The following is a 57,671-nucleotide window of genomic DNA, read 5'->3' as shown; positions in this document are numbered from 1 at the left end:
ACGGGCCCGGCTTCCCCCCGGAGGCCGGGCCCTTCCCTCGTGCTCAGCTGCGCGCGGAGGCCCGCACCGCACCCGCCGGGAGCATGCCGTACTGCCGGTACCACGCCCGGGGAGCGGTGTGGCGTGGACTTGCGTATCGTTTCACACCCCAACCATAGAGTTCTATGATCATCTGATGAGTAGAAGCACTGGAGAGGGGGCCGAGGCGTGGAGAACGCACCCGGATGGGACACCCCCATGTGGCACACGACCGGTTTTCGACTGATCAAGCTGGGCGAACTGGTCCAGGCGACCACCTCGGCGGTCTTCGGGCCCCAGCAGATCACCTCCCGGCAGTTCCACGTGCTCTCCGCCGCGGAGGCGATGCCCCATCTCTCGCAGAAGGAGCTGAGCCGTGTGCTGGGTGTGGATCCGAACGTGATGGTGGGGCTGATCGACGACCTGGAGGAGCAGGGGCTGGCCAGGCGCGAGCGCAACCCCAGGGACCGCAGGCGCTACATCGTGACGCCCACGGACAAGGCGCGGACGCTGCTGGAGGAGGCCCGCGACGCGGTGGCCCGGGCGGAGTCGGAGTTCTTCGCCACCCTGTCCGAGAGCGAGGTGGCCCTCCTGCACGAGCTGTCGGGCCGCCTGCTCACCGAGCACCCCCGGGTGACCAAGTACGAATGAGTTTCCGGTGCCGGGGCCCCCGGCACCGGAACCCCCGGATCACTCGGAGATGCCGAAGCGGGCGTGCACGCGCTTGAGCGGCGCCGGGGCCCACCAGTTGGCCCGTCCGGCCAGCCGCATGAACACCGGTACCAGCACGCCGCGGATGAGGGTGGCGTCCACCAGGATCACCACCGCCATGCCGACCGCCAGCATCATCAGGTACAGCACGTCGGAGACGGCGTAGGCGGCGAAGGAGGCGGCCAGGATGACGGCCGCCGCCGTGACCAGGGGGCCGCTGCGCTGGAGTCCGGCCGCGACCGCGCGGGTGTTGTCCCCAGTCAGGTCGTACTCCTCCTTGATCCGGGACATCATGAACACCTCGTAGTCCATGGACAGCCCGAAGGCGACGCAGAACATCAGGATGGGGAACGTCGTCTCCAGGCTGCCGTCGGCGGTGAAGCCCAGCAGCCCGGACAGGTTCCCCTCCTGGAAGATCCACACCATCACGCCGAACATCACCGCGAGGCTGAGCACGTTGAGCACGATCGCCTTGGCGGGCAGCAGGATGCTCCCGGTCATGAGGAACAGGATGACGAAGGTGATGGCGAGGATGAGGCCGAACACCAGCGGCACCTGCCCCAGCAGGGCCTCGCGGAAGTCGGTCAGGTCGGCCGGGTAACCGCCGATCCGGGTCTCACCGGGCGCGGGCACGTCCCGGACCCGGTCGATGAGGTCCTCGACGTCCTCCAGGGCCCCGGCGGTGGGCACCACGGACAGCCACGTCCGCTCCGCCGACCCGAACCGCTCCTGTGCCCGCGGTTCGGCCCCGTCGGTCCGCTCCCCGCCGCTGAAGCGCCCGGTGAGCGCGTCCACCTGGTAGACGCCCTCCACCCGCGACAGGTCGGCCGCGTAGGCGCTGATGACGTCGGCCTCGGCCTCCCTGCCGGGTACGTCCACCAGCACCTGGACGGCGTCCATCTCCTCCTGGACGAAGTTCGCGCCGATCTGGTCCTGCACGTCACGACTGGAGACCCCCTGCGGCAGCACGCGCGCGTCGGGCAGGCCGAAGTCGAGCCCCACCGCGGGCGCCGCCAGCACCAGGACCACCGCGAGCGCGGGCAGGCCCCACAGCAGCGGGCGGCGCGTCATCCTCAGCGCGGTGGAGTGCCACCAGCCGCTGTCGGGGTCGGGCTCGCGCTTGGGCCGGACCCGGTGCCCGACCTTGGCCAGAGCCGCGGGCAGGATGACCAGCGCGGCGAACACCGAGGTCAGCACGGTTCCCACGCCCGCGTAGGCGAAGGACTGGAGGAAGGGGAAGGGGAAGAGCATCAGGCAGGACAGGGCCACCGCGACCGTCAGGCCGCTGAACAGGACGGTGCGCCCGGCCTTGGAGACGGCCAGGGAGACCGCCTGGGGGACCCGCCTGCCCCGGGCCAGCTCCTCGCGGAAGCGGTTGATGACGAACAGGCTGTAGTCCACGCCCAGGCCCACGCCCATGACCAGGGTGAGGTTGGCGGCGAAGGTGGACACGTCGGTGAGGTAGGTGACCCCGCGCAGCAGGGCGAGCGTGGTGACCACGGAGAACAGGCCCATGCCCAGGGTCAGCGCCGCCACCGAGATCCTGCGGTAGAGGACGAACAGGAGCACGAACACCAGCGGGAAGATGATGGCCTCGGCGAGCAGGAAGTCGGCCTGCGCCTGCTCGGCGGCCTGGCGGAAGACCTCGTCGCCGCCGCCGACCTCGACCCGGATGACCTCGCCGTCGCGGGTGAAGTCCGGCGAGATCCCGCCGAGCGCGGTGCGCGCCTCGGTGACCGTGCCCTCCATGCGCACGGTGATCAGCGCCTGGGTGCCGTCCTCGGAGCGCATCGCCGGGGACCCGCCGCGCCCCCAGTAGGAGGCGGTCTCGGCGACGCCCTCGCGTGAGGCCAGATCCCGTTCCAGGGCGGTGGCGGCCTCGACGACCCCGGGGTCGTCCACGGTGCCCCGCTGGGCGGTGACGAGCAGGAGGAAGTGGTGCTTGCCGGTGCCGAAGCCCTCCTCCAGCTGCTGTTCGACGCGCAGCGACTCCGATCCGGGGCTCTCGAAGCGGCTGAGCAGCAGCCGGTCCATGGTGCCCGCCGCCAGGGCCAGGGCGACCAGCACCAGCGCGACGCCGGCCAGGATCACCCGGCCCGGGCGGCGGGCCAGCCCGTCGCCGAGCCGGACCAGGAACGGGGGCCTTCCCGGTGGTGCCCCCTGGCGGCCGGGGGGTGAGGTGGTCGTCGGGGACGTGGCCATGGTGGTCCCGCCTTCCAGGGTCAGGAGGTGGTGGGGGCGTGCCGCTCCATCCACGCGGCCGACCCGACCACCGCCAGCGGGACGGCCAGGACCCACCAGGGGTCGCGCGTGGTCAGCCTGGTCAGCGCGTCGGGCATCGTGTCACCCCCTTCGTCTGTGGGCGCGCGGGGCCGTCGGTGGCGGCCGGAGTCCCCCGGCCGCCACCGCGCGTTCCTTCGCCGCCACGCTACAGTAAAAACATGCGACGATCACTAGGGACAATAATATGTTTCATATATCGTTTACGAGAGGGACCGCTGGATCCCGGGCAGCGGGGCCGCGCCCGCGAGGCGAGGTCGCACAGGTCGGCCACCGCCGCCGCCCAGGCGTCGGGGCGCACCGGCGGCCCGCCCCCGGGCCCCGCGACACGCACCCGACGCACTCCGGCCGCGGACGGCCGCGTCACGGCACCGCAGACAGCGAAACGACCCCGCCCGGGAGTTCCCGGACGGGGTCGCGCGACGGTCGGTCACACCCCCGCGTGCACCCTCCTGCGCCCGTCCCGCTCCACGGCGGGTTCGGGCCCGTCCTCGTCGCCGCCCTCGGAGATCCCGATCCGGTCGTGCAGCCAGCGCAGCGGCCGGGGCAGCCACCAGTTGGCCCCGCCCAGCAGGCGCATCGTGGCGGGCACCATGACCGCGCGCACCAGGGTGGCGTCCACCAGGACCGCGATGGCCAGGCCGATGCCGATGATCTTCAGGAAGAGCAGGTCCGAGGTGCCCATGGCCAGGAGCACCACCATCAGCAGGATCGCGGCGCTGGTGATGATCTGGCCGGTGTGCTGGAGCCCCGCCGCCACCGAGCGCGTGTTGTCCCCGGTGCGCAGGTACTCCTCGCGCACCCGGCTGAGCAGGAACAGCTCGTAGTCCATCGCCAGGCCGAAGGCCACGACGATGATCAGCACCAGGTAGGTGGGGTCGATGGTGCCCACCGCCTCGAACCCGAGCAGCCCGGAGAAGGCGCCCTCCTGGAATCCCCAGACCACCACGCCCAGGGAGGCGCCCAGGGACAGCGCCCCCATGAGCACCGCCTTGACCGGCAGGACGATCGAACCGAAGGCGAGGAAGAGCAGGAGCAGGGTGGCCGTGGCGACGAAGCCCACGGTCATGGGCGCCGCGTCGACGATCGCCGCCACGTTGTCCTGCTGCATGGCGGCCACGCCGCCGACCAGGCTCTCCTCCGCCCCCTCCGGAACCGGTTCGGCGCGCACGTCGCGCACCAGGTCGGCGACCTCCGGGGAGTCGGAGGCGCCCCGGTAGGCGACCACGACGTGGGCGACGTCCTCGCCGGTGCGCTCCACCGTCGCCGACACGGCCTCCTCCAGGCCCGCCAGGCGCTCGGTGTACTCCTCCAGGGCCCCGTCGTCGGCGCCGCCGACCACCGCGACGTCGAGCGTGCCCAGGCCGCCCGCGGGGAAGTCGTCGGAGAGCGCCTCGGTGGCGATCCGGCTCCCGGAGTCGGCGGGCAGGTAGCGCTGGTCGGTGGAGCCGAGTTCGGTGGAGGCCAGGCCGGCGCTGAAGACCAGCAGGACGCCGCCGACCGCGACCAGGGACACGGCGGGGCCGCGCATGACGACGCGGGCCAGGCGCGACCAGGCCCCCTCGTGCACGGCTCCGGTGACGGTGCGGCGGGGCAGCGGCAGCCGCAGGCGGTTGATGCGGTGCCCGACCGCGGCCATCAGCGCGGGCAGGAAGACCAGCGCGGCCAGCAGGTCGAAGACCACGACGGCGATGCCGCCCCAGCCGATCGACTTGAGGATGGGCTGGGGGAAGAAGAGCAGGCCAGCGAAGGCGATGCCGACGGTGATGCCGGAGAAGGCCACGGTGCGTCCGGCGGTGTCCACGGTACGGCTCACCGCGTCGGCGATGCCGCGGCCCCGGCGCAGCTCCTCCCGGAAGCGGCTGACCATGAACAGTCCGTAGTCGATCGCCAGCCCCAGGCCCAGGATGGTGGCGACGTTGATCGCGAACACCGACACCTCGGTGACGTGGGTCAGCGCGCGCAGGAGGGTCAGCGAGCCCAGGATGGCCAGGCCGCCGACGGCGAGCGGGACCAGGCCCGCGACGAGGCCGCCGAAGATCAGGACGAGCAGGAACAGCAGGATCGGCAGGGTGATGAGCTCGGCGCGGACGACGTCGCTCTCGGCGCTCTCGGCCAGCTCGTGCTCGATCGCCACCGAGCCGCCCAGGTGGACCTCCAGGTTGCTGGAGGACAGGTACTCGGCCACCTCCTCGTACTGATGGAGGCGGTCGGCGTGGGTCTCCCCGCTGAGGGTCACGGGGATGTAGGTGGCGTCCATGTCCTCGGCCACGAGCATGCCGCGCTCGGTCTCGCCGAGGTCCTCGTCGAGGTAGGTGTCGAAGTCGGCGACCGCGTCCTCGGGCATGCCGTCGGCGATACGCTGGATCGCCGCGGCGAAGGTGGGGTTGTCCACCTGGATCTCGTCGCTGCGGTAGACCGCGACGACGTCGACGCCGTCGTGGCCCAGCTCCTCCTCCAGGACGCGCGTGGCCCGCGCGGACTCGGAGTCGGGGTCCTCGAACCCGCTCTCGCTGACGTCGGAGAAGAGCCCCGAGCCCCAGATCCCGGAGAAGACGGCGAAGACCGCGGTGGCGGCGAGGACCGCCCAGCGCCAGCGGTGGACTCCCCGTCCCAGCCGACCGAAAAGCCCCGTTTGTGTCGGCATACGCCGCCCTTTCAGGAAACAGACCCCATGTCCGTTAACGGTGTTTGCTAACGGCGTTCACTAAAGCGTGCGGGCGTTACGATGTCAACGTCGTCGACGAGGACCACGGCGCCCCGACCGGGCGCCCGAGACGGGGTGTAGCGCAACAGATGGCGAAACCGCAGCTGGACCGGGTGGCAGGGAGGCCGAGCCGCCGCGAGCGTGTGCGCGAGGCCACACTGGCGGAGATCAAGGGGATCGCCCGCCGGCACCTGGTCGAGCACGGGTCCGGCGGGGTGTCCCTGCGCGCCATCGCCCGGGAGATGGGGATGACCGCGCCGGGGCTGTACCGCTACGTGACGGGGATCGACGCGCTGCTGGTGCTGATCACCGCGGACATGTTCCAGGAACTGGGCGACGCGGTGGCCGCGGCGGACGCCAGCGTGCCCGCCGAGGACACCGACCTGCGCATCCTCACCTCACTGCGGGCCTTCCGGGCCTGGGCGATCGGACACCGGGCCGAGTTCGCCACGATGTTCGGTCCGCGCGTGCGCCTGGCCCCAGAGACCGACGTCACACCGGCGGTGGAGGCCGGGCGGCGCTTCGGGGCGACCTTCTACACCCTCTTCGACCGGCTTCTGTCGGAGGAGAGGTTCGTGCTGCCCGACGGGGACCGCATCACCCCGGAGCTGGCCCGCGATCTGCGCGCCTTCGCCGACACCTGCGGCTTCTCGGCACCGCACATCCCGGTGGAGGCGGTCATGGTGCTCAGCACATGCTGGGTACGCCTGTACGGGGTGGTGTGCATGGAGGTGTTCGAACACCTCGACTTCGTGATGCGCGACATGGAACCGCTCTTCGAGTCCGAGCTTCAGAACATGCTGACGGGCCTGGGGGTTCGCTACCGGCCGCCGGAGAGCAGCGCCCCCACGACCATGGGTACGTCCGATTAAGCCCCATACTGGAGTTCTGCGACTCTTGCCGGATTCGCCCTCCAGGCGGAGACGACACCCCGGCACGCTGCGGCACGATAGCGAGGACTGACCCCGTGGAGAACCCATCCGGCGGTGAGCGGCCCGGAGGCGAGACCCCCAGACCCGAGCGGTCCGGTACCGGAGGCGCCGTCGGCGGCCCCGGTGCCGAGGAGGCCACCGGACCCCGGGCGGACGGACGGGAACCCGGCGAGGCGGAGCAGGGGCGGGACGGAGCCCCCTCCGCGCCCGTTCCCCCACGCCCCGGACCGGCCGCGGACAGCACGCCCCGCGTGCCCGCTCCCCCGCACCCCGGACCGGGCGCGGACAGCACGCCCCCCATGCCCGCTCCCCCACGCCCCGGACCGGCCGCGGACAGCACGCCCTCCGCCCCGGCGGCCCCGCACGCGGAGCGGACGGGGAACACCGCCCGACACCCCGTTCCCCCACGCCCCGGACCGGACGCGGGCGCCCTGCCGTACCGCACCGCTCCTCCCTCCCCGGGGCTGACACAGGCCGGTGCGCCGTACGGCCCCGTTCTCCCCGCCGCCCTCTACGGCCACCCCGTCCACCCGGGCGCCGGATACGGCCCGCCCGTCACGGGCCCCGTCCCCGCGCCGCACCCCTGGCGGGCGCCGGCCGCCCACACGCACCCCCACCCCTTCTCCCTCCCGCCCGGCGGGCACCCCGCCGCCCATCCGGGGATGGGCTGGCAGCCGCCCGCGCCGCCCTGGACGCAGCCGCCGGGACGGCCCTCGCGCCGCGGTGGCGCGAGCGTGCTGCTCGGTTCGGCGAGCGCGGCCGCGATCGCCCTCGTGGCGCTGGCCGCGAGCATCCTCATCGTCGCCACCACCCCCCAGGAGGAGCCCCAGCCCACCGGCGTCGACCTGTCCGCCCACTACGACGACCGCCTCAGGGCGCGGCCCAACCAGGTGGAGGTCGACGTCGTCGACCACCCCCTCTACGACGTCGCCATGCCCGCACCGGTCGACTGCGACGTCCCCGAGCTGGACATGGACTCCGACGAGTCCTGGGAGGAGTTCGCGTCCGTCTCCGGGGAGTGCCTGAACAGGCTGTGGGAGCCGGTGTTCGAGGACCTGGGCGTGTCCGTGGAGCTGCCCGAGTTCGCCGTCACCCGGACCTCTCCCGACCCCCCCGACGCCAGCCCGGAGGACGGGTACACGCTCGCCTACTACGAGAGCGACCTGAGCCGCGTCACCGTCGTGCTGCCCAACGTGCGCCACCTGGGCGCCCTGCTCCCCCCGGACGAGCGCGAGGAGGTCTGGCTCGCCCTGATGGGCCACGAGTACGGCCACCACGTGCAGTACGCCACCGGCATCCTGGGCGTCGCGCACGGCATGACCTGGAAGGCCGAGAACGAACAGGCCGAACTGGAGGCGCTGCGCCGCACCGAGCTCCAGGCCGAGTGCATGGCCGGGGTGGGCCTGCGCGGGATCACCGGCGCCGACGAGGGGGCCCTGCGCACGGCCAACGAGCACTTCAACGGCGGCGGCGACCTGGACACGCACGGCACCGCCGGCAACCGGGCGCTCTGGCTGGAGCGGGGCTGGTCTCAGGAGACCGTGGAGGGCTGCAACACCTACGGCGCCGCCACCGACCAGGTCGCCTGAGCCTCCGCCGCGGCCGCGGGGCGGGGCGGGGTCAGCCGCCGACGACCCTGCGGTAGGCCTCCCAGCCGTGGAGCTTGACCCGCTCGCCCCGGTCCAGCTCCACGGCCTGGTCGGCCTCGGCGGTGTCGATGCGCAGCCAGTCCTCGTAGTCGCTGTGGGCCACCCCGCGCTCGTCCAGCACGGTCTCCAGCGGGACCAGTTCCGGGGCCGCCTCGCGCAGCGCACCGGCGTCCTCCAGCAGGGCGCGCACGGTCGCGGCGGCGTCGGACTTGTTGGTGCCGATCACCCCGGTGGCGCCCCGTTTGATCCATCCGGCCACGTAGTCACCCGGAACCGCGCCTCCCTCGGCGTCCAGGACGCGCCCGCCCTCCTGGGGGACGGTGCGCCCCTCGGTGTCGAAGGGCACCCCGGGCAGCGCGACGCCCGCGTACCCCACCGAGCGCAGCACCATCCCGGCGGGCAGGTCGGTGGTCCGGCCGGTCCCGGTCAGACGTCCGTCGGCGTCCAGGCGGGTCTCCTCCACCCGCACACCGCTCACGCGCCCCTCCTCCCCGCCCAGGACCTCCACGGGCCGGGCCCAGAAGTGCAGCCGCACGGTGCGGTCGCGCCCGCGGGGCCCGCGGACGGCGTGTTCGGCCAGGAGCCGCAGGTTGGTGCGGGCGGCCCGGGCGACGTCGCGGGTCTCGGGCGCGCCGGTGCCCACGGCGGTGGGGTCGATGTCGACCTGTTCGGGGCGCACGACGACGTCGGCGCCGGGCAGCGCGAGCAGGTCGCGCAGCTCGGGCGCGGTGAACTTGGCCTGGAGGGGACCGCGCCGCGACAGCAGGTGGACGGTGCGCACGCGGCTGGCGGCGAGCACGTCCAGGACCGGCTGGGGGATGTCGGTGTGGCGGAGCTCGTCGGCGGTCTTGGCGAGGATGCGCACCACGTCCAGGGCGACGTTGCCCGCCCCGACCACGACGGCCTCCTCGGCGTCGAGCACGAACCGCTCCAGGGCGGTGTCGGGGTGCCCGCAGTACCAGTTGACGAAGTCGGTGGCGGCGACGCTGCCGGGCAGGTCCTCCCCCGGCACGTCCATGCGGCGGTCGACGCTGGCGCCGGTGGCGTAGACGACGGCGTGGTGGGTGCGGGCCAGGTCGGCGCGGGTGAGGTCGGCGCCGAACTCGACCCCGCCGACGAAGCGCACGTCGGGGTGTTCCAGAACCCTGCGCAGCGCCCGGGCCACACCCTTGATCTTGGTGTGGTCGGGGGCCACCCCGTAGCGCACCAGCCCGTAGGGCGTGGGCAGGCGGTCCATGATGTCGACCCGCACGGGCACGCGCCGCTGCCGGGTCAGGGCGTCGGCGGCGTAGACGCCCGCCGGGCCGGAGCCGATCACGGCCACCCGGAGCGGTGCGGCGGTGCTGTGCTGCTCAGGTTCGGAGGAGCTCATGCGCCCATTCTGGCAGCCCGGGGACGTCCCCCGGGCTGCCTGGGACACGTGCGCTCAGGCGGTCTCGTCGGCCAGTTCGCCGGCGGACTTGGCGCCGTCGGTGTGCCGGGAGACCGTCTCGGTGAGGCTGCGGGACAGCTCCTGGGGGGTCAGGCCCTGCTCGCGCAGGATGTCGTCGCGCTTGGCGTGGTCCAGGAACTCCTGCGCGATGCCGAACGTGCGCACCGGCATGTCCACGTCGTGGTCGCGCAGCAGGCGGGCCACGGCGTCGCCGACCGCGCCGGTGCGGCCGTTGTCCTCGATGACCGCGACGACGCTGTGCTCGGCGGCCTCGGCGACCAGGGCCTCGTCCAGCGGCTTGACCCACAGGGGGTCGATGACGGTGACGCCCAGCCCCTGGGCGGCCATCCGGTCGGCGACCTCGCAGGCGACCTGGGCCATGGTGCCCACGCCCACGATGAGCAGGTCCTTGGAGTTGCCGCCGTCGGCGGCGCGGCGGAGCAGGTCCATGGAGCCGACCCTGCCCACGGCGTCCAGCTGCTCGGCGACCGCGCCCTTGGGGTAGCGCACGACGGTGGGCGCGTCCTCGACGGCGACGGCCTCGCGCACCAGGGCGCGCAGGCGCTCGGCGTCGCGGGGCGCGGCCAGGCGCAGGCCCGGGACCACCTGGAGGATGGACATGTCCCACATGCCGTTGTGGCTGGCGCCGTCGTTGCCGGTGATCCCGGCGCGGTCCAGGCAGAAGGTGACGCCCTGGCGGTGCAGGGCGGCGTCCATGAGCACCTGGTCGAAACAGCGGTTGAGGAAGGTGGCGTAGACGGCCACGACCGGGTGCAGGCCGTTCATGGCCATGCCGGTGGCCGCCGTGGCGGCGTGCTGCTCGGCGATGCCCACGTCGAAGGTGCGCTCGGGGTAGGCCTCGGCGAACTTGTTGAGGCCGGTGGGGTGGAGCATGGCGGCGGTGATGGCCACCACGTCGGGGCGCTCGGCGCCGATCTCCACCATGGTGTCGGCGAAGACCGAGGTCCACTTGACGGCCTTGGGGCCGGGCTTGGCCTGGCCGGTGGCCACGTCGAAGGGGCCGGGGGCGTGGAACTGGTCCTCGTCGTGGTTCTCGGCCGGAGCGTAGCCCTTGCCCTTCTGGGTGATGCAGTGGACGATCGCCGGGCCGCCGAAGTCGCGGGCGCGGCGCAGCGCCTTCTCCAGGGCCTGCTCGTCGTGGCCGTCGATGGGACCGAGGTACTTCAGGCCCAGGTCCTCGAACATCATCTGCGGCTGGATGGCGTCCTTGAGGCCCTTCTTGATGCCGTGCAGCGCCTCGTAGAGGGGCTGGCCGACCACGGGCGTGCGGTTGAGGGTGGTCTTGGCCAGGTCCAGGGCCTGCTCGTAGCCGGGGGCCATGCGCAGGGAGGCGAGGTGGTCGGCCAGGCCGCCCATGGTGGGCGAGTAGGAGCGGCCGTTGTCGTTGACCACGATGACCAGGCGCCGGTCCCTGCGCTCGGCGATGTTGTTGAGCGCCTCCCAGGCCATGCCGCCGGTGAGGGCGCCGTCGCCGATGACGGCGACCACGGTGCGGTCCGTGCGGCCCCGCACCTCGTTGGCCTTGGCCATGCCGTCGGCGTAGGACAGCGCGGTGGAGGCGTGGGAGTTCTCGACGAAGTCGTGCTCGGACTCGGCGCGGGAGGGGTATCCGGACAGGCCGCCCTCGGACTTGAGGTTGGTGAAGTCGTGGCGGCCGGTGAGCACCTTGTGCGCGTAGGCCTGGTGCCCGGTGTCGAAGATGATGGGGTCCTTCGGGGAGTCGAAGACCCGGTGCAGCGCGATGGTCAGCTCGACGACGCCGAGGCTGGGGCCCAGGTGCCCGCCGGTCTGGGAGCAGGAGTCGACCAGGAAGTCCCGGATCTCCTGTGCCAGCGCAGGGAGCTGGTCGGCCGGAAGCCTCTTGAGCGCTTCCGGATTGTGTATCGACTCGAACAGTGCCACTGTCTCGTCAGTCCCCTCGTCCCGCGTGTCCGTTGAGTTTGCCGTCCCGTGCCCCTGACGTGGGCCGGTCCTGGCTACCGGCAGGTATCCATACCCGAGTTTATGGGCGTACGTCCACGGGTCCTACCCAACCCCGCGCGGGAGCGGCCCGTGGAACGCCCGTGCCGTCCGGTTGCCGGGTTTTCGCGTACCTTACTCGGTCCCCGGAGCGGTGGCCGCGCGTCAGCCCAGGAAGGCCCGGGCGAGCAGCCCCAGCGCGGAGGCCGCCACCACCGCCAGCAGGGCCGCGCGCAGCCGCCCGGCGTCGACGCGGCGGCGCAGCGCGGTCCCGGCGAAGAAGCCCGCGACCACGAGGGGGATCGCGCAGGCCCCGACGGCGGCGGTCCGGGCGTCCATCTGGCCGCCCAGGGCCAGGGCCGCCAGCGAGACCGCGCCGCCCAGCAGGAAGAACGCGGCCAGGGTGGCGCGGACCCGGGCGGGCTCCTCGTACTGGTAGAGCAGCGCCATGGGCGGGCCGCCGATCGTGGTGGCGGTGCCGGTGAGCCCGGACAGGGTTCCGGCCGCCACGAGCGAGACGGGGGTGATGCGCACCCGCAGGGACCAGAGCGAGAGGGCGACGGCCACCAGCACCATCGCCCCGACCGCTCCCGCCAGGGCGCGGGGCTCCAGGGCGGCCACCACCCACACCCCCAGGGCGGTTCCGGGCAGGCGCGCGGGCAGTCCCCAGGCGAGGCCGCGCCAGTCCACGTGCCGCCACTCCTGGAGGAGCGTGAGTCCGGGCAGGACGATCACGGCGACCAGGAGCGCTCCCGGTACGAGGGTGGGGTCCAGGAAGGACAGGACGGGCGCGGCGACCAGCCCGAGGCCGAGGCCGACGGTGCTCTGCACCGCGGCCCCGACGAGGACGGCGACCGACGCGGCGACGACGAACGCCGCCACGTCGGTGGGGGCGAGCAGACCGTGGCCGCTGGGGGCCAGGAAGGAGGCGGCGGAGAGTTCTACGGGCACGGCGTGCGACGCTACATCCCCACCGTCCCGACCGGGTTCAGGAGGTAGGGAGATGGGATGACCGTGCGGGCTCGGCGCGCCGGACGCCGTCCACGTAGGCCAGGGCCCGTTCGGGGTGCAGGAACCACCCGATCAGGTCGCCGGGGTCGCTGAAGCAGTTGGCGAAGCGGTCGGCCGTCTCCTGGTGGCGCGCGGCGAGGCGGTACAGCTCCTCCAGGTGCGGCGGGGCGGTGAGCAGGACCCTGCTCCACGCGGTCACCTGGCTGGCCAGGCGCCAGTAGGCGGCGAACGCCGAGCGCATGAAGGCCTCGTCGAAGGGCCGGCGGCCGTGGTCGACGACGGCGCGGCGGTAGACCTCGGCGCCGAAGGAGGCCATGTTGGCCCCCTGCGCGGTGACGGGGTCGTTGGCGACCACGGAGTCCGCCATGCCCAGGACGGGGGTTCCGTTCGCCAGGCGTGCGACGGGTTCGCGCACCACCGGCGCGTAGCCGCCGCGCAGGGCCGCCCCCGGGTCGGCGAGGCGGGCGTGGGCCAGGCGCTCGTACTCCCAGGGCGCCTCGCGGTACAGCACGTCCAGCAGGCCCGCGAGGACCTCCTCGCCGGAGGCGTCGGGGGGCAGCGGCCGGTCCAGGGGGCCGCCGGGCACCGCCTCGACCATGACGGCCTCGCAGACCCCGGCCAGGGAGTAGGTGGGCAGGGTGGTGACCTCCCCCGCGCCGGGGACGACGGTGCGGCTGAGTACGGGCCCGTCGGGGTGGGGCCCGGCGCCGGTCACGTAGGCCAGCGCCAGGGAGCGCTGCGGGGACCGGAAGTGCGAGCGCCGGGTGTCGCGGGGGAAGACCTCGGAGAGCGCGCCGCGCCCGGAGGCGACGACGGTGAGTTCGTGGTCGGCGGCGAGCCGTTCCAGGTCCTCGGCCAGGACGCGCCCTCGCAGGAGGGCGCCGCCGCGCCGGACGAACAGGTCGAGCCAGGCCGACATCTTGAGCCGCTGGTCGACCGACTGGGCGTGCTCGTCCAGCGCGCCGACCCAGGACAGGACGGGGGCGCCCGCCCCGGCGCGGTCGGCCACGCGGAACCCGACGCCGCGGACGGCGGGCGCGCGGTCGTCCCAGAAGGCGAGGCCGTGGCGGCGCTCGCGGCGCAGGGCGGGGCCGAAGAGGCACTGCGTGGACGTGACCCGCCCGGCGCGGACCTCCTCCGGCCCGGCCTCGGTGGCCAGGGTCACCTCGTATCCCTCGCCCAGCAGGCCGACGGCCAACTGGAGTCCGGACTGTCCGGCTCCGACGACGAGGATCCTGCGCATGTCTCTCCCGGGGTGGTGCCCGCCCCGTACGCCGCGGCGCGGCGCCGTGGGCGCGTGGCGGACCGGCCGCAAGGCACGGCGAACGCGCCCCGCGGCGCGGCCCGGTGGTCTCTCCCGCGAAGCTAGCAGCGCCTTCCGGAGGCCCTTCACCACCCTCGGTTTCGGGGCCCTCCCTCCGCGCACGGGAGCCCTCGAAGAGTGGTCGGCGCCCTGCCCAGGCAGCGGCTCGCCCCGCGCCCGGACCCCTCGTTCCCGGCCCGCGCGGGCAGGGGCGGCGGCACCGGGCACGGCGGGCGGCACGAGGGCCCGGCCCGGCGCCTGGGGCGCCGGACCGGGCGGGAGGGGGGCGGGGACGGCGGGGAGTGGGCGCCGTCCGCCGCCCGGGGGTGGCTCGTGTCGCCGTGCCGGTCAGGCGCCTCCCCTGGCGTGGGTCTTGCGTCCCCGGCGGGAGACCGAGTCCAGGATGACCGCGATCAGCAGGACGGCGGCGGTGATCATGAACCGGACCGAGGTGTCCATCTGGAGCAGCAGCAGGCCGGAGGTGATCGCGCCCAGGACCAGGCCGCCCAGCAGGGCGGAGTAGGCGTTGCCGCGCCCGCCGAAGAGGCTGGTGCCGCCGATGACCGCGGCGGCGATGGCCATCATCAGCTCCTCGCCGCCGCCGGTGGCCACGCTCGCCGCGAAGTTGCGCGAGGTCAGCATGATCCCGCCCAGGGCGGCCAGGGCGGAGGCGATCCCGAACACCGAGATGCGGATCATGTCCACGTTGATGCCGGCGCGGCGCGCCGCCTCGGCGTTGCCGCCGACGGCGTAGACCATGCGGCCGTAGCGGGTCTTGCGCAGGACCAGGTCGAGCACGACCACGAAGCCCACGAAGATCAGGAAGGCCAGCGGCACGCCCTTGTACTGGTTGAGCACCCACACCGCGACCAGGATCGGCACGAACAGCAGGGCCGCCCGGAAGAGGATCTCGGTCCAGGGCTTGTAGGGCAGGTTGGCCTGGCGCCTGCGCCGCTCCACCGCCGCCACGGAGACCACGTACAGGACGACGGCCAGGACGGCGAGCGCCCAGCCCACCACCGGGACGAAGAAGGTCTGCGTCAGCAGCGAGATCGGCCCGCTCGGGCTGGTGTTGATGGTGCCGTCTGCGCCCATCAGGTACAGGTGCAGGCCCTGCCAGCCCAGCAGTCCGGCGAGGGTGACCACGAAGGCCGGTACCCCGAGTTTGGCGAAGACGACGCCGTGGAGCAGGCCCACCACGAGGCCGACGGCCAGGGCCGCGCCGATCGCGAGCCATTCCGAGACGCCCTGTTTGACGGCCAGCACGCCCAGGACCGCGGCGGCCAGTCCGGCGACCGAGCCGATGGACAGGTCGATCTCGCCGAGCAGCAGGACCATGATAACGCCGGTGGTCATCAGGCCGATGGCGGCGATCTGCACCGTCAGGTTGGACAGGTTCTGCGGCGACAGGAACCGGTCGTTGGCCGACTGGAAGACGACGGCGATGAGGATCAGGCCGACGACCACGGGGATCGGGCCCAGTTCGCCGCCGCGCAGGTTGCGGCGCAGGGCGTCGAGCCAGCCCTTGGGCGAGGCCGCCGTGGTCAGCAGGCGCGGGTCGCGCTTGGACTCGGCGGAGCCGCCAGCACCCGTGGCGGGCGCCTTGGAGACGGGGGTCTGCTGGGTCATCACTTGTCCTCCGTGGCCAGGGCCGAGGCGCCGGTGCGCTCGGAGCGGCGGCTGACCGGGTTGTCGGCGGCACCGGTGATGGCGGCCACGATCTCCTCGTAGCTGGTCTCCGCGACGGGGAAGTCCCCGGCGTTGCGGCCCAGGCGCAGGACCACGGCGCGGTCGGCCACCGCGCGCACGTCGGCCATGTTGTGGCTGATCAGCAGTACGCCCAGGCCCTGGTCGCGCAGGCGCTCGATGAGGTCGAGGACCTGGGCGGTCTGGGCGACGCCCAGGGCGGCGGTGGGCTCGTCGAGCATCACCACGCGCGGCTTGCCCAGCAGGGAGCGGGCGATGGCGATGATCTGGCGCTGGCCGCCGGAGAGGGAGGCCACCGGGACGCGCAGGCTGGGGATGCGCACGGACAGCGAGTCCAGCAGCTCCATGGCCCGGCCCTCCATCTCGACCTCGTCGAGGGTGCCCGGGAAGTGCAGTTTCTCGTTGCCCAGGAAGAGGTTGCCGACGATGTCCAGGTTGTCGCACAGGGCGAGGTCCTGGTAGATGGTGGCGATCCCCAGGCGCTGGGCGTCGGAGGGGGCGTTGATGCTGACCGGTTTGCCGTCCCAGGTGATGACACCGCCGCTGTCGGCGGGGTGCGCTCCGGAGATGACCTTGACCAGCGTGGACTTGCCGGCGCCGTTGTCGCCGAGCAGGGCGACGACCTCGCCCTCGCCGACGTGGAAGTCGACGTCGCTCAGGGCGCGGACGGCGCCGAAGGTCTTGGAGATCCCGGACAGTTCCAGGACTGGTGTGCTCATGCGTTCGCTTCTCTTCTCTCGCCCTGGCCTGGGACGGCGGGGCGGCGGGGCGCCCCGCCGTTCCGGGCCCGGAACGTCCGCACCGGCTCTACAGGGCTTCCTGGCAGAAGTCCGTGTCGGCGTAGTCGTCGGTGCAGATCTCCTCGATGCTGTAGATCCCGTCCGAGACGACCGTGTCGCCGACGTTCTCCGCGGTGACCGCGATCGGCTCCAGCAGGACGGCGGGGACGGTCTCGCCGCCTCCGTCCTCGACCTCGGTGAGCGTGTGCTCGCCCAGCTCGGGGTCCTCGCCGGTGGCCAGGCCGACGGCCATGGCTGCGGCGACCTGCGCCTCGGGCTGGATCGCCTTGTAGACGGTCATGTACTGCTCACCGGCGATGATGCGCTGGATACCCGCGAGCTCGGCGTCCTGTCCGGTCACCGGGGGCAGGTCCTCCACGCTCACGCCCGCGCTGCGCAGGGCGGAGATGACACCGGAGGCGATGCCGTCGTTGGCGGCGTAGACGCCGGTGATCTCGTCCAGGCCCAGGGAGGTGATGGCGCCCTCCATCTGGGCGTTGGCCTCGTCCGGCGACCACTCGGGGGTGTCGAACTCCTGGCCGACATCGATCTGGTCCTCGAAGACCCCCATGGCCCCGGCCTTGAAGCTGGCGGCGTTGGGGTCGGTGGGCGAGCCGTGCATGACCACGATCGAGCCGTCACCGGTGGTGCCCTCCTCCTCCAGGGCCTCCAGCAGCGACTCGGCCTGGACCTGGCCGACGCGGTTGTTGTCGAAGGAGACGTACATGTCCGCGCCGCCCTCGGCGAGGCGGTCGTAGGCGATCACGGGCACGCCCTGGGACTTGGCCTCGTTGACCGTCCCGGCCGCCGCGGCGGCGTCCACCGGGTCCAGGACCAGCACGTCCACACCGTCGGTCAGCATGGCCTGGGCCTGGGTCTGCTGCTCACTCACGGACTGGTCCGCGTTGGCGTAGGAGATCTCGCAGTTGGGGCACAGTTCGCCCATCGCCTCCTCGAAGAAGGGACGGTCGAAGGCCTCGTAGCGGGCCGTGTGCAGGTCGGGCAGGAGCAGTCCGACGTGGAAGCCCTCCTCCACGGTGTGGGTCTCCTGCTCGGCCTCGCCGCCGGTGGTCGTGAGCGAGCCGCAACCGGAGACGAGGAGGGCGAGAGCGGCTCCCGCGGCGGCGAAGCCGGCAGCCGTGTGCCGCGGTGTGAAGCGTCGTGCGTTCAACGCTGGGTACCTCTCATGACGGGGGATGGGGCGGTGGAACTCGCGAGTGGTGGAGTGAAGTCAAACCCCGCCGCCACCTTGCCGTCAACTCCTGAACACATAACCGAAACATCACGGGCCTTGCGTTCAGAGCGTGAAATCACGGAAAACCCAGGCCAGAGCGGGGTTCTGGTCGTGTGAGCTCACGTGAAGGAGTTTCGGTTTTTACCGAGTGACGGCCCGTTCCGGCACTGACCTCGGTGTTCGCCGCCTCGTCAGCCTACGTGCGCGCCCCGTCGGGCCCGGGGGCCGCCCGCCGTCCGACCTGCCGCGGGTCCCGCCGGGGGCCCGCGCTCCCCCGTCACGGGAACGCGGTGCCACCGCGTGGCGCCTCCGCGTCACCGGTGGTACCGGAAACCAGGTCTCGGACTGTTCAGCTCGCCTGTTGGGCGGCCATGCGCAGCGCCCCGTACAGCGAGGCGTCCCTGCCCAGCGCGCTCGGCACCAGTTCGAGCCGGTCCAGGGCGCTGCTCAGCGAGCCCAGCTCCATCGACCGGCGCATCGGGTCCAGCAGCAGGTCACCAGCCTGGGCCAGCTCCCCTCCCACGACGACCCGGTCCGGGTTGAACAGGTTGGCCACGATCGCGGTGCCCTGGCCCAGCGCGGTGCCCGCCTCGGCGATGATGCGGCGGCTGCCGGGGTCGCCCTCCAGCGCCGCGGCCACCATGTCCGGGATCCGGACGGGGTCGGGGCCGCGGGCCACGTCGGTGTTCTGCGGCAGCATGTCCAGCAGGTAGCTCGCGCCGACGAAGGTCTCCAGGCAGCCCCGGTTGCCGCAGCGGCACACGTGCCCGCGCGGGTCCAGCGCGATGTGCCCGATCTCCCCGGCCGTGCCGCCCGCGCCGCGGAAGAGCTGGCCCGACATCATGATGCCCGCGCCCACGCCGTCGTTGAGGACCAGGTGGACCACGTGCTCGGCGCCCACACCCGCGCCCCGGTGCTGTTCGGCCAGGACCGCGAGGTTGGCGTCGTTCTCGGCCAGCACCTCCAGGCCCAGCCGCTCGGTCAGCTCCCTGGCGGGGCGAAAGCCCGCCCAGCGGGGCAGGCAGGAGATACCGCCGACCTCGCCGGTGCCGGGGTCGATCGGCCCCGGGATGGAGGCCACCACCGAGGACACGGTGCCCCGGTCGACCCGGCTGCGCAGCAGGATGGTCTCGGCCAGCCAGGCGGCGCGGCGCACCCCGCGCTCGGCGTCGGAGGCCACGTCGTAGCCGATCTCCTCGCGGGCCAGCATGTTGCCGTCGCTGTCGCCCACCGCGACGCGGACGCTGTCGGCGGCGAAGTCCACGGCCACGACCGCGCCGGGCTGGCGCACGAGGGTGATCGCCTTGGCCCGGCGGCCGTTGGAGGAGGTGTCGCGCACCAGGACCGTCCCGGCGGCGCGCAGGCCGCGGACGATGTTGGAGACGCTGGCCGCGGACAGGCCGGTGGCCCGGGCCAGCTCGGCCTGGGTTCGGGTGCCCTCGCTGCGCAGCACGTCCACGACCCGCCGCTCGTTGGCCCGGCGCAGGGCTGACTGTGATCCCGGTGTCGCGGCGGCCTCGGTCACCAGGTGCCCCTCCCCCTGCTTTCGTGGCCGCGTTTCGGCGCTGTTGCGAGGAATGCTACAAGCAATGAACGCAAGCTGGAACTTCGCATCCGCCGCGTTAGGGTCCGAAGGTGAGCAGAGCACGCATCAGCACCGCCGAGCCGGGGTGGGCCGGCCTCCTGGCCGAGGCGGTGCCGCCGCCCGCCCTGGCCCCGGGCCGAACGCGCGCCGTGGCGGTCGAGGGCCGCTCGGGCGCGGGCAAGAGCACGGTGGCCGACGCGCTGCGCTCGGCGCTGGTCCGGCGGGGCGAGGCCGCGGCCCTGCTGACCATGGAGGACCTCTACCCGGGGTGGCGGGGCCTGGAGGAGGGCTCGGAGCTGCTGCGCGAGTGGGTCCTGGCCCCGCTCTCGCGCGGGGAGCGGGCGGCCTGGCGGCGCTACGACTGGGAGCGGGGGGCGTTCGCGCGGGAGTGGACGGCGCTGCCCGGCGACGTGGCGGCGGGCGGGGTCCTCGTGGTGGAGGGCGGCGGTTCCGGTGCCGCCGCCGTGCGCGGCCTGCTGGACCTGCTGGTGTGGGTGGAGGCGCCCGACGACGAGCGCGCGCGGCGGCTGGACGGCCGGTGGGACGCGTCGGTCTACGCGCCGCACCGGCGGACGTGGGCGGAGCAGGAGGAGGCGTTCCACCGGCGCGACCGCCCCCGGGAGCACGCCGACGCGGTGGTCGCCAACCCCGCCCGGTGACCGGCCGCCGGGTGCGGTCAGGTCCCGACCGCTCCCGGCACCTCCCCCTCGCCCCGGGCCGGTTCGCCGGGCTCACGGACGAACCCGGTGATGGCGTCGAGCACGGCCGGGTCGCGGAGCAGCGCGCTGTGCCCCAGGCCCGAGGTGGTGACCAGGCGCGCGCGCCCGTGGTGGGCGGCCAGCGTCAGGTGCGACTGCGCCGTGGGGACGACGGTGTCGTGCTCGTCGTGCAGCAGCAGGAGCGGCTGGGTGAGGGCGGTCCCCTCTCCCACGGAGAAACGGGTCCACACGGTCGGATCGCCCCCGAAGTGGTGCCCCTCGATCGCCCGGCGCAGGGCCGCGACCGCGCGGGGGCCCAGGCCGAGCGCCGCGGCGAAGGTGTGGACGGTGAAGGCGAAGTCCGACACCCCGGACACCAGGACCGCCCGGTCGGCCTCGACCCCCTCGCGCAGGGCGTGCGCGGCGAAGGGCGCGCCCAGGGAGTGCGCGACGACGGCCGCGAAGCGCCCGTGGCGGGACTGGAGCAGGCCCATGATCTCGCGCGCGTCCAGGATGGTGCCCACCGGTCCGGGTGTGGCCCCGTGACCGGGCGCGTCCCAGGAGACGGGGCTGTAGCCGAGGTCGAGCAGCCGCCGGACGAGCGGCGCGAAGCGGGAGGCGCGCGACCTCCAGCCGTGGACGAGCAGGACGGGGAGCGCGCCGTCGCCCCAGGAGTAGGCGGCCACCTCCCATCCGCGTACCCGCAGGGTCTGGACGCGGGCCCGCTCGTGCAGGTCCAGGTCGGCGGCGGCGACGGCGCGCGGGCGGCCCGCGTGGGACCACAGCCGGCGCAGCAGCCTGCCGGCCAGGCGTGGGGCGGGCACGGCGACCGCGTTGAGGGCCGGGCCGACGAGACGGGTGGTGTTCACGGGGGGCTCTCTTTCCGGTGGGGAGACTGGCATCATAAAACTATACGAACGATCGTATTATTTGTTTGGCATGACGCCTCCGTCAAGAGGCTTGTATCCTGATGACGTAAACGACCGACCGTTCACTCTTCGCCCCTGCGGGCGAAACCCGGGGGAAGGGCGCGTATGACCGCACGGACCGACGGACGGCTGCAACGGGGCGACCAGACCCGCAGGGCCGTGCTGGAGCACGCGGTGCACACGGCGTCGGTGGAGGGCCTGGAGGGCCTCTCCCTGGGACGGCTCGCCAAGGAACTCGGGGTCAGCAAGAGCGGGGTGTTCGCCCACTTCGGTTCCAAGGAGGAGTTGCAGCTGGCCACCCTGGAGGCCGGACGCGCCGTCTTCGTCCGGCACGTGGTGCGCGACGCCCTGGAGGTGCGCCCCGGGGTGGAGCGGCTGTGGCGGTTGTGCGTGGACTGGATCGGCTACTCGCGCGGGCGCGTGTTCCGGGGCGGCTGCCTGTTCTACACCGCCATCGCCGAGTTCGAGTCCCGGCCCGGGCGCGTCCGCGACGCGCTGCGGGAGAGCAGCCGCCAGTGGCGGGACCTGCTCGCACGCACCGCGGAGGACGCCCGCCAGCTGGGCGAGCTCTCCGAGGGGACCGACCCCGCGCTGCTGGCCTTCGAACTGCGCGCCTTCATGGAGACCGCCAACTCGTTCTCCCTGCTGGAGGACGACCTGGAGACCCCCTACGCCGCCGCGCGCGCCGCCATCGCCGCCCGCCTGGACTCCCTGGCCGTCCCCGGCGCCCCGCGCCCCTGGGCCGGACCGGTCAACCCGTGACCGCGCCGCCCTCCTCCCGGCGCGGGCCGGTGAAGACGCCGACGAGGCGGGCCACGACCGTGGTCAGGAACAGCGTCCCCACGACGCCCTCGGCCGCGGACAGCGAGCGCGCCCACGCCGAGACCGGCACGACGTCACCGTAGCCCGTGGTGGCCAGCGTGACGTAGGAGAAGTAGACGAACTGCTGCCAGGTGACCCGGCCCCCCGGGTGCGCGGAGTCGGCGAAGCTCCCGGGCCACAGGCTCTCCAGGGCGCCGAACACCGTGGTGAACAGACCGCCGAGCAGCAGGTAGACGCACACCGCCGCCAGGACGATCTCCAGCTCGTGGGTCCGGCTCCGGCGGTAGACGAACCGCAGCAGGAAGTACATGAGCGCGAGCTGGAAGGCCGCTCCCGCCGCGAACATCGACACCAGCGCCGCGCCCCCGCCGCCCGTCGCGCCGACCCAGGCCGCGCAGCAGAGCAGCGCCGCGCCCGTGGCGGCGGTGGGGGCGATCCGGTCGTGCGCCCCGCGCACCAGCACGACGCCGGAGAGCACCACTCCCACGTAGGCGACCAGGTAGAGCCCCGTCCAGACGGGTCCGTGGAGGGTGACCGGGTACCCGAACTGGAGCAGGACCACGAACCCCAGGAACGCCCCCAGGCGCACGGGACGCCCCGGACCGCCTCCTGCTCTGCGCACGGTCCCCACTCTGGCACGGCCGCTCCGCGGGGCGGCGGAGGCCGCGCCGGGCCCGGGTGCGGACCGCACGGCGCGGGCGCCCGGGTCCGGTCCGCGCGGCGCGGATCAGCTCCGCCCGCAGATCTCCCTGGCCCTGCGCAGGTCGCCCTGGATACGCGCGACCCCCGACGTCAGCTGCGGCAGCTGCGCCGCCGCGCCGTTGAGCTCCTGGGAGCGCTGGTTGCGCCGGGCCACGCCGCCGGAGACGACCCGCACGGTCACCTCCAGGGCGATGGCCCCGACCAGACCGAGCAGGCCCACGGACATGAGCAGACCGGCGGGCCCCTCCAGACCGTTGCCCGCCGCCATCCCGACGAGCAGACCGGCGGGGATGCCGAAGACGGCGAACCGGCAGAGCCGCAGCCCCAGGAGCAGGCGCTCCTGGAGCCTGACCCCGCGGCGCAGGTCGGCGTGGTCGGCGCTGACCTTGTTGTGCCGGGTCTCCCAGCTCCGCCGCTGCTCGGCCAGTGACCGCATGGTCGACAGGGCGCCGTAGACCACGGCCCCGTACCCGGCGCTGACGGGCGTCGGCGCGCTCTCGACGCGGCCCCAGAGGATCGACACCCACTCCCCCAGGCCCGTGTCGCCGCCGTCGCCGGGCGGCACCAGGCGCTCGGGGCGCAGCAGGAAGGCCAGGATGAGGGCGGCGCTCACGTTGACGCGCGCCGCGCGCCAGCCCTCCAGTTCTCCGGTGAGCTGCTCCTGGAAGGCGTTGGCGGCCCGTTCGGCCTCGTCGAGCTGATCGGCGAGCCGCATCAGGTCGGCGGAGTCGGCGCCGTGGTGGGCGCCCATGGTCCTGAGCACGCTCGGGCGGGCCATCAGGACCATCTCGTTGGCCTTGGGCGCACCGGTGAGCAGCGGGCGCGGGTCGTCGAACATCTCGCCCAGCTCGGCCACGGTGGCGCCCCGGCCGCGGAAGATCGGCGGCAGGTCGGGACGCAGCTGTGAGACGAACGAGGCCAGCGCCAGGTTGGCGTCGTTGTTGACGTGTCCCCGGAACAGGGACCGGTCCACCGTGGTGTCGCCGAGGTCGTTGACGAGCCAGGCTCCCAGGGCCGCCCGTTCGGCCGGGTCGCTGAAGACCTGGACGGCCGCGCTCCAGTTCTGCTGCATGGCCTCGGCCAGCTCGCCCGGGTCGGTGAAGCGGATGCCGTGGAAGTGGTACGGGGGCACGCCCGACCGGTACGGCGGGGTGTGGGGGCCGCTCACCGCACCCGTCTCGAACGCCCGGGAGTAGGGCGGCGGGGTGTGGGGACCGCTCACCGCGCCCGCCCCGGACGCCGGGGTGTGGGGCGGCGGGGTGTGGGGCGGCGGGGTCGTGGAGTACGACGGCGCGGACGGCGGCGCCAGACCGGCCGCGGCGGCGCCCGAGGCCATCTGCGTGTAGGCGCGGGTCGCGTCCGCCCTCGCGGTGTCCGCGGGAGCGACCCGGGTCGGGTCCACCGGGACCGGAGGGGCCACGCGGGTGGGGTCGGTCTCCACCCGGGTGCGCGCGTCGGCCGGAGGCAGGACCCGGGTGCCGCCGTCGCCCGTCGCCGGACGCGCGGCCGTGCCCTCGGCGGGCGCGGAGATCAGCAGGTTGAGCAGGGTGGTGGCGTCGGGGCGGCGGTCGGGGTCCTTGTCCAGGCAGGAGCGGACGATCCCGGCCAGCGGCTCGGTGAGGGGGCCGAGGTCGGGCTCGCCGCCCAGGATGCGGGCGATGCGGGAGGCCTGGGTCGGCCCGGGGAAGGCCTCGTGCCCGGTGGCGGCGTAGACGATCACCGACCCCCAGGAGAAGATGTCCACCGCCGAGGTCAGCCGCATGCCCTCCAGCTGCTCGGGCGCCATGTACCCGATCGTGCCCACCACACCGCTGGCGGTGACCGAGGTGCTCTCGACCGCGCGGGCGATGCCGAAGTCGATCACGCGCGGCCCGTCCGCGGCCAGCATGATGTTGTCGGGTTTGAGGTCGCGGTGCACGACCCCGGCCGCGTGGATCGCGGCCAGCGCGGTGGCGGTGGAGACGGCCAGGCGGTGCAGTTCGACGCCGCTGCGCGGGCCCGCGGTGGCCACGGCGCGCTGGAGCGTGGGACCGTCGATGAACTCGGTGGCGATCCACGGCTCGGCGGCCCCGGGGTCGGCGTCCAGGATCGCGGCGATGCAGAACCCGCTCACCCGCCGGGCCTGCTCGACCTCGGTGCTGAAGCGGCGGCGCATCTCCGGATCCCCCGCCCAGCTGGCGTGCAGGATCTTGACCGCGGCGCGACCGCCGTCGGGGTCCTCTCCGAGGAACACCTCGCCGAAACCGCCGCGCCCCAGCGACCGCACCAGCCGGTACTTCCCCGCCGTGCGGTCGGAGGGCTGACCCGCCCCGCCGCTACCCCTCTGGACGTGCTGGTCCTCCACCAGGCCACCCCGTATCCGTCGTCATCGCTTCCCCCGGCGGACCCATGACGGGCCCGTGGGAACTATAGCCACGTTTCGGTCGGCCCGGACCCGGGGACATGGGCGGGCACCGAAGTCCCGTTCCCTGTGGTCCGATGCCGTGCGGGGGCGAAACGTTCTCTCCCCGTGCCCGTCCGAATACCTCTCCGCCTCACGGCCGGACCGTCAGCGGGCCCGCCCCCGGGGCCGGTGGTCGCCGCGCTGGACGCGCTGGACGAGGTCGTCGGTGAGCGTGCCGTAGCCGGTGGCGGCCCACACGCTCTCCTCCGCGGGCACCTCGTAGTAGGGCACCGGCGCGCCCTCGTGCTCGGCGGGCAGGACCACGGGACGCGCCCGGTTGCGGACGGCCTTGGCGCAGTCGGCGCACAGCGGGACGCGGATGGTGCGCGTGCCGCCGAACTCCCGCCAGGGCGTCACCTTGGTGTTCGTGCCGTGCAGCGGGTTGGCGTAGCAGTGGCGGCGCCGGACGGCGGAGCGCGCGCCCCCGGCCGCGCTCTCCAGCGCGTCCTCGGCCATGTCGAGCAGCACGAGCACGCCCACGGCGTCGGGCAGGGTGGCCCCCTCGGCGGCCATCCGGTCGTGGACCGCCGCGGCGGCGGAGCGGGCGTCCAGGGCGCGCTGGAGGCTCTGGCCCGACCTGGTGTCGGACCCCTGGTCCGCGTCCATGCGGCTCAGGCGCTCGCCCACCTCGATGAGGTCGCGCTCGCCCTGTTCGACCAGGGAGTCCAGCTGGGCGCGGTCGGCGTTGTCGAAGGCCGCGTGCTGGGTGATGGAGGCCGCCCTGCGCCTGCCCACGCGTGCGGTGAGGCGGCCGCGCACGAACAGCGCCAACAGGATCGCGAGCAGGACCGCGATGACGGCCCCGACCGCGAACAGCGGGCCGGATCCCGGACCGCTCCCCTGCCCGGCGCCCCCGCCCATGCCGGTGATGTGGGGGTTGGCCTCCTCGTAGGCCTGGAGGGCCGCCTCGTAGGCCGCGCGCGGGTCGTCGGACAGCGCGGCCTCCACGGCCGCGTCGGCCTGCTGGAGCATGGAGCCGTCGAAGTCCGTCCCGTAGGAGGCGGCCAGGGCCCCGTGGTGCGCGGGGGCCGCCTCCTGGACACCGGGACCGTAGTCCTCCCCGTGGAACCCCGACACCTCGTCGTAGGCCAGGTAGTGCGCCTCGCCCCCGCCCCTGCGGTCGTGCACGACCGACACGAGCGTGGCCGCGTCCCCGTTCCAGACGTCGCCGGACGTCAGGGGCACCGCGATCACGTACAGGTCCAGGTCGGAGGACTCGATGACCCCGGCGACGCGCTCCTGGTCCTCGGCCGGGAAGGCGGACTCGTAGGCGGGGTCGACGTAGACCGGCGACTCCTCCAGCGCGTCGGCGATGGCCTGGGTGCGGTCCTGCGGGCCCTGGGCGCCGGGGTCCTGCGCGCCCGACTCCTGGGCCAGGGCACCGGTCGCGGGGTACAGGAGCAGCACGGCGCAGGTCGCGGCCAGCGCCCGCGCCGCGTACCGGGCCGGTGGGGAATCAGCGGGCATCGATCTCCTCCAGGAGCCTCTCGGCCATACGCGCGGGGTTCTTGGCCCCGAAGCGGTACTCGACCCACGCGCGTTCGTTCATCGACAGGTGGTCCCGCCGCGTCCCCGCGCCGTCGCGCACGCGCAGCACGGCGGCCGTGCGCTGCTGGTCGGTCAGGTCGGCGCACGCCCGGCACACGGGGAACAGGCCCCGCCGCTCCCGTGGCCCGGCGCGTTCGAACGCCTCGGCGGGGCCGTGCAGGGGGTTGACCATGCACGGGGAGGTCTCGGCGGAACCGGGGTCCGCCAGGGCGGCGTGCGCCCTGCGGGAGACGACCGCCACGCCGACCAGGTCGAGGTCGTCGGGATCGGCGTCCATGACCATCAGCGCCGCCTCGACGGGGGGCATCATCGAGACGGGGAGGCGCCCGGCCCGGTCGGAGGAGACCAGGGCGGCCAGCCGCGCGCGCTCGCGCTCGGCCGTGCGGCGCAGGGCCCGCGGGGAGGGCTGGACTCGGCGCCGCACGCGCGAAGCCCGTACCAGGGCCGCCGTCCCCAGCACCGCGCCCAGCAGGAGCGCGCCGACGACGGGGCCCAGGAACAGCACTCCGGCCCAGAAGTCCTCCCAGAAGCGCACCGTCCGCGGTTCGGGCACGGTCGCCGAGCTGTCGTACGGAGGCGGCGGGTCCCCCGCCTCCGGGTCGCGCGGAACCTCCTCCACCGCCTCCAGCAGCAGGGCGAACTCCTGCGCCGGGGTTATGGCCGCGCCCTCGTCCAACGCCTGGCCCAGGTAGTAGGAGTCCAGGTCGGTACCGAAGGCGAGCACGGTCGTCTCGGGCGTCTCCTCGTAGGACTCCTGGGTGATGACCGCGTAGACGCCGTCCTCGCCCAGGACGTGGCGCATCGCGTGCGCGAACCGCGCCGGGTCGCCCTCGCTCTCGTCGGTGTCGGCCATCGGCAGGAGGACCGCGTACACCGGGACGGAGGAGCGCTCCGCGCGCTCGGCGACGTCCGCGAGCCCCTCGCGGGACAGCGGGCTCAGGGGGTCCACGTAGAGGGGGCCGCCGCCGAGCCCGTCCACCACCCGTTCCACGCGCACGGTGGAGGTCACGTAGGGCGGCTGCGACCGGGCCTGCTCCAGGGGGTCGGGGCGTTCGCTCGCGCCCAGGGGCACGCTGTCCATGTAGTACAGGGCTCCGGCCACACCGGCGGCGGGCAGGGCCAGTCCGAACAACGCGGCGACCGCGACCGCGACGACCGTGCTGCCGCCCCGGCGGCGTGTCCACCACACGTGGAAGAGGGACAGGGTGAGCAGCGCGCCGGTCGCGGTGCTGACCAGGAAGCCGAGGTTGCTGGGCCCGACCGACGCGGTCGGGTCCAGGTCCTCCAGGAACTCCTCCCAGGCCGTGGGGCTCCGGTAGGCGTCCTGCTCCGCGGAGTACTCCTGCCGGAGGCGGTCGGCCGTGGCCTGCGCGTCCGGGTCGGTCAGGGCCGCCGTGAAGGCGTCGGCGACCTCGTCGAGCGGGGCGCCGTAGTAGTCCAGCTCGGAGGAGTAGCGCACCGCGTCGATGGCGGCGTCCACCGGCAGGTCCACGCCCGCGGCCCGGGCCAGGGGAACGCTGTCGGGCTGGAGCAGGACGTAGAGGCCCTCCGCGCCGACCCGGTCGATCAGGGCGGGCAGCATGTCCCCTCCCCACCGCGGCTCGGTGCCGGGGAAGGGGCTGGCGACGACGTGGTAGGGCACGTCCAGGGCGCCGAAGGAGTCGTGGAGGTCGGCCTCCAGCTCCTCCAGGTCGTAGCGGCCGGCCAGGGCGTCGTCCACGACCACGGCGGCGCCCTCGGGCTGTTCGGCCAGCAGGGCGGCGTAGTGCTCCGCGGGGGTCACACGCTCCTCGCGGGTCCCGGTTCCGGGCTCGGGCTGCGCCGAGGCGGGGACGGCTCCGAGGACCGGAAGGAGGATCAGCAGCGCCGGGAGGACGACGGCCGGCATGAGCCGGAGGAGGGGGCTGGTGGGGCCGGGCATGCGGTGAGCATAGCGGAGGTTTACGGACATCAGCCGGGGTGGGACCGGTCCCCGGCGGCGGACGCGGACGGGTCGGGAAGACCGGGAGGCCCCGTCCCGCAGGGGATCCGGACGCCGCGACCGGCGGCTTCGGTACGCTCCGCACACGCTTTTTTGCTGAATGTCCCGATTTTGGAGTTTAGTCAGCTTTCTGGTGTTCCCCCTTGGCCCGTCCGGCCGCAGGCTGGGAAGCGGGGAGAACGCCCGGTGGTTCCACGCGCTTTCGCACCTCGCGGACAGCGCCGACCTGCGACCGCCCGCACGGCGTCGGAGTTCCCCGCACCAAGCCACGAAGGGAAACCCACTGTCATGCAGAAGAAGACCCTGCGCCGCATCGCGATCACGGCCGTCGCCGCACCCGCCCTGGCGTTCGGAGCACCGGCTCTGGCCTCGGCGGACGCGTACTACGAGGTGGAGTCCAGCGGCGCCAACTCCCACGGGGCGTACAACTACGAGCTCGAGGCCTTCGCCGGTGACGGCAAGTCCTGGTTCGAGGAGTCCTTCAACGTCGCCGGCGAGGGCGGTGCCTACTCCTCCAGCACGGAGAGCGGCGCCGGCTAGGGTCGCAGGCTCACGATGACGGCTCCCGGTGCCGCACGGCGGCGCCGGGAGTTCGTGTGTCCGCGACCGGGCGAAGGCCTCGGCGCCCGGGACGGTCCGACCCTGACGCGCGGGGCCGCCCACCGGCGGCTTCGATCCCGCGCGGCGCCCGAGGGACCGACCCGGGCACGCGGGGCCCACGTGGGACCCCGGTGGTGGTGAGATGTCCGGGGTTTACCCCCCGACGCCGCCGCGAGCCCCCTTTCGGGCGCCCCCGAGGACGCTCCCGCACGTCCCGCCGAGCGGAACCCGCGCCAGCGCGCGGATGCCGCCGCCGACCCGGCTCCCCGGCGGCGCCTCGAAGGCACGCGGGGCGCGACATCCCGATTTTGATGTTTGCGCAGATCCCCAGTGTTCCCTCTTGGGCCGCCCCGGCGTCAGGATGAACAAAGAAGACAAAAAGGACGAAAGGGACGTAGTCCGGCGATGTCACGCGTCCAGCACCGCGCCGACGGTGCGGCTGGAGGCGGGGCACGCTCACGGCCGTTCCCCGCACCGAGCTTCGAAGGGAACCCACCACCATGCAGAGGAAGACCCTGCGCCGCTTCGCGTTCACCGTCGTCGCCGCACCCGTCCTGGCGCTCGGGGCTCCGGCCCTGGCCTCGGCGGACAGCTACTACTCGTCCAGCTGGTCGGGGGCCGGTGGAGACGGTGCGTACAGCTACGTGGTCAAGTCGGGCAGCGGCCACGGCCACGGGCACGGCCACAGCTGGTACTACCACTCCTGGTCGCACGCCGGACCCCACGGGGCCTACCACTCCAGCGTCAGCAGTGGCAGCCACTGACACACAGGACGCGAGGGACGACTCCCGGCGCCGCACGGCGGCGCCGGGAGTCCGCGTGTCCGGGACGGAACGGACACCTCGACGTCCGGGACGGTCCCGCCCCGGACACGGGACGGTCCCCCGCGGCCTCCTCGGCTGCGGGGGACCGGGACCAGCTCCTGACCCGGGCCCGGCGTCAGCCGGTCGGGTTCTCCCGGCCGGGCTCGACGAAGGCCTTGAAGCGCTTCATGTCGCCCTTGGCGCGGGTCTTGACCAGCCCGAGCTTGTCCCCGAGCTGTTCGACCACGCCCTCCGGGACGGTCTTGAGCTGGAGGGTGATCCTGCTGCTGGTGTCGGACAGGCGGTGGAAGGTCACCACCCCCGCGTGGGTCGTGCCGTCCGTGGTCTTCCAGGCGATCCGCTCCCCGGGGACCTGTTCGGTGACCACGGCCTCGAACTCCCTCTTCTGGCCACCGATCTCGATGGTCCAGAGCATGTGCCCTTCACCGGTGCGGACGACCTTGTCGACCCCCTCCATGAAGGAGGGGAACTCCTCGAACCGCGTCCACTGGGCGTAGGCGGCGGTGACCGGGACGTCGACCTCCACCGTCTCGATGATCTCTGACATTGATCCGGTTCCTTCGCCGTAGGTTGCGTTCGTTCCCTACCCGTGCCGCTACCCGAGCCGACGCGGGCAAACCGCGATGGCTATACCTTTTCGTTACCTTCCGGAGGAGGGGAAGAACGCGAACGGGGCCGCCACCGTCCCTCGGACGGTGGCGGCCCCGCGAAGCCGCGTGGGGCGTCCGCGCACGGGTCCACCCGCGCGCGGACCCGCCTACTTGGCGATCAGCTGGCGCAGCACGTACTGCAGGATGCCGCCGTTGCGGTAGTAGTCGGCCTCACCGGGGGTGTCGATGCGCACCACGGCGTCGAACTCCACGCCGGTGTCGGTGCTGACCTTCACCGTGGCCGGGGTGACGCCCTCGTTCAGCTCGGTCACGCCGGTGATGGAGAAGGTCTCCTCGCCGGTCAGGCCGAGGGAGTCGGCGGACTGGCCCTCGGGGAACTGGAGGGGCAGGACGCCCATCCCGATCAGGTTCGAGCGGTGGATGCGCTCGTAGGACTCGGTGATGACCGCGCGCACGCCCAGCAGGCTGGTGCCCTTGGCCGCCCAGTCGCGCGAGGAGCCGGAACCGTACTCCTTGCCGCCCAGGACGACCAGCGGCGTACCCTGCTCGGCGTAGTTGCGCGCGGCGTCGTAGATGAACGACACCGGGCCCTCGGGCTGGGTGAAGTCGCGGGTGTAGCCGCCCTCAGTGCCCGGCGCGATCTGGTTGCGCAGGCGGATGTTGGCGAACGTGCCCCGGATCATCACCTCGTGGTTGCCGCGGCGCGAACCGTAGGAGTTGAAGTCGCGGCGCTCCACACCGTTGGCCTTGAGGTACTCGGCCGCGGGGGTGCCCGGCTTGATGGCGCCGGCCGGGGAGATGTGGTCGGTGGTGACCGAGTCGCCCAGCTTGGCCAGCACCCGGGCGCCGGTGATGTCGGTGACCGGGGCCGGGGTGGTCTCCATGCCCTCGAAGTAGGGGGGCTTGCGGACGTAGGTCGACTCGCCCTCCCACTCGAAGGTGTTGCCCGTCGGGGTGGGCAGCGAGCGCCAGCGCTCGTCGCCGGCGAACACGTCCGAGTACGCGGACTCGTACATGTCCGAGGCGATCGCGGAGTCCATGACCTGCTGGATCTCCTCGGCGCTGGGCCAGATGTCGGCCAGGAAGACGGGCTCGCCGTCCTTGTCGATGCCCAGCGGCTCCGTGGTGATGTCCACGTCCAGCGACCCGGCCAGCGCGTAGGCGACCACCAGCGGCGGCGAGGCCAGGTAGTTCATCTTCACGTCCGGGTTGATCCGGCCCTCGAAGTTGCGGTTGCCGGACAGGACCGCGGTGACGGCCAGGTCGTTGTCCTGGACGGCCTGGGAGATCTCCTCCGGCAGCGGGCCGGAGTTGCCGATGCAGGTGGTGCAGCCGTAGCCGACCAGGTTGAAGCCCAGCTTGTCCAGGTACGGGGTCAGGCCGGAGCGCTCGTAGTAGTCGGTGACGACCTTGGAGCCCGGGGCCATGGAGGTCTTGACCCACGGCTTGCGGGTCAGGCCCTTCTCCACCGCCTTCTTGGCCAGCAGGGCGGCGCCCAGCATGACCGAGGGGTTGGAGGTGTTGGTGCAGGAGGTGATCGCGGCGATCACCACGGCGCCGTGGTCGATCTCGGTCTCGGTGCCGTCGGCCATGGTGACCTTGACGGCCTTGTGCGGACGGGCGCCGTTGGCGGTCTGGGACGGGGCGTCCGAGGCCGGGAAGGACTCCTCGCCCGCCTCGTCGGTGCTGTCCTCGACGTAGTTGCGCACGTCGTGGCGCCAGGTGCTCTTGGCCTCCGACAGCGCGATGCGGTCCTGCGGGCGCTTGGGGCCGGCGATGGAGGGGACCACCTCGGCCAGGTCGAGCTCCAGGTACTCGGAGAACTCGGGCTCGTTGGCCGGGTCGTGCCAGAAGCCGTTGGCCTTGGCGTAGGCCTCGGTCAGGGCCACCTGCTGCTCGGAGCGGCCGGTCAGCTTCATGTACCGGATGGTCTCGTCGTCGATCGGGAAGATCGCGGCGGTGGAGCCGAACTCCGGGCTCATGTTGCCGATGGTGGCGCGGTTGGCCAGCGGCACGGAGGCCACGCCCTCGCCGTAGAACTCGACGAACTTGCCGACCACGCCGTGCTGGCGCAGCATCTCGGTGATGGTGAGCACCAGGTCGGTGGCGGTGGTGCCGGGCTGGAGCTCACCGGTCAGCTTGAAGCCGACCACGCGCGGGATGAGCATGGAGATCGGCTGGCCGAGCATGGCGGCCTCGGCCTCGATGCCGCCCACGCCCCAGCCCAGGATGCCCAGGCCGTTCTGCATGGTGGTGTGCGAGTCGGTGCCGACGCAGGTGTCGGGGTAGGCCTGGCCGCCGCGGCTCATGGTGACGCGCGCCAGGTGCTCGATGTTGGCCTGGTGCACGATGCCGGTGCCGGGCGGGACGACCTTGAACTCGTCGAAGGCGGTCTGGCCCCAGCGCAGGAACTTGTAGCGCTCGTAGTTGCGCTCGTACTCGATCTCGACGTTGCGCTCGAAGGCGTCGGGGCGGCCGAAGAGGTCGACGACGACGGAGTGGTCGATCACCAGCTCGGCGGGGGCGAGCGGGTTGATCTTGTCCGGGTCGCCGCCCATGTCGCGCACGGCCTCGCGCATGGTGGCGAGGTCGACGACGCAGGGGACGCCGGTGAAGTCCTGCATGATCACCCGCGCGGGGGTGAACTGGATCTCCTGGTTGGGCTGGGCCTTGGGGTCCCAGCCGCCCAGGGCCCGGATGTGGTCGGCGGTGACGTTCGCACCGTCCTCGGTGCGCAGGAGGTTCTCCAGCAGCACCTTCAGGCTGTAGGGAAGCCGCCTGGAGCCCTCCACGGCCTCCAGACGGAAGATCTCGTACGACTCGTCGCCAACGCGCAACGTGTCACGGGCGCCGAAGCTGTTCGCGGACACGGTGTCTGCCTCCTGATCTCGCCACTTACGTTCCCAGCATCCTCCCCCATGGGGCGGACGCGGGACCTGTTGAGGCCGCCCTGACCGGTTGCCGGGGGCGAAGGGCCGCGGGGGTGACCTCCGCCTGCCTCCCGGCCTCCGTCAGGCCCGCCGTGGCCTGCGGCGACACCACTCGCCACCGGCCGGGCGGCCCACTGGTAGCGGGCGCCCACGTTGTCCGGACCGGGTGCGCTCAAGCGGTCAACTTCACACACCCGAACCGGGAGCGGGCCGAGGGGAACCCCGCTGTTATCTTGATGTCAAGGTATCTAACTTGTATCTCGATATCAAGTTATCGGGCGGCCGCCAACGGTGTGCGACCGCCCCCCGACTGAACCCCTTTCGGGGCTTCGGATCAGTCCAGCTGCGGCGCGACCTGCGAGGCCACCAGCTCCAGGTGGTCCAGGTCGGACATGTCCAGCATCTGGAGGTACATGCGCTCGGCGCCCGCCTCGGCGAAGCGGCCGATCTTGTCCACCAGCTCGTCGGGGGTGCCCGCCAGGCCGTTCTCCCGCAGCTCGGGGACCTCGCGGCCGATCCGCTCGGCCCGCCGGGCCACCTCGGCCTCGTCCTTGCCCACGCAGAGCACCTGCGCGGCGGAGTAGACCATCGGCGCGCTGCGCCCCGAGGCCCGCACCGCGGCCCGGGTCCGCTCGAAGGCGGCCGAGGTGTCCTCGATCGAGTTGAAGGGCACGTTGTACTCGTCGGCGTACTTGGCGGCCAGGCGCGGCGTGCGCTTGGGGCCGGTGCCGCCGATCAGCACCGGCGGACGCGGGCCCTGCTGCGGCTTGGGCAGCGCGGGCCCCTCCGCCAGACGGTAGTGCTCGCCCTCGTAGCGGAAGGTCTCCCCCACCGGGGTCGACCACAGGCCGGTGATGATGTCCAGCTGCTCCTCGTAGCGGTCGAAGCGCTCACGGGCGGTGGCGGGGAAGGGGATCCCGTAGACCGCGTGCTCCTCCTCGAACCAGCCCGAGCCGAAGCCGAACTCCACCCGGCCGTCGCTCATGCGGTCGACCTGGGCGACGGAGATCGCCAGGGGCGCGGGGTGACGGAAGGTCGCCGCGGTCATCAGTGTGCCCAGGCGGATGCGGGAGGTGTCCCGGGCGAGCCCGGCGAGAGTGATCCAGGCGTCGGTGGGCCCGGGGAGGCCGCTGACGTGATCCCCCATGTGCAGATAGTGGTCGGACCTGAACAGCGCGTCGAAACCCAGGTCCTCGACGGCCCTGGCGACGGTGAGCTGGTCCTCGTAGGTGGCCCCCTGTTGGGGCTCAAGGAAGATCCTCAGACGCATAAGCCCCATTTTCTCCCACGCCGCGGACCAGACCGGAACCGCCGCGCGGTTACCGTGGAAAAGGCGCGTCCGCGCCCCGCCCGTCCGCCGAACCGAAGCGCCCGCCTTCCGCGATAGTCCCTCCTGTGAAGCTGCTCCGCCGCGCGCGCCGCCGCGCGCCCTCCTACGACCCGGACAGCACCGACCCGGTGCTGCTGGCCGCCGTCGCCGCGGGCGAGACCCGCGCGCTGGAGTTCCTGCACCGCAGGCACGCCACCTGGCTGCGGGCCCGGCTGCGCTACCGGTGCTCCGACCCCGACCAGCTCGACGCCGCCCTCCAGGAGACCTTCCTGGCCGTGTGGAGGAACGCGGGTTCCTTCACCCCCCGCCCCGGCGACACCGACGCCGGAGCCTGGCTGTGGACCATCGCGATCCGCCAGCTCATCTCCCAGCTGCGCAAACGCGCCAACCGCTGGATCGCCGACAGCGACAGCGAACCCTACGAGACCATCGGCGACGCCTCCGCCGAGGACACCGTGCTGCTCAACATCGAGCACGGCCCGTTGGGCGCCGCCCTGCACTCCCTCTCCCCGGAACTGCGCTCGGCCATCCAGGCCACCGTGCTGGACGGGCTCACCGTCCGGGAGGCGGCGCAGATCCTCCAGATCCCCGAGGGAACCGTCAAGACACGGGTCATGCGCGCCAAGGCGCGGCTACGGGAGGCACTGACATGAGCTGGCACCTGACCCCTGCCCAGGCACACGAGTACGCCCACCACCGCTCCGACGACGTCACCGCCATGTCCGTGGAGGCACACATCACCCACTGCGCGCCCTGCCGCGACCTGCTGCCCGCCGACGAGCCCTGGCTGGCCCGGAGCTGGGAGGACCTGCGCGACGTCGTGGACCGCCCCCGGCGCGGGCCCGTCGAGTCCCTGCTGTCCTCGCTGGGGCTGGGCGAGGGCACCGCCAAGCTGCTGGCCGCCACCCCCTCCCTGTACCGGGCCTGGCTGCTGGCCACGGTCGTGGTGCTGACGGCCGCCCTGCTGGCCGCCCACCACCTGCCGCACGGCTCGCTGATGTTCACCTTCACCGCCCCGGTGGTGCCCCTGGCCGGGGTGGCCCTGGCCTACGGGCGCGGGGTGGACCCCGCCCACTCGCTGACCTCGGTCACGCCGCTGGCGGGCCAGCGGCTGCTGTTCCTGCGCACCTGCGCGGTGCTGGTGCCCGCGCTGACCCTGTGCATGTCGGCGGCGCTGCTGCTGCCCCACGCGCACACCCCGTGGAAGGCGGTGTTCTGGCTGCTGCCCGCCCTCACCCTGGTGGCCGGGTCCCTCGTTCTCAGCCGCTGGATGCACCTGGGCGCGGCCAGCGCCGCGGTGGGGCTGCTGTGGCTGGTCGCCCTGGGCGTCCTGACCGCCTCCGAGGACGCCACGCCCCTGCACCTGCTCGCGCCCCAGGCCCAGGTGTGGTGGGCGGGCGCGCTCACCGCCCTGCTCGGCGCGCTCCTGCTGCGGGTGAGGACGGCGTGAGCACGACGACCGCACGGGCCGCCGTCAGCGTCCGCGGGCTGGGGCACCGCTACGGCACCCGCACCGCCCTGGCCGGGATCGACCTGGACCTGGGTCCCGGCGTGACCGGGCTGCTGGGGCGCAACGGCGCGGGCAAGACCACCCTGCTGCGCTGCCTGGCCACCGACCTGGAGGCCGACGACGGAGAACTGCGCGTGCTCGGACACGACCCCGCGCGGGCCGCCGAGCGCACCGAGATCCGCCGCCACCTGGGCTACCTGCCGCAGAACCCCGAGTTCTACCCGTACTTCACCGCGTTCGGCCTGCTGGACTACATGGCGGTGCTCAAGGAACTGGGCGGACGCCGCGCCCGCCACGACGAGGTGCGCCGGGTCCTGGAACGGGTCGGTCTCCACGACCGCCGCCACAGCCGGGTCCGGCGCCTGTCCGGCGGTATGCGCCAGCGGCTGGGCCTGGCCTCGGCCCTGCTCGGCGACCCCCGGGTGCTGCTGCTGGACGAGCCGACCATCGGCCTGGACCCCGAGCAGCGCATCCGGTTCCGCGGCCTGGTCTCGGAGCTGGCCGTGCGCAGCACCGTGGTGCTCTCCACCCACCAGATCGAGGACGTGGCCGCCCTGTGCCAGCGCGTGGTGTGCCTGGACGCGGGCCGGGTGATCTTCGACGGGACCCCCCGCGCGCTGGTGGACGGGGCGCGCGGGCACGTGTGGGAGCGCGACGGCCGCCCCGGCCGGGAGTACACCGCCTGGCGCCTGGCCGACGGGCGCTACCGGGTACTCACCCCCGCGGGCGGCGCCGCGCCCGGCCCCTCCGAGGGGCTGGAGCCGGTCGAACCCAGCCTGGAGGACGCCTACCTGCTGCTCACCGGCGTGGAACGGGGCGACCGGTGAACCCCGTCCGGCACGCGGTCGGCGCCGGACCCGCGCGGGGGGCGCCCACCGGTCAGGAGGCCGCGACCCCGGACTCCAGCGCCTCCCGGACACGCTCCGCACGAAGGCGCGCCGCCCGGAGCACGGCAACGTTCGCCCGCCTGACCTGGTTCAACGCCTTCCGCCTGGCCCGCAACCCGTTCGTGCTCCCGGGCTCCCTGGTGGGCATGTACCTGCTCGTGTCCCCGGACTGGGCGAGCGCGACGGCCACCCTGGAGCACTGGTACACCAACGCCAACGCCGCCGCGACGGCCGTGGGCGCGGTGCTCTTCGCCGCGGTCGCCTTCCCCGCCATGCGCGAGGCCCGCTACTGCCCGCGCCTGGTCTCCCCGCTGGGCCGAACGGGACGGCTGCTGTCCCTGATGGCGGCGTCCTCACTGGTCGGCACGGTGCTGGTCGTGCTGTGGGCCGGGCTGGACCGCTGGCTGTCCCCTCCCCTGCTGGGCACGCTGAGCCCGTCCGCCTACCCGGCGCCCCTCCTGCTGGCGGCCGCGGGCCCGCTGCTGTCCATCGCCCTGGTGGCGTGGACCCGCTCCTACCTGCCGCTGGTCGTGACCCTGCTGGCCCTGCCCGCCTACTGGCTGTACGGCGTCTCGGCGGTGGACGCCAACCTGTCGAGCGCCGTGCTCCGGGTGGAGTGGGCGGCCCGCGTCGCCCTCGACCCCTTCAACGTGAGCGCCCCCTCCGTCACGGACGTGACCACCGTCTATCTGGTCTACTCGGCGCTGGTCGTGGCCCTCCTGGCCGTCCTGGCCGTGGCCGCGCGGGGCCGCCGTGTCCACCGGGCGGCCTGCCTGGGCGCGGCCGCCGTGCTGCTGGCCGCCACCGTCGGCACCGTCGTCCACGGCCGCCAGACCCAGCCGCTGTACGCCCCCATCCCCGACAGCCGGGTGTACGGCGCGCAGGGACCGCCCTGTCAGACCAGGGAGGGCGTCACCTACTGCCCCCTGCCCGGCTTCGAACCGTGGGTGGAGCGCTGGCACGGCGCCCTGGGCCCGGCCATGGACCTGCTGCCCGAGGTCCCGCGCGAGCGCATGCCCGTGGTGTGGCAGGAGAGCTTCTCCTACCACCGGGAGCTGGACGTGCCCCGGGACCGGGACGTGGTGGTCCACGCGTACACGGGCGACTGGGACCACTACTGGCAGACCGCGATGGTGGGCGAGGCCGCCCGGGTGGTCCTGGGCCTGTCCGACCCCTACGAGACCGAATGCCTGGGCACCGGGCAGGCGCGCGTGCTGCTGGCGGCGTGGCTGGCCGCCGGCGTGGAGGGCCTGTCCCGCTACGACACCCTGGACACGCTGGCCGCGAACCTGTACGCCTACCAGCCCTCCCCGGTGGACCTGGAGCTCTCCCTGGCCATGGCCGACCTGCCCGAGGAGCGGGTGAGCCGGGTCCTGGAGCGGAACTGGGAGAGGCTGACCGACCCGCGCACGACCAGCCTGGAGCTGGCGCGGCTGCTGGACACGCCGCTGCGGGAGTCCTCCACCGAACCCGCCGGGCCCGGGGACTGGCAGCGGCTCTACCCCCAGCACCAGTACCACACCCATGAGGAGGACCCGGGGTGGTACGCCCGGCCCGTGTGCGGCTGAACCGCGACCGGGTTATCGAAACACCTATGCCCCGCGCTCTGGATCGGCCCCGTCCGCCTCCCTAGGCTTCCGGGCACGTCGCACCAGAAACGAGGCCACTCCCCGTGCGCAGAACCACGGCGGCGCTCGCCGCCCTCCCCCTCCTGACCGCGGTCCTGACCCCCGCCGCACCCGTGGCGGCCGAGACCTCCCCCTCCGAGGCCCGGGTGGTGCCGATCCAGGTCACCGGCGCCCCCTCCGAACGCTTCAACCTGGTCATCCTCGGCGACGGCTACACCGAGGAGGAGATGCCGCTCTTCCGCGAGCAGCTCGACCAGCACCTCAACGTGCAGTGGAGCATCGAGCCCTTCCGCACCTACCGCAACTACCTCAACGTGTACGCGGTGCAGACGCCCTCGGCCGAGTCGGGCGTGGACTGCGACCCGGCCCGTGAGGACCAGGAGCGCGACACCGCCTTGGACATGGGCTTCTTCAACGGCTGCGACCCCGAAGCCCTGGAGCGGCTGCTGACCGTGGACGAGGAGGCCGCCGAGGCCGCGGCCGACCTGGTGCCCGGGGTGAGCGCGGACAACCGGCAGATCCTGGCCCTGGCCAACAGCGGCACCTACGGGGGACGCGGCGGCGCCACCGCCACCGCCTCCTCGGGCAACGCCCTGTCCGCGCTGATCAGCCCGCACGAGCTCGGGCACTCCCTGGGAGAGCTCCAGGACGAGTACCCCTACTACTTCCGCGACACGAGCCTGGGCCGCTACACCGGAGGGGAACCCGACTCGGCCCACCACACCCTGATGTCGTCGCGGGAGATGCTCGACCGGCGGGAGAAGTGGTGGCGCTGGCTCGGTGAGGAGAGCGAGGCGGGCGGGACCATCGGCGCCGCCGACCCCGACGGCCACGAGGGCGGGCTGTACCACTCCGAGGGCGTGTGGCGCCCCAGCGAGCACTCCATGCTCAAGTCGCTGGGCTACTACTTCGACCAGGTCGCCCGGGAGGTGATGGTCCAGCGGATCTCCGGCCTGCGCGACCGGGGCGAGATGCCGGTGTCCTCCACCCCCGAGGGCGAGGTGGGGCCCGAGGACGCCGTGTGGGTGGAGGGCCCCCACCCCGTCTTCCACGAACTGGAGTACACCTGGTCGGTCGACGGCGAGGAACTGCCCGAGGCGGCGGGCTCGCGCGCCCTGGACCTGTCCGGGCTCGACCTCGGCGAGGGGGCGAAGGTGAGCGTCCGGGTGCAGGACCCCACCGGTTTCGTCCGCGATCCGCTCATCCGCGAGTCCGCCGCCCTGACGCAGACGCGCTCCTGGCCCGTCGGGGAACCGCTGCCCGCGGACGCGGGGACCGTGGAGTTCACCCGCTTCCGCGACACCGCGCGCGCCGTCGGCGGCGACGAGGTGGTCTACGCCGAGACCTCCCGCCCCACCGACCGGGTGCTGGACGTGGCCTGGACCCTGGACGGGCGTGAGGTGTCCACCTCCGCCGACGGGCGCACCCTGGACCTGGGCGAGGTCGCCCCCGGCGCGGGCACGCACACGCTGACCGCCACGGTCACCGACCCGGCCGCCCCGGGCGGGGACTCCCAGACCCTGGTCTGGACGGTGGACAACACCGCTCCCACCGCGCCGCGCGAGCTGTCCGAGCCCGCCGCCACCGCCGGGGAGGACCACCACATCCACCTCAACGCGTTCTCCATGCGGCTCTCACCGCGCGACGACGGCGAGGGCCACGTCGTCGGGGAGTTCCGCGTCGACGGCGACGGCTGGCACCACTACTACGGCTGGCCCGACGACCCCGGGGCGCCGTTCAGGTTCACCCCGGACGGCACCAACGTCGACGACCTCGTCTACGGAAGCCTGGGCAGCGGCGGGCTGTCCACGGCGGTGTTCGAGGTCGACGGACACGAACCGGGCTGGGGGACGCACACGGTGGAGCACCGCGCCATCGACGCGGCGGGCAACACCGGCTCCCCCGACTCCTTCCGCGCGACCGTCGTCCCCGCGGCCGACCCCGAGTGCACCGAGACCGTCACCGGAACGGTCCGGGGCGGCCTGGACGTGGACTCGGGCGTGATCTGCCTCGACGGGGCCGTGGTGAGCGGCGGCGTGGACGTGGCCGCGGGCGCCTCGCTCGTCGTGGACGGCGGGTCGCTGCGGGGCGGGCTGAACGCCGACGGCGCCCACACCGTCCGGCTCACCGACACCGAGGTCCACGGCGCGGTGCGCGTCAGCGGGACCACCTCGGAGGTGATGGTCCTGGGCTCGGAGCTGACGGGTTCGCTGGCCCTGCACGGCAACACCCAGGTCCCGTCCCCGACCTGGACCGGGGACCCCGGGGGCTACGGCCCGGTCCTGGCGGGCAACAGCGTCCGGGGCTCTCTGTCCTGTACCGGCAACAGCCCGGCGATCGCCGACTTCGGCGCCGCCAACGACGTCACGGGCTCGGCCGCAGGGCAGTGCGCGCACCTGTGACCGGCCGTGCCGCCGGGGCGTGAGGCCCCCGCCTCACGCCCCGGCGGTCCCCCGTGGACTCCGCCACCGCACGGCCCCGGGACCGGCTGCCGGTCCCGGCCGCGGTGCCGGTCCGCGCCGTGCCCGCTCCGGGCCCGGCGGTCCGGGAGGGACGGCCCCGGGGGTCGCGGTCAGCCCTCCCGGTGACGACGGGCCGGGTGGACCGGCTCCAGCACCGCCAGGCACTCCACGTGATGGGTCATCGGGAAGGCGTCGAACGCGCGGAGGTCCACCAGACGGTAGTCGGCCCGCTCGAACGAGGCCAGGTCGCGGGCGAGCGTGGCGGGGTCGCACGAGACGTAGGCCACCCTGCGGGGGCGCGTCCCGGTCAGGGAGCGCACCACCTCGGCGCCCGCACCGGCCCTGGGCGGGTCCAGCACGACCACGTCGGCGCGCACGTCCGCCCACTCGCGCAGTTGGGCGGCCACGTCGCCCTGCTCGACGCGGACCTGCTCCATGTCCTTGAGGTTGTACCGGGCGTCGCGTACGGCCTCGGCGCCGCTCTCCACGCCCATGGCGCGGCCCTCGGGGCCCACGGCGGCGGCCAGCGCGCCGGTGAACAGCCCCGCCCCGCAGTACAGGTCCAGGGCGGTCTCGCCGGGCTTGGGCTCCAGGGCGTCCAGGACGGCGGCGGTGAGCACCTCGGCGGCGGCCGGGTGCACCTGCCAGAAGCCGCCCGCGCTGACGCGGTACTCGCGGCCGTCGACCTTCTCGCGCACGCCCCTGCGACCGCGCACCTGCTGGACGCGGCCGCCCTTGAACCGGCGCAGCACCGCGCTGGAGGTACCCAGTTCGGGCAGGGAGTCCAGCCTGGCCCCGGTCGGGGTGACGACCACGGCGCGGTCGGCGCAGGCGGCCGAGGCGACCGCCTCCACGTCGCGGACGCCCTCCCACGTGACGTCGGTCACCCCGAGCTCGGTCACGCCGGGGTGGGCGATGAGGCAGCGCTCGACGGGCTCGATGTCGTGGGAGCGGTGGCGGCGCAGTCCGGCGCGGCCGCCGGAGTCCACGGCGAAGCGCACGCGGGTGCGCCAGCCCAGGCCGTCGGGGGTGCCGGGCAGCTCCTCCACCTCGACCCGGCGGTCGATCCCGGCGATGCGCCGCAGCTGGTCGGCGACGACCTTGCCCTTGAGGGCCCGCTGGGCCTCCGGGGCGGCGTGCTGCCAGTCGCAGCCTCCGCACTTGCCGGGCCCGGCGGCCGGGCAGGGGGCCTGGACGCGGTCCGGGGAGGCCTGGAGGACCTCGACGGCGTCGCCCCTCATGAAGCGGGAGGTCTGCTCGGTGACGCGGACGCGGACCCGCTCGCCGGGCAGGGCGTGGCGGACGAAGACCACCTGGTCCTCGTGGCGCCCCACGCACCAGCCCCCGTGCGCGACGTCGTCCACGGTCAGCTCGAAATCCTGTCCCACACGGTTCATGGCGGTCGTCCTCAGAGATGGTCGGGTCACGTGACGGGTGACCCTGCGCGCACAGCCACCAACCGTTCCCAATCTACCTGCCGGAACCCGCCTCCCGGACGGGCCCGTGGACGGCCGGGGCGACCGAGCGTGTCGGCCGCGTCTGTGCCAAGGTGTCACTGTGCGCACGCGTAACCACGGCGTGCGCGGCGGCTATCTCGACGGGAGTGCGGGCGAGGTGCACATCGTGATCATGGGGTGCGGACGGGTGGGGTCCACCCTCGCGCACACCCTGGTTGACCTGGGGCACACGGTGGCGGTGATCGACCGGGACCCCGAGGCGTTCCGGCGTCTGCGCGGCTCCGTGGCCAAGCACGCGGTCCGGGGGCAGGGCCACGACCGGGAGGTCCTGCTCGCCGCCGGGATCGACCGCGCGGGGGCCTTCGCCGCGGTCAGCAACGGGGACAACTCCAACATCATCTCGGCGCGGGTGGCCCGCGAGGCGTTCGGCGTGGACAACGTGGTCGCGCGGATCTACGACCCCCGCCGGGCCGAGGTCTACCAGCGTCTGGGCATCCCCACGGTGGCGACCGTGCGCTGGACGGCCGACGCGGTCCTGCGCCGGATGGTGCCGGGCGACGGGCGGCTCACCGCCGGACCGGAGTGGCAGGACGCGTCCGGGACCCTGGCCATGAACGAGATGAACCTGCCGCGGGGGTGGGCCGGCCGCCGCGTCGCCGACCTGGAGGAGCGGGCGCCGGTGCGGGTGGTCTACCTGACCCGTGCGGGCCGGATCCTCCTGGCCGGATCGGGTGAGCTCCTGGAGGAGGGCGACGTCCTGCACGTGGTCGCCCGCGGCCGCGACCTGGACGGACTGCGGCTGGACGACGACGAGACGGAGCGTGGGTGAGATGCGGATCGCCATCGCGGGAGCCGGGAGCGTGGGACGCTCCATCGCCACGGAGCTGGCGGGCAGCGGCCACGACGTACTGCTGATCGACCGGGACACCCGCGCCATCGGCGTGGACGACCTCCCCCAGGTGGAGTGGCTGCTGGCCGACGCCTGCGAGCTGGCCACGCTGGAGGACGCCCGCCTGGAGGACTTCGACGTGGTGGTCGCGGCCAGCAGCGACGACAAGGTCAACCTGGTGGTGTCCCTGCTGTCCAAGACCGAGTTCGGGGTGGACCGGGTGATCGCCCGCATCAACGACCCCGACAACGAGTGGCTGTTCAACGAGTCCTGGGGCGTGGACCTGGCGGTCTCCCCGCCGCGGCTGATCGCCGACCTGGTCGAGGGGGTCCCCGAGGAGGAGCCGGGCGGGGAGGACTCCCTGCCCCCGCTGCCGGGGGCCGAGATCGCCGAGTCGGTGCTGCACGCCGAGAGCCCGTTCGCGGGCGGGCCGGAGGGCGCGCTGGCGGAGTCGCTGCCCGAGGGGGTGGCGCTGGTGGCGGTGGTGGGCCCCGGCGGGGTGCGCCCGCCGGACCCCGATCGGACCCTGTCGGTGGGCGACACCGTGGTGTTCCTGGCCGAGCCCGAGGTCCTGGGCGCCCTGGAGTCCCTGCTGGGCTCGGCGGACGACCCCGGCCTCTAGGCCGCGCGTCCGCCGGGACGCCCCCTCAGTCCGCCGTCTCGTCCCGGGCCGGCTGCTCCCGCTCCCCCAGCGGGGTGCGCCCCCGGGCCAGCACCCAGACCATGGCCGCGAACGCCGCTACCTGGAGGGGCCAGCCCATGGCGACCTTGGAGAAGCCCAGCAGGGCGAAGGTGTCGGCCCAGCCGTAGTGGTCGGCCATCCACAGCGGGTACTGCACGAGCACGCGGATCACGCAGGGCAGGACCAGCAGCCAGGTCAGGCGTGAGGCCAGGGTGACCACGGCCGGGTTGGCGCGCCAGGAGGTGAAGTCCTCCTTGTCGCCGATGAACGGACCGATCATCAGCCCGATCGCGGGCCAGCGCACCAGCACCGACAGGCTCAGCACCACGGCGTAGACCGCGTTGTAGATGACGCCCGGCAGGAAGGCGTCGGCGGCGTTGCCGCTGCGCATCGCGAAGACCGCGGCGATGCCGATGCCGAACAGGCTGGTGAGCACGTACTGCACCGAGGAGCGCTGCACGAGCCGGACCGCGCCCAGGATCAGGGCCGCGACCACGCCCAGGACGATCGAGAGCCGCAGCTCCGAGCTGACGACGTAGGAGACGGTGAAGGTCAGGGTGGGCACCGCCGCCTCGACCATGCCGCGCTTGCCGCCCAGCGCCTTGGCCAGCTGCGAGCGCACGAGCGCCTCGACCGTGTCCTCGGTGACCGCCGGGCGGTCCGCCGCCGTGGCGCCCCGGCCGGGGTCGCGTTCCGGGGCGGGGACGTCCCCGGAGTCCGGGGTGCCCGCCGCGGCCCTGTCGTCCGCCCCGGCGGCCGGGGCGGCCTCCTCGGCGGCCCGCTGGTGCTCAGTCATCCTGCTCCTGCTCGGGTTCGGTCGTGGGCGGTCGTCGCCGCGCGGGGCGTCCAACACGGTTCCGCGCGCCGTGTCGGCCCAAGCCTATGTGACGTGCGACCGGTCGCGGGGTACGCGCGGTGGTCGCGCGGATGCGCTCCGCCCGCCTTTGCCCCCTTGGGTCCGGGCTTGTCGCGTGCGGCTTCTCACCCGGCTGCGCACCCTGGCGGTGGAGGAGGGCCGTTCCGTACGCTGGCGACCAGACACCGGAGCCGAGAGCGAGCAGGAGCCCATGCAGACGAGCACGTCCCCGCGCCGGGACCATCTGGAGTTCGCCGCCGCGCTGGACCGGGTGCTGACCCGGCCGGGGGAGTCGCACGTGTGGTCCCCCCACTCGGTGGGCACGGTGCTGGCGCTGCTGGCCACCGGCGCCCGGGAGCGCACCCTGGCCGAACTGGAGGCGCTGCTGGGCGCGGACGTGCGGGGCCAGCTGGAGGAGCTGGACGCGGCCGTGGCCGCCGAGCCCGGACTCGACCTGGCCAGTCTCAACGGCCTGTACGTGCCCGCCGACCTGGAGGTCCTGCCGGGTTTCGCGTCCCGGGTGCGCGAGCGCGCCGGGGCCGAGGTGGAGCACGCCGACTTCGAGCACGACTCCGAGGGCGTGCGCTCACGGGTCAACGCCCGTGTGGCGGAGGTGACCCGCGGCCTGATCGAGGAGCTGCTCCCCGCGGGCAGCGTCCACCCGGGAGTGCGGCTGCTGCTGGTCAACGCGCTGTGGGTGAAACTGGCCTGGCCCGACCCCTTCGACCCCGCCCGGACCCGGGACAGGCCCTTCCACGCCCCGTCGGGCAGGCGGAAGGTGCCCACCATGCACCGTTCGGCCCGTCTGCCGCACGCGCGGGCCCGGGGGTGGAGCATGGTGAGCCTGGAGGGCGACCACGGCCTGACCCTGGACGTGCTGCTGCCCGACGAGCGCTCCGCCGCTCCCGCCCCGGTGACGGCCGACGCGTTCGCGGACCTGTACGCCCACCGCTCCTCCCAGCAGGTGGACCTGGCCCTGCCGCGCTTCGAGGTGGAGACCGACACCTCCCTGCTCGAACCGCTGGCGGCGCTGGGCGTGCGCGACCTGGCCACGGACGAGGCCCGCTTCGACGGGATCAGCCCGGAACCGCTGCGCGCCGACGAGATCCTGCACCAGTCGGTGCTGCGGGTGGACGAGAAGGGCGCCGAGGGCGCCGCCGCGACCGCCGTGATGATGCTCCGGGCGGCCGCGGTGGCGCCGAGGCCGGTCGCGTTCACCGTGGACCGGCCGTTCGTGTTCGTGCTGCGCCGCGGCGGGGCGGTCCTGTTCCTGGGCCGCGTCACCGACCCCGTGGATCCTGGCCCCGCCTCCTGACCCCGCCGGGGCCGCGCCGCCGCCCGCGCTCGCGGGCGGCGGCTCAGACCTCGAACACCTCGAAGGCGGTGGCGAGGGGGACCCCGGCCCACTCCCCCGCCTGGGCGGCGGCCCGGGGAAGGAAGGACTTCTGGTCGAACCCCTCCAGGTTGGCCAGGTAGAGGGCGTGGGCGTCCAGCGACGCCACTCCCGCGGCCAGGTCGGCCTCGCCCAGTTCGACGTAGTGGGTGGCCAGGGGTGAGGCGCCGAAGGCCACGAAGCGCACGCCCGACCACGGCTGGAGGCCCTCCTCCAGTTGCTCGCGGAACACCCACCGGTTGGCCGCGTCGCGGACCGCGTCCAGCAGGGCCGGGCCGAGCACCCGGTGGTCGGCGTGGTTGAGGGCGCTCGACCCCGTGAAGTGGTCGCGGAAGTTGATGGAGACGATCACGTCGGGGCGGTGGCGCCGGATCGCCTCGGCCAGTGCGGCGCGCAGCGGGATCCCGTACTCCAGGGTGCCGTCGGGGAAGTCGAGGAACTCCACGGTGCCCGCGCCGACCGCCGCCGCGGAGGCGCGCTGCTCGGCCATGCGCAGCGGCGCGCACTCCTCGGGGGCGATGGTGTCGATGCCCGCCTCGCCCCGGGTGACCAGCAGCTCCACCACGTCCTTGCCCTGGCCGGTCCAGCGGGCGATCGCTGAGGAGCTGCCGAACTCCAGGTCGTCGGGGTGGGCCACCACGGCCAGGGCACGGTTCCAGTCCTCGGGGAGCGGCCGGGGCGCGCTGTTCTCCGTCGTCTGCGTCATGTGCCACAGACTACGGAAGACGGCGCGCCCTGCCCGGCGCCTCACCGGCGGCGCGGGATCCCGCTTCGCCCCGGGAGGCCGCTACTCCCCCGAGCCGCCCGCGGCGCCGCCGGGCTGGCCACCGTTCCCCGCGGGCCGCGCGCCGGGCGCGGCGCCGTTGGGAGAGCGGCCCGCGTTGCCGCGCTGGGCCGCCTGCTGGGCGGCGCGCGCCTTGGCGGCCTCGGCCATCTTCTCCTGGATCTGTTTGGGCACGGTGATGGGCAGCAGCTCGCTCGGCGGCACCGGGTGGTCCCCGCGCACCACCACGATGTTGGCGAAGAGGTGCTCGACCTCGGCCATCACCTCGGGTTTGGAGGCGCCCTCGCCGCGGATCACGCCGCGCAGCACCCAGCGCGGCCCGTCCACGCCGATGAAGCGCACCCGCTGGGCGAGCTGCTTGCCGTCCTCGGTCGTGCGTCCCTTGACCGGGACCAGGGCCTTGAGTTCGGGGCCGAAGGTTCCGTCGTGCTCCTCGGCCTTGCCGCCCTGCTTGACGACCTGCTCGCGCAGCTCCTCACGCATCTCGTCCCACAGCCCGGAGGACTTGGGCGCGGCGAAGGGCTGCACCTGGAGGGCGCTCTTGCCCCGCACCAGGGTGACGCCGATGATCTTCTGCTTGCCCTGGGAGTCCTGGGCGACGTTCACCTGGATCTCGGTGCCCTGCTCCATGGGCAGCCGCATGCTGCCCAGGTCCATCCGCTCGGCCTCGGGAGCGTCCTCGGTGGAGTCCCACGGCCCGGAGGAGCGGTGGCGGTCCGCGTCCTTGGGCTGCTGCTCCCGGGAGCGCTCCGGCTCGATCTCGTTGCCGAAGGAGACCGCCCCGGCGGCGCCCTCGCGCCTGGGCGCGGCCCGCGTCCCCGTTCTCTCGGTCTCTTCGTCCCGCTTCTTGCGGCGGCGTCCGAACACGCCTTCACCTCTTCGCTTCCGTCGGTCCCGGATGACTCCGGGGATTCGGGGCGCCGTCACCGCTGTGCGGCGTGCCCCCCGGTCGAACCGAAACCACCCGTTCCCCGCGCCGACTCCGGGAGGGAGTCGGCCTCGACGAACACCGCCCGTTCCACGCGCTGGAGCACCAGCTGCGCGATCCGGTCGCCCCGGGTCAGCTTCACCGGGGTGTCCCTGTCGGTGTTGATCAGGGTCACCCTGATCTCGCCGCGGTACCCGGCGTCGACCGTGCCGGGCGCGTTGACGAGCGTGACCCCGCAGCGCGCCGCGAGGCCCGAGCGCGGGTGCACGAAGGCCGCGTACCCGTCGGGCAGGGCGATGGCCAGGCCGGTGGGGACCGTGGCCCGCTGCCCGGGCTCCAGGGTGACGTCGACGGCGGTGTACAGGTCCGCGCCGGCGTCGCCGGGATGGGCGTACTCGGGCAGGGGGAGGCCGGGGTCCAGTCGGTGGACCGTGACGGGGATCCGCCCGCCTTCCAGGGATGTGGTACTCACATCGGCCGAGCCTATCGCTCTCCGGGCGATGAACCGGTGTCCAGCACCGCCGATACGCGAACGGGGGCGGCCCGTGTGGGCCGCCCCCGTTCCGTGCTTCTCCGTGGCCCTACTCGGCGGGGGCCTCGGGCAGGGTCACCTCGACGGTGAGATCGGCGTCGTCGGTGGCACGGAAGTCGATCCCGGAGGCGCGGCCCGCGGCGGCGATGTCGGCGCTGGCGGCGCGCGCGGCGTCGACCCGCTTGCCCGAGACGCTGACGTGCTCGACCTCGGCCCGCATGGACAGCTTGGCCTCGGACTTGGCCTTGCGCACGGCGCGCAGCACCTCGGCGGTGGCGGCCAGGACGGCGGGGTCGCCGTCGGCCGCCGCGGCGCGGTACTCGGCGGTGTCGGGCCAGCGCTGGGCGTGGACCGAGCCCTCCTGCCACCAGCTCCAGACCTCCTCGGCCACGAAGGGCACGAAGGGGGCGAAGAGCCTGTGCAGGGCGCCCAGGGCGACCAGCAGCGCGGCGCGGGCGGAGGCGCCCTCGGCCGACTGGGTGTCGTAGGCGCGGGCCTTGACCAGCTCCAGGTAGTCGTCGCAGAAGTCCCAGAAGAAGCGCTCGGTGCGCTCCAGGGCCCGGGTGTGGTCGTAGGCGCGGAAGGCGGAGGTGGCGTCCTCCACGACGTCGGCCAGCGCGGCCAGCATCGCCCGGTCCAGCGGCTGCGTCACCTGCGCGGGGTCGGCGACGGCGCCCTCACCGGCCACGGACATGACGAACTTGCTGGCGTTGAGGATCTTGATGGACAGCCTGCGGCCGACCTTCATCTGGCCCTCGTCCATGGCGGTGTCGGTGCCCAGGCGACCGCTGGCCGCCCAGTACCGGACCGCGTCGGAGCTGTACTTCTCCAGCAGCGCCAGCGGGGTGACGACGTTGCCCTTGGACTTGGACATCTTCTTGCGGTCGGGGTCCAGGATCCAGCCGGAGATGCCGGTGGTGCTCCAGGGCAGGGTGCCGTTCTCGAAGTGGGCCCGGACCACGGTGGAGAAGAGCCAGGTGCGGATGATGTCCTGGCCCTGGGGCCGGTAGTCCATGGGGAAGACGCGCCGGTACAGGTCCGGGTCGCGCTCCCAGCCGGAGGCGATCTGCGGGGACAGCGAGGAGGTCGCCCAGGTGTCCATGACGTCGGGGTCGCCCATGAAGCCGCCCGCCTGCCCGCGCTGGTCCTCGGTGTAGCCCTCGGGCGCCTGCGAGCTGGGGTCGACGGGCAGCTGGTCCTCGGTGGGGACGATGGGCTCGTCGTAGCACGGGTTGCCGTCGGCGTCCAGCGGATACCAGACCGGGAAGGGCACGCCGAAGAAGCGCTGGCGGCTGATCAGCCAGTCGCCGTTGAGGCCCTCGACCCAGTTCTCGTAGCGGGCGCGCATGTGCTCGGGGTACCAGGTGAGCTCGCGCCCGCGCCGCAGGAGCTGCTGGCGCAGGTCCTCGTCCCGCCCGCCGTTGCGGATGTACCACTGGCGGGTGGTGACGATCTCCAGGGGCTTGTCGCCCTTCTCGTAGAACTTCACCGGGTGGGTGATGGGCGTCGGCTCGCCGACGAGGTCGCCGCTCTCGCGCAGCAGGGCGACGGTGCGCTCGCGCGCGGTGTGGACGGTGGCGCCCACGAGCGTGTCGTAGGCCTCGCGGGCGGCTCCGCTCTCCAGGCCCTTGGGCGGGTCGGCCATGATGCGGCCGTCCCAGCCGATGATGGGCCGGGTCTCCAGCTGGAGCTCGCGCCACCAGGTGACGTCGGTGGTGTCGCCGAAGGTGCAGATCATGGCGATGCCGGACCCCTTCTCGGGGTCGGCGAGGCGGTGGGCCCGCACCGGGACCTCGACGCCGAAGACGGGGGTGCGCACGGTGGTGCCGAACAGGTCCTGGTAGCGCTCGTCGTCGGGGTGGGCGACCAGGGCGACGCAGGCGGCCAGCAGCTCGGGGCGGGTGGTCTCGATGTGGACCGGGGTGCCGTCGGGCTTGTGGAAGGCGACCTTGTGGTAGGCGCTGGGGCGCTCGCGGTCCTCCAGCTCGGCCTGGGCGACCGCGGTGCGGAACGTGACGTCCCACAGGGTGGGCGCCTCGGACATGTAGGCCTCGCCGCGGGCCAGGTTGCGCAGGAAGGCGCGCTGGGCGGCGGCGCGGGAGTTGTCGTCGATGGTGGCGTAGGTGTGGCGCCAGTCGACGCTCAGCCCGAGGCGGCGCCAGATGGACTCGAAGACCTTCTCGTCCTCGGCGGTGAGCCGGTCGCACAGCTCGATGAAGTTGCGCCGGGAGACGGGGACCTGCCGCTTGGGGTCGGGCTTGGCGGGCGGCTGGAAGTCCGGGTCGTAGGGGATCGACGGATCGCAGCGCACGCCGTAGTAGTTCTGGACGCGCCGCTCGGTGGGCAGGCCGTTGTCGTCCCAGCCCATGGGGTAGAAGACGGCCTTGCCGTTCATGCGCTGGAAGCGCGCGACGGTGTCGGTGTGCGTGTAGGAGAACACGTGGCCGATGTGCAGCGACCCGGACACCGTGGGCGGCGGGGTGTCGATGGAGTAGACGTCCGCGCGCTCGGCCGTGCGGTCGAAGTGGTAGACGCCGGACTCATCCCATACGTCGACCCACTTCGCCTCGATACCGTCCAGCGAGGGCTTGTCGGGCATGCGGAAGGAATGAGAGCCGTTGGTCATGGGGCAATGGTAGTGCTCTCCGGGCCGTGGTCGCTCCGGGTTTCGGGCCGTCACAGCGGGGGTCGGCACCCCCCTCGGGCACGCTGGCGCGGGGTTGGCCCCTGACTCCCGCGAACGGACGTGAAAGGATCTCCCCGTACGCACGGGAGGATGTGCGCCGGCCGCGCATCCTCCGTACACCCAACGGAAAACGGTGAAGGATTCGATGGCTAAGAAGGACGGCGGTGACTTCGGCCCCGCCCTCGTGGGCTTCGCGGCCGGGTTCGCCGCGCAGTACGTCATGCGCAAGGCCCTGAACTTTGCCTGGACCCGCGTGACCGGCGAGGAGCCGCCCACGGACGTGGACTCCCCCGACATCAGCCTGGGCACGGCGCTGACCTGGGCCGTGATGGCCGGTGTCGGCACCGAGGTGGCCCGGGTGCTGGCCGTGCGCGCCGCCCGCGCCAGGATGTTCGGCGCCGGTCCCGGCGAGCTGGAGGTCTGACGCCGCGAAGGCGACGACGGCGGGCGGCCGACCGCACCGTAGTGTGGTCGGCCGTCCGCCGTCGTGTTCCACCGCGCTCCCCGCGAGGAGCCCGGAAGGCCTCACACGCTCCCTCCGAACGGCGGCGGGGTGGTTTCGCGGCCGCGCGGACGGGAGCCGCCCGGGACGGGACGGTTCAGGGGCCGTCCCGTCCGGTCAGGCGCACTCCTTGCAGACCAGCTGACCGGCGCGCTGCTCGGCGAGCTGGCTGCGGTGGTGCACCAGGAAGCAGCGCGAGCAGGTGAACTCGTCGGCCTGGCGCGGGAGCACGCGCACCGCGAGTTCCTCCCCCGACAGGTCGGCGCCGGGCAGCTCCATGCCCTCGGCCACCTCGTCGGGGTCGACGTCGATCGTGCCGGTGCCCTTGTCCACGCGCCGCGCCTGCAGCTCCTGGAGGCTGTCCTCGTTGATGTCCTCGTCAGTCTTGCGCGGGCTGTCGTAGTCGGTGGCCATCTCTGCTAACTCCCATCCCCCTCGTTCAGTGCCTCGTCGCGCGGGTGTAACGCTTGAGAGACCTTGGTTGTGCCCGGTTCGGCCGATGAGTTTTCCCGATGTCGGCGGACCGTGTCCCCTCCCGGGCCACTGTCCACAGGTCAGCAGCACTTTCGCCGCCTCGTGACCGAAGGCGGCCACGTGTGGCTGCGCTGGGGCCGTACCCCTGTGTACTACCCAACGTCGGCTGCCTCGTAGACCTGGGAAATCCGTTTTCGCCCACTCCGGACAAAGCGCGGGACACTCCCCCAGGGGCGGACGAAAAGCAGGACATGCCCACGTCAGGAGGGATTCCCTCCGTGTCCACGCCCGGGGAAGCATACCCACCCGGGGTCGGCACCCGTGACACGGGCCGGCGTGTCATCGGACACGTATAGATACCACGAAGGCCGGCCAAACGCAGCTTGGCCCGGTGGACGGGTTCAGCGCCGCTCCGCGCCCTCTCCCGGAGGAAGGGGAAGGCGCACGGTGACGACCAGTCCTCCCCCGGCTCGCGGCCACGCGGTCACCGCGCCCTCGTGCGCGCGCACCACGGACCGGACGATGGACAGGCCCAGCCCCGCGCTGCGGCCCGAGCCCACCCGGTCGCCGGAGCCGCGGCGGAACGGCTCGAACAGGCCCTCGATCTCGTAGGCGGGGATGACCTTGCCGGAGTTCTCCACCTGGACGGCGGGCGTTCCCTCGTACATGCCGCTGCGCACGGTGATCTCGCCCGACTCGACGTTGTACTTGAGGGCGTTCTCCACCAGGTTGGCCACGAGCCGCTCCAGCAGCACGGGGTCGCCGACCACCGTCGCGGGGCGCAGGTCCTGGCGCAGGCTCAGGCCGGAGTCGGCCACCGGTCCGCTGAGCTGGCTGAGCACCGTCCCGGCCACCTCGCCCAGGTCGACCTTGGCGCGGACCTCCAGCTCGCGGTCGCTCTTGGCGAGCAGGAGCAGCCCCTCGATGAGGCGTTCGTGGCGGGCGTTGGTCTCCAGCAGGGTCTGTCCGACGCTCTTGAGGTCGGCCGAGACGTCGGGGGCGCTGAGCGCCACCTCCAGCAGGGTGCGGTTGATCGCCAGCGGCGTGCGCAGCTCGTGCGAGGCGTTGGCGACGAAGCGGCGCTGGCCGTCGAAGGCGCGGTCCAGGCGCTCCAACATGCCGTCGAAGGTGTCGGCGAGCTCGCGGATCTCGTCGTCGGGCCCGGACAGGGCGATGCGCTCGTGCAGGGAGCGCTCCGACAGGCGGCGGGCGATGCGGGTGATCTTCTGGAGCGGGGACAGCGCCCTTCCGGCCACCGCGTAGCCCAGGGCGACCGCGAGCAGGCCCACCAGGAACAGCGCGAGCAACGAGAACCGGGTGACGTGGGTGAGCACCTGCTCGATGAGGTCCCTGTGCGCCCGCAGCTCGGCGAAGCTCTGCTCGACCAGGAGCGCGTTGAGCAGGACCGCGACGATCAGGTAGTTGACCAGGACCAGCACGGAGCCCGCGGCGAAGAACAGCATCCCGTAGATGAGGGTGAGTCGCGCGCGCAGGCTGAGGTTGTCGGTGAAGTGGTGTACCCGGGCGGCGGCCGCGGAGCGCTCGGCCCCCGCGCCCTCGGGGGTGAGGGTGTTGAGGCGCCGCCACGTACCGGTGTCGCCGGGGCGGGTGGGCTCGACCTGTCCCGGTTCGGTCCGCTCCGCCGGTCTCACAGCCGGTACCCGGCGCCGGGGACGGTCTGGATGACGGGTGGGTCGCCGAGCTTCTTGCGCAGGGTCATGACGGTGACGCGGACGACGTTGGTGAAGGGGTCGGCGTTCTCGTCCCAGGCCTTCTCCAGCAGCCCCTCGGCGCTGACCACGGTCCCCTGGGCGCGCATGAGCACCTGGAGGACGGCGAACTCCTTGGGGGTGAGGGTGACCTCGCGGCCGTCGCGGTGGACGCGGTGGTTGGCCGGGTCGAGCGTGATGCCGTGGCGTTCCAGGACCGGGGGAAGCGGGGGCGCCGAGCGGCGGCCGAGGGCGTGGACCCGGGCGATGAGCTCGGCGAAGGCGAAGGGCTTGGCCAGGTAGTCGTCGGCGCCGATGGTGAGGCCCTCGACCTTGTCCTGGACGCCGTCGGAGGCGGTGAGCATCAGGATGCGCCCGTTGTAGCTCTCCTGGACCAGGGCGCGGGCCACGTCGTCGCCGTGGGTGCCCGGCAGGTCGCGGTCCAGCACGACGACGTCGTAGTCGTTGACCGCGGTGTACTCCAGGGCGGCGTCGCCGTCGTAGACCACGTCCACGGCCATCGCCTCGCGCCGTAGTCCGACCGCCACTGTGTCGGCCAGGACCCGTTCGTCTTCGACCACGAGTACGCGCACGTTGTCCTTCTCGAGCGTTGGTCCGCAAAGAAAGGGGGCCGCTGCCGGCGCATCCCCCAACACACCGGCAGCGGCGTTCTTGGTCCCGGCCGCGTCATCCGTTCTTTCACGGTCGGGGTAAGGAGACGGTAAACCCGTCGGGGCGGTTTCGCGAACCGCCCGCTTTCCTCGCCCCGCGTGAACGCGGGCGCTGGGCCGGGAGCTTCACGCTCCCCTGGGCACGGGGAGCCGCTGCCGGCGAATCCCCCAACCGCCGGCAGCGACTTAACCCCGCACATCTCAAATCTGACACATCAAGAATAAGAAACAAGTAAGCACCAGCCCTACCGGGAAAATGTGTCATGGGACACCCTTGTCCGACACATGGTGCAATCCGCACCGGAGGACCCCGTGCCCGGTCCCGGTGGCCTGTCGGCGCGCTCCCACGGCCCGGCGCGGCGGGGCCGGCCACCCGGAGACGGGGCGGCCGGGGGCGGATCACGAAAGCATCACACCGGAATTCGGTGGTTTGGGCGAAGCTCCGGCGGGGGTACAGGAGGAGGACGCGCGCGTGGACACCGGCCCCCGGCCGGACCGCGACGCGCACGCATGTCACAGGGACGTGACACTTCGACCGTGCGGACGCCGTGGCGTGCGCGAACGGATTCCGCGCCGGAGCACCCTCGTGCCCCGGCGCCTACCCCTGGAAGAGGTGCAATGGGCGAGTTCCTCGCGGAGATCAAGGTCCGTATCAACGAGACCTATCGGTCGTTCCAGGCTGCTCAGGCCGCCGGAGACGACTTCCTCGCCGACACTCACGCGTCGGAGCTGGAGGACCTGTACCGCATCGCGGCTCGCAACGGCGTCGACACCTGCGCCTGAAAGCGCTGAGGGGCGCGGTGGGCACACGGCCCGCCGCGCCCCTCGTGTGTTCCGGGGAACCCGGGGCCCCGCGAGGTGTCGCGGGGCCGGGCTCCCGTCAGCCGTCGGTGTCGGCGCCCAGCGGGGCCAGGAGGGCCTCCAGGGCTCCGTAGAGCTCAGGGCGGGCTGCGATGACCAGGTCGTTGCTGGGCGGCCCCGAGCGCGCTCCTCCCAGCCGCAGGCCCGCCTCACTCGCCACCAGGCCGGGGGCGCACCAGTCCCACGGGTGGAGGCCGCGTTCGTAGTAGGCGTTGCAGCGGCCCACGGCGAGTCCGGTCAGGTCCACCGCGGCCGACCCGCCGCGGCGGATGTCGCGGATGCGCGGGACCACCTCCAGCAGGACCCTGGCCTGCTGGACGCGGCGCTCGGGGAAGTACCCGAAGCCGGTGGCCACCAGGGCCTGCTCCAGCGGCACGGCGGGCGGGGCCTCCAGGACGCGGCCGTTCAGGCGCGCGCCGCCGCCGAGGACCGCCTCGTAGGACTCACCGAGCCGGGGAACGTTCACGGCGGCGGCCACCACCACGCCGTCGACCTCCGCGGCGACGGACACGGCCCACTCGGACCGGCCGTACAGGTAGTTGACGGTGCCGTCGATGGGGTCCACGACCCAGCGCACACCGCTGGTGCCGCCCTCGCCGCCGCCCTCCTCCCCGAGGAAGGCGTCGTCGGGGCGCGCGGCGAGCAGGCGGGTGCGGATGAGCTCCTCGGTGGCCCGGTCCATCTCGGTGACGACGTCGGTGGGGCTGGACTTGGTGTCGAGCACGGTGATGCCCGCCTGTCCCTTGGCGGCGAGCTCACCCGCCTCCGCGGCCACGCTCACGGCGAGGTCGCGCAGGCTCTCGCGGTCGGGTGCGGCGTGGGTGGTACTCACTGGCTGTCCTCCGTGGCGTGGTGTCGCGCGCCGGGGTGCGTCCCGGACGCGGGTCCGGCCGGGGCCGCGGTCGCGGCCCCGGCCGGGCGTGGGCGGCTCAGAGCAGTTCGGGCCTGCTCCACTCCTTGCCGTGCACGTGGTGGTCGAGGAAGGCGAAGACCGTCTCGTACCAGATCCGGGCGTTCCCGGGGGTGAGGATCCAGTGGTTCTCGTCCGGGAAGTACAGGAACTTGGCGTCCACCTCGTGCAGCATCAGGTCGCGCCACAGGCGCAGTCCCTCGGAGATGGGCACCCGGTAGTCCTTGTCGCCGTGGATGACGAGCATCGGGGTGCGGATGCGGTCCGCGTGCAGGTGCGGGGAGTTGAGGGTGTAGCGCTCGGGGCGCTCCAGCGGGGTACCGAACTCGCGCTCCCACACCGGCGGGTAGTCGGTGGTGCCGTTGAAGCCGTCCAGGCCCCAGAGGGAGGCGTGGGAGACGATGGCCCTGAACCGGTCGGTGTGCCCGGCGATCCAGTTGGCCATGTAGCCGCCGAAGGAGCCGCCCATCATGGCGGTGCGCTCGGCGTCGATGTCCTCGCGCGCCTCGGCGGCGTCGGTGACGGCCATGACGTCGGCGAAGGTGCGCGGCCCCCACTGGCCCCAGGCGCGGCGGAGCATGTCCTGGCCGTAGCCGGTGGACAGGGCGGGGTCGGGCAGTAGAACGGCGTAGCCGCGCGCGGCGAGCAGCCACGGGTTCCAGCGCCAGGACCAGCCGTTGAAGCTCATGTAGGGGCCGCCGTGGACCCAGAGCATGAGCGGGGCGGGCGAGTCGGCCGAGGCCTCCTCGGGCAGCACCAGCCAGGAGCGGATCGGGGTGCCGTCGTCGGCGGTGGCCTCGATCTCGGTGAGGGTGCCGGGCATGGTGAGCTCGGAACCGGGGGTGCGCAGGTGCACGGGCTGGCCGTCGGCGGCGTCGGCGGCCAGGCGCACGGGCGCGGGCGGGGCGTCCCAGGCGTCGCGCAGGGCGTAGACGTGGCGGCCGTCGGGGGACGGGTTGAGGTTGCTGTAGGCGCCGTGGTCGCCGGTGATGCGGGTGAGCGCGCCGCTGGCCAGGTCGATCCGGAAGACGGGTCGGCGGCCGCCGTGGTCGGCGACGAGGAACACCGCGCCGGAGTCGGCGGCCCAGGCGAGTTCGCGGGGCC

The 57,671-nt window shown here is 73.3% G+C and carries 46 protein-coding genes (1 of these 46 only partly in view); 17 read left to right on the top strand and 29 right to left on the bottom strand.

The window, feature by feature from the left end; all coding sequences use genetic code 11:
• Positions 1 to 207 precede the first annotated feature (207 nt).
• Complete coding sequence (locus G011_RS0109820; RefSeq protein WP_019608309.1) at positions 208 to 669, top strand: MarR family winged helix-turn-helix transcriptional regulator; 462 nt, start codon at positions 208 to 210, stop codon at positions 667 to 669.
• A gap of 39 nt (positions 670 to 708) precedes the next feature.
• Here the strand turns inward: G011_RS0109820 and G011_RS0109815 are convergent, their stop codons facing one another.
• A complete protein-coding gene (locus tag G011_RS0109815) occupies positions 709 to 2,931 on the bottom strand; it encodes an MMPL family transporter (protein WP_019608308.1) in 2,223 nt (740 codons plus the stop codon).
• A gap of 508 nt (positions 2,932 to 3,439) precedes the next feature.
• Positions 3,440 to 5,656, bottom strand: coding sequence for an MMPL family transporter (locus tag G011_RS0109805; protein WP_019608306.1), 2,217 nt, complete (start codon positions 5,654 to 5,656; stop codon positions 3,440 to 3,442).
• Between the two features lie 149 nt (positions 5,657 to 5,805).
• On the opposite strand from G011_RS0109805, the gene G011_RS0109800 reads away from it, so the two are divergent.
• Positions 5,806 to 6,588, top strand: a complete 783-nt coding sequence (locus tag G011_RS0109800) for a TetR/AcrR family transcriptional regulator (RefSeq protein WP_026338178.1) — start codon at positions 5,806 to 5,808, stop codon at positions 6,586 to 6,588.
• Positions 6,589 to 7,382: 794 nt separating this feature from the next.
• Positions 7,383 to 8,237, top strand: coding sequence for a neutral zinc metallopeptidase (locus tag G011_RS32375; protein WP_026338177.1), 855 nt, complete (start codon positions 7,383 to 7,385; stop codon positions 8,235 to 8,237).
• Positions 8,238 to 8,268: 31 nt separating this feature from the next.
• Here G011_RS32375 and G011_RS0109790 read toward each other — a convergent pair whose 3' ends face one another.
• The 8 genes from G011_RS0109790 to G011_RS0109755 all read right to left on the bottom strand — a co-directional run bounded on the left by G011_RS0109790 (position 8,269) and on the right by G011_RS0109755 (position 19,268).
• Positions 8,269 to 9,669: an FAD-dependent oxidoreductase gene (locus G011_RS0109790; RefSeq protein WP_019608303.1), complete on the bottom strand. Its 1,401-nt coding sequence runs from the start codon at positions 9,667 to 9,669 to the stop codon at positions 8,269 to 8,271.
• A gap of 54 nt (positions 9,670 to 9,723) precedes the next feature.
• On the bottom strand, positions 9,724 to 11,652 hold the full coding sequence (dxs, locus tag G011_RS0109785) for a 1-deoxy-D-xylulose-5-phosphate synthase (protein WP_013153866.1): 1,929 nt from the start codon (positions 11,650 to 11,652) through the stop codon (positions 9,724 to 9,726).
• Positions 11,653 to 11,874: 222 nt separating this feature from the next.
• Positions 11,875 to 12,660: a sulfite exporter TauE/SafE family protein gene (locus G011_RS0109780; protein WP_019608302.1), complete on the bottom strand. Its 786-nt coding sequence runs from the start codon at positions 12,658 to 12,660 to the stop codon at positions 11,875 to 11,877.
• A gap of 37 nt (positions 12,661 to 12,697) precedes the next feature.
• Positions 12,698 to 13,963 carry a styrene monooxygenase/indole monooxygenase family protein gene (locus G011_RS0109775; protein WP_019608301.1) on the bottom strand — a complete coding sequence of 422 codons (1,266 nt, stop codon included), beginning with the start codon at positions 13,961 to 13,963 and terminating at the stop codon, positions 12,698 to 12,700.
• Positions 13,964 to 14,371: 408 nt separating this feature from the next.
• The gene (locus G011_RS0109770) at positions 14,372 to 15,652 is read right to left on the bottom strand and encodes a sugar ABC transporter permease (RefSeq protein ID WP_013153869.1); all 1,281 of its coding nucleotides are present in this window, start codon (positions 15,650 to 15,652) and stop codon (positions 14,372 to 14,374) included.
• Positions 15,652 to 16,449 (bottom strand): ATP-binding cassette domain-containing protein, encoded by a 798-nt coding sequence (locus G011_RS0109765; RefSeq protein ID WP_017564314.1) that lies wholly within the window; start codon positions 16,447 to 16,449, stop codon positions 15,652 to 15,654. The genes G011_RS0109770 and G011_RS0109765 overlap by 1 nt, the downstream gene beginning before the upstream one ends.
• Positions 16,450 to 16,537: 88 nt before the next feature.
• Positions 16,538 to 17,680, bottom strand: a complete 1,143-nt coding sequence (locus G011_RS0109760; protein ID WP_019608300.1) for a sugar ABC transporter substrate-binding protein — start codon at positions 17,678 to 17,680, stop codon at positions 16,538 to 16,540.
• A gap of 412 nt (positions 17,681 to 18,092) precedes the next feature.
• On the bottom strand, positions 18,093 to 19,268 hold the full coding sequence (locus tag G011_RS0109755) for an ROK family transcriptional regulator (protein ID WP_019608299.1): 1,176 nt from the start codon (positions 19,266 to 19,268) through the stop codon (positions 18,093 to 18,095).
• 110 nt (positions 19,269 to 19,378) lie between these two features.
• Here G011_RS0109755 and G011_RS0109750 point away from each other — a divergent pair, with 110 nt between their 5' ends.
• Positions 19,379 to 19,987: a uridine kinase gene (locus tag G011_RS0109750; protein ID WP_019608298.1), complete on the top strand. Its 609-nt coding sequence runs from the start codon at positions 19,379 to 19,381 to the stop codon at positions 19,985 to 19,987.
• A gap of 17 nt (positions 19,988 to 20,004) precedes the next feature.
• Here the strand turns inward: G011_RS0109750 and G011_RS29650 are convergent, their stop codons facing one another.
• Positions 20,005 to 20,895, bottom strand: a complete 891-nt coding sequence (locus G011_RS29650) for an alpha/beta hydrolase (protein ID WP_019608297.1) — start codon at positions 20,893 to 20,895, stop codon at positions 20,005 to 20,007.
• A 165-nt stretch (positions 20,896 to 21,060) separates the two neighbouring features.
• On the opposite strand from G011_RS29650, the gene G011_RS0109740 reads away from it, so the two are divergent.
• Positions 21,061 to 21,717: a TetR/AcrR family transcriptional regulator gene (locus G011_RS0109740; RefSeq protein ID WP_019608296.1), complete on the top strand. Its 657-nt coding sequence runs from the start codon at positions 21,061 to 21,063 to the stop codon at positions 21,715 to 21,717.
• Here G011_RS0109740 and G011_RS0109735 read toward each other — a convergent pair.
• From G011_RS0109735 to G011_RS0109720, 4 genes are all read right to left on the bottom strand, one after another.
• A complete protein-coding gene (locus G011_RS0109735; RefSeq protein ID WP_231391412.1) occupies positions 21,707 to 22,399 on the bottom strand; it encodes a potassium channel family protein in 693 nt (230 codons plus the stop codon). The two genes, G011_RS0109740 and G011_RS0109735, sit on opposite strands and share 11 nt — an antisense overlap.
• A 105-nt stretch (positions 22,400 to 22,504) precedes the next feature.
• Entirely contained in the window at positions 22,505 to 24,823 is a 2,319-nt protein-coding gene (locus G011_RS0109730) for a serine/threonine-protein kinase (protein WP_026338176.1), read from the bottom strand.
• A gap of 204 nt (positions 24,824 to 25,027) precedes the next feature.
• Positions 25,028 to 26,389 carry a hypothetical protein gene (locus G011_RS0109725; RefSeq protein WP_019608294.1) on the bottom strand — a complete coding sequence of 454 codons (1,362 nt, stop codon included), beginning with the start codon at positions 26,387 to 26,389 and terminating at the stop codon, positions 25,028 to 25,030.
• Positions 26,379 to 28,391: a hypothetical protein gene (locus tag G011_RS0109720; protein ID WP_019608293.1), complete on the bottom strand. Its 2,013-nt coding sequence runs from the start codon at positions 28,389 to 28,391 to the stop codon at positions 26,379 to 26,381. The genes G011_RS0109725 and G011_RS0109720 overlap by 11 nt, the downstream gene beginning before the upstream one ends.
• A 348-nt stretch (positions 28,392 to 28,739) precedes the next feature.
• Between G011_RS0109720 and G011_RS0109715 the strand changes: the two genes are divergently transcribed.
• Entirely contained in the window at positions 28,740 to 28,991 is a 252-nt protein-coding gene (locus tag G011_RS0109715; protein WP_019608292.1) for a hypothetical protein, read from the top strand.
• Between the two features lie 560 nt (positions 28,992 to 29,551).
• Positions 29,552 to 29,815: a hypothetical protein gene (locus tag G011_RS0109710; protein ID WP_019608291.1), complete on the top strand. Its 264-nt coding sequence runs from the start codon at positions 29,552 to 29,554 to the stop codon at positions 29,813 to 29,815.
• A gap of 175 nt (positions 29,816 to 29,990) precedes the next feature.
• Here the strand turns inward: G011_RS0109710 and G011_RS0109705 are convergent, their stop codons facing one another.
• From G011_RS0109705 to G011_RS0109695, 3 genes are all read right to left on the bottom strand, one after another.
• Entirely contained in the window at positions 29,991 to 30,422 is a 432-nt protein-coding gene (locus G011_RS0109705) for an SRPBCC family protein (protein WP_019608290.1), read from the bottom strand.
• A gap of 210 nt (positions 30,423 to 30,632) precedes the next feature.
• Entirely contained in the window at positions 30,633 to 33,356 is a 2,724-nt protein-coding gene (acnA, locus tag G011_RS0109700; RefSeq protein WP_019608289.1) for an aconitate hydratase AcnA, read from the bottom strand.
• A 394-nt stretch (positions 33,357 to 33,750) separates the two neighbouring features.
• A complete protein-coding gene (locus G011_RS0109695) occupies positions 33,751 to 34,686 on the bottom strand; it encodes an LLM class F420-dependent oxidoreductase (RefSeq protein ID WP_019608288.1) in 936 nt (311 codons plus the stop codon).
• A 125-nt stretch (positions 34,687 to 34,811) separates the two neighbouring features.
• On the opposite strand from G011_RS0109695, the gene G011_RS0109690 reads away from it, so the two are divergent.
• The 5 genes from G011_RS0109690 (at position 34,812) to G011_RS0109670 (ending at position 41,173) form a co-directional block, all read left to right on the top strand.
• A complete protein-coding gene (locus G011_RS0109690; protein WP_019608287.1) occupies positions 34,812 to 35,399 on the top strand; it encodes an RNA polymerase sigma factor in 588 nt (195 codons plus the stop codon).
• Entirely contained in the window at positions 35,396 to 36,196 is an 801-nt protein-coding gene (locus tag G011_RS0109685; protein ID WP_019608286.1) for a hypothetical protein, read from the top strand. Before G011_RS0109690 ends, G011_RS0109685 begins: the two co-directional genes overlap by 4 nt.
• The gene (locus tag G011_RS0109680; protein ID WP_019608285.1) at positions 36,193 to 37,083 is read left to right on the top strand and encodes an ATP-binding cassette domain-containing protein; all 891 of its coding nucleotides are present in this window, start codon (positions 36,193 to 36,195) and stop codon (positions 37,081 to 37,083) included. Before G011_RS0109685 ends, G011_RS0109680 begins: the two co-directional genes overlap by 4 nt.
• Positions 37,080 to 38,711, top strand: a complete 1,632-nt coding sequence (locus tag G011_RS0109675) for a hypothetical protein (protein WP_019608284.1) — start codon at positions 37,080 to 37,082, stop codon at positions 38,709 to 38,711. The genes G011_RS0109680 and G011_RS0109675 overlap by 4 nt, the downstream gene beginning before the upstream one ends.
• Before the next feature lie 104 nt (positions 38,712 to 38,815).
• Positions 38,816 to 41,173 (top strand): M64 family metallopeptidase, encoded by a 2,358-nt coding sequence (locus G011_RS0109670; protein WP_019608283.1) that lies wholly within the window; start codon positions 38,816 to 38,818, stop codon positions 41,171 to 41,173.
• Positions 41,174 to 41,343: 170 nt separating this feature from the next.
• Here the strand turns inward: G011_RS0109670 and G011_RS0109665 are convergent, their stop codons facing one another.
• Positions 41,344 to 42,630: a class I SAM-dependent RNA methyltransferase gene (locus G011_RS0109665; RefSeq protein ID WP_013153891.1), complete on the bottom strand. Its 1,287-nt coding sequence runs from the start codon at positions 42,628 to 42,630 to the stop codon at positions 41,344 to 41,346.
• 217 nt (positions 42,631 to 42,847) lie between these two features.
• Between G011_RS0109665 and G011_RS0109660 the strand changes: the two genes are divergently transcribed.
• Together G011_RS0109660 and G011_RS0109655 are read left to right on the top strand one after the other, a co-directional pair.
• Positions 42,848 to 43,519 (top strand): TrkA family potassium uptake protein, encoded by a 672-nt coding sequence (locus G011_RS0109660; RefSeq protein ID WP_026338175.1) that lies wholly within the window; start codon positions 42,848 to 42,850, stop codon positions 43,517 to 43,519.
• On the top strand, positions 43,512 to 44,201 hold the full coding sequence (locus G011_RS0109655) for a TrkA family potassium uptake protein (RefSeq protein WP_019608281.1): 690 nt from the start codon (positions 43,512 to 43,514) through the stop codon (positions 44,199 to 44,201). The genes G011_RS0109660 and G011_RS0109655 overlap by 8 nt, the downstream gene beginning before the upstream one ends.
• A 25-nt stretch (positions 44,202 to 44,226) precedes the next feature.
• Here G011_RS0109655 and G011_RS0109650 read toward each other — a convergent pair whose 3' ends face one another.
• On the bottom strand, positions 44,227 to 45,057 hold the full coding sequence (locus G011_RS0109650) for a DUF3159 domain-containing protein (RefSeq protein ID WP_019608280.1): 831 nt from the start codon (positions 45,055 to 45,057) through the stop codon (positions 44,227 to 44,229).
• Positions 45,058 to 45,328: 271 nt separating this feature from the next.
• On the opposite strand from G011_RS0109650, the gene G011_RS0109645 reads away from it, so the two are divergent.
• Positions 45,329 to 46,432 carry a serpin family protein gene (locus G011_RS0109645; RefSeq protein ID WP_019608279.1) on the top strand — a complete coding sequence of 368 codons (1,104 nt, stop codon included), beginning with the start codon at positions 45,329 to 45,331 and terminating at the stop codon, positions 46,430 to 46,432.
• 43 nt (positions 46,433 to 46,475) lie between these two features.
• Here G011_RS0109645 and G011_RS0109640 read toward each other — a convergent pair whose 3' ends face one another.
• From G011_RS0109640 to valS, 4 genes are all read right to left on the bottom strand, one after another.
• The gene (locus G011_RS0109640; RefSeq protein WP_019608278.1) at positions 46,476 to 47,216 is read right to left on the bottom strand and encodes a PIG-L deacetylase family protein; all 741 of its coding nucleotides are present in this window, start codon (positions 47,214 to 47,216) and stop codon (positions 46,476 to 46,478) included.
• Between the two features lie 81 nt (positions 47,217 to 47,297).
• Positions 47,298 to 48,161: a DUF3710 domain-containing protein gene (locus G011_RS0109635; protein WP_013153897.1), complete on the bottom strand. Its 864-nt coding sequence runs from the start codon at positions 48,159 to 48,161 to the stop codon at positions 47,298 to 47,300.
• Between the two features lie 56 nt (positions 48,162 to 48,217).
• The gene (gene dut, locus G011_RS0109630) at positions 48,218 to 48,694 is read right to left on the bottom strand and encodes a dUTP diphosphatase (RefSeq protein WP_019608277.1); all 477 of its coding nucleotides are present in this window, start codon (positions 48,692 to 48,694) and stop codon (positions 48,218 to 48,220) included.
• Positions 48,695 to 48,803: 109 nt separating this feature from the next.
• Positions 48,804 to 51,380: a valine--tRNA ligase gene (gene valS / locus G011_RS0109625; RefSeq protein WP_026338174.1), complete on the bottom strand. Its 2,577-nt coding sequence runs from the start codon at positions 51,378 to 51,380 to the stop codon at positions 48,804 to 48,806.
• Between the two features lie 205 nt (positions 51,381 to 51,585).
• Between valS and G011_RS0109620 the strand changes: the two genes are divergently transcribed.
• The gene (locus G011_RS0109620) at positions 51,586 to 51,864 is read left to right on the top strand and encodes a DUF4235 domain-containing protein (protein ID WP_019608275.1); all 279 of its coding nucleotides are present in this window, start codon (positions 51,586 to 51,588) and stop codon (positions 51,862 to 51,864) included.
• A 195-nt stretch (positions 51,865 to 52,059) separates the two neighbouring features.
• Here the strand turns inward: G011_RS0109620 and G011_RS0109615 are convergent, their stop codons facing one another.
• From G011_RS0109615 to G011_RS0109605, 3 genes are all read right to left on the bottom strand, one after another.
• A complete protein-coding gene (locus G011_RS0109615; RefSeq protein WP_013153901.1) occupies positions 52,060 to 52,356 on the bottom strand; it encodes a DUF4193 domain-containing protein in 297 nt (98 codons plus the stop codon).
• A 461-nt stretch (positions 52,357 to 52,817) separates the two neighbouring features.
• Complete coding sequence (locus G011_RS0109610; protein ID WP_019608274.1) at positions 52,818 to 54,068, bottom strand: HAMP domain-containing sensor histidine kinase; 1,251 nt, start codon at positions 54,066 to 54,068, stop codon at positions 52,818 to 52,820.
• On the bottom strand, positions 54,065 to 54,718 hold the full coding sequence (locus G011_RS0109605) for a response regulator transcription factor (protein WP_026338173.1): 654 nt from the start codon (positions 54,716 to 54,718) through the stop codon (positions 54,065 to 54,067). The genes G011_RS0109610 and G011_RS0109605 overlap by 4 nt, the downstream gene beginning before the upstream one ends.
• A gap of 696 nt (positions 54,719 to 55,414) precedes the next feature.
• Between G011_RS0109605 and G011_RS32060 the strand changes: the two genes are divergently transcribed.
• Complete coding sequence (locus tag G011_RS32060) at positions 55,415 to 55,579, top strand: hypothetical protein (protein WP_013153904.1); 165 nt, start codon at positions 55,415 to 55,417, stop codon at positions 55,577 to 55,579.
• A 97-nt stretch (positions 55,580 to 55,676) separates the two neighbouring features.
• Here the strand turns inward: G011_RS32060 and G011_RS0109595 are convergent, their stop codons facing one another.
• Positions 55,677 to 56,489: an inositol monophosphatase family protein gene (locus G011_RS0109595; protein ID WP_019608272.1), complete on the bottom strand. Its 813-nt coding sequence runs from the start codon at positions 56,487 to 56,489 to the stop codon at positions 55,677 to 55,679.
• A 97-nt stretch (positions 56,490 to 56,586) separates the two neighbouring features.
• Positions 56,587 to 57,671: the 3' portion of a S9 family peptidase gene (locus tag G011_RS0109590; RefSeq protein WP_019608271.1), read on the bottom strand. 952 nt of this gene lie beyond the right edge of the window; only the last 1,085 of its 2,037 coding nucleotides appear in the window; its start codon lies beyond the right edge, outside the window; the stop codon is at positions 56,587 to 56,589.

This window comes from Nocardiopsis sp. CNS-639, from assembly GCF_000381685.1.
GTDB lineage: Bacteria > Actinomycetota > Actinomycetes > Streptosporangiales > Streptosporangiaceae > Nocardiopsis > Nocardiopsis dassonvillei.
Note: the sequence above shows the minus strand (reverse complement) of the source record. Positions and strands in the feature narration are given on the sequence as shown.

Bases quoted from the DNA above. Each gene is read 5' to 3' on its own strand.
- G011_RS0109815 (WP_019608308.1), bottom strand. From the start codon at position 2,931: ATGGCCACGTCCCCGACGACCACCTCACCCCCCGGCCGCCAGGGGGCA.
- G011_RS0109805 (WP_019608306.1), bottom strand. From the start codon at position 5,656: ATGCCGACACAAACGGGGCTTTTCGGTCGGCTGGGACGGGGAGTCCAC.
- G011_RS0109800 (WP_026338178.1), top strand. From the start codon at position 5,806: ATGGCGAAACCGCAGCTGGACCGGGTGGCAGGGAGGCCGAGCCGCCGC.
- G011_RS0109790 (WP_019608303.1), bottom strand. From the start codon at position 9,669: ATGAGCTCCTCCGAACCTGAGCAGCACAGCACCGCCGCACCGCTCCGG.
- G011_RS0109775 (WP_019608301.1), bottom strand. From the start codon at position 13,963: ATGCGCAGGATCCTCGTCGTCGGAGCCGGACAGTCCGGACTCCAGTTG.
- G011_RS0109770 (WP_013153869.1), bottom strand. From the start codon at position 15,652: ATGACCCAGCAGACCCCCGTCTCCAAGGCGCCCGCCACGGGTGCTGGC.
- G011_RS0109765 (WP_017564314.1), bottom strand. From the start codon at position 16,449: ATGAGCACACCAGTCCTGGAACTGTCCGGGATCTCCAAGACCTTCGGC.
- G011_RS0109740 (WP_019608296.1), top strand. From the start codon at position 21,061: ATGACCGCACGGACCGACGGACGGCTGCAACGGGGCGACCAGACCCGC.
- G011_RS0109725 (WP_019608294.1), bottom strand. From the start codon at position 26,389: ATGCCCGCTGATTCCCCACCGGCCCGGTACGCGGCGCGGGCGCTGGCC.
- G011_RS0109720 (WP_019608293.1), bottom strand. From the start codon at position 28,391: ATGCCCGGCCCCACCAGCCCCCTCCTCCGGCTCATGCCGGCCGTCGTC.
- G011_RS0109715 (WP_019608292.1), top strand. From the start codon at position 28,740: ATGCAGAAGAAGACCCTGCGCCGCATCGCGATCACGGCCGTCGCCGCA.
- G011_RS0109710 (WP_019608291.1), top strand. From the start codon at position 29,552: ATGCAGAGGAAGACCCTGCGCCGCTTCGCGTTCACCGTCGTCGCCGCA.
- G011_RS0109705 (WP_019608290.1), bottom strand. From the start codon at position 30,422: ATGTCAGAGATCATCGAGACGGTGGAGGTCGACGTCCCGGTCACCGCC.
- G011_RS0109695 (WP_019608288.1), bottom strand. From the start codon at position 34,686: ATGCGTCTGAGGATCTTCCTTGAGCCCCAACAGGGGGCCACCTACGAG.
- G011_RS0109685 (WP_019608286.1), top strand. From the start codon at position 35,396: ATGAGCTGGCACCTGACCCCTGCCCAGGCACACGAGTACGCCCACCAC.
- G011_RS0109665 (WP_013153891.1), bottom strand. From the start codon at position 42,630: ATGAACCGTGTGGGACAGGATTTCGAGCTGACCGTGGACGACGTCGCG.
- G011_RS0109650 (WP_019608280.1), bottom strand. From the start codon at position 45,057: ATGACTGAGCACCAGCGGGCCGCCGAGGAGGCCGCCCCGGCCGCCGGG.
- G011_RS0109645 (WP_019608279.1), top strand. From the start codon at position 45,329: ATGCAGACGAGCACGTCCCCGCGCCGGGACCATCTGGAGTTCGCCGCC.
- G011_RS0109640 (WP_019608278.1), bottom strand. From the start codon at position 47,216: ATGACGCAGACGACGGAGAACAGCGCGCCCCGGCCGCTCCCCGAGGAC.
- valS (WP_026338174.1), bottom strand. From the start codon at position 51,380: ATGACCAACGGCTCTCATTCCTTCCGCATGCCCGACAAGCCCTCGCTG.
- G011_RS0109620 (WP_019608275.1), top strand. From the start codon at position 51,586: ATGGCTAAGAAGGACGGCGGTGACTTCGGCCCCGCCCTCGTGGGCTTC.
- G011_RS0109615 (WP_013153901.1), bottom strand. From the start codon at position 52,356: ATGGCCACCGACTACGACAGCCCGCGCAAGACTGACGAGGACATCAAC.
- G011_RS32060 (WP_013153904.1), top strand. From the start codon at position 55,415: ATGGGCGAGTTCCTCGCGGAGATCAAGGTCCGTATCAACGAGACCTAT.